This window comes from Danxiaibacter flavus (genome assembly GCF_041060425.1).
Classification (GTDB): Bacteria; Bacteroidota; Bacteroidia; order Chitinophagales; family Chitinophagaceae; genus Danxiaibacter; species Danxiaibacter flavus.
This window is the reverse complement of record NZ_JAULBC010000016.1, coordinates 1-40,415: the sequence shown is the minus strand read 5'-3', so window position 1 is coordinate 40,415 and position 40,415 is coordinate 1. Positions and strand designations below refer to the sequence as shown.

Here is a 40,415-nt window from a genome sequence, read left to right as displayed (position 1 = left end):
AAGGCCGAATAGAAGATTCGATCGAAAAAAGCGGCTTAAAAGGCCGCCTTCCATGAATTATAAACAACTTTAGTTCTTATTTCAACGACATTGATTCACTATTCACCATTCACTATTCACTATTCACTATTCACTATTCACCATTCACCATTCACCTTCATCATCTCCCTATCAGCAGCCTCCTGCTCACTATTTCATTAAGTTCATTGGTTACTATTACGTAATAAACGCCCGGCAAATAATTGGCTGTATTCAATGTAACAGCTGCTCTGCCTTTCATCATTATAGCCTTTTGCGATTGCAATAATTTACCGCTTGCATCCCGCAGTTGCACTGTATATTCCGTGTCGCTTCTTCCACTGAATTCCACGGTAGTTTTACTGTTTGCAGGGTTGGGGTAAACAGTTAAGTCAGGCAGCTGCAAAGGATTTCCATTGTCACCGCCAGCTGTTCTTAATGTGGAACCGGTTATTGCAACGGACTTTGTGACAATAGTTGAACTTCCGCATGGGTTAAGTAGTCCTATAGAGATTTTGCCGGCAGTATTTCCCCAGTTCATTGTAATAGTATTAGTTCCCTGGCCCGCAACAATAGAAGTTCCCTGTGGAATCTGCCATCGATAAGTGCGAACTTCATCGACGGGGTTTATACTAAATTGTATGCCCGTTTGTCCGGGGTTCACCAATGACAGGCCGGCTATTGGAGAAGGTTTGTCTGGAATGTTGTTGTAAACTATAATGCCCAGTGATTTACTTGCAACCGGCACAATGGCGCATTGTTCAGCAACATTTAATACACAAAAAACAGAGTCACCGCTTTTAAGTGCGGTGTCAACGTAGCTTGCACTATTCGTTCCTACTTGCATATTGTTTTTGTACCACTGGTAGGACGGCGCATTACCTCCTCCTGATGTGACTGCCGTAAATTTGACTGGGCTACTTTTACAGGCTTCTTTGGTGCTTTGGACTATTTTAATGGTAGGTTTTACTACATCTGTCAATTCACCTACTGTTATTGTGTCTGATGATATTGAAGGTTTATTGTTTACAAAAAGCGTTGCCCATATTTTATCGCCAGGTTTGAGCGACCTGGTGCGGTATTCCCCATTAAAAGGCAACTGAACATTATTTTTAAACCACCTGTAATAAGAATTTGGCGGCCGCCTGATGATCGTCACCTTAAACTTTACTTCTTCGCCCTTGCAGGCTGAGTAAGGCAATGTAGATATTAGTTTAAGGGAAGTAGGTTGGGGCTTGTAAGTAAAGCCGGGCAGACTATCGCTGGCCAGCAGGTTTTTTATGGTTAGATTTCCTGACGAGCCATCGCCCACGATAGCAAAGATGAGCGTAGTTGAGTTAATGGTAAATTCTTTTACGGGCGTGTTACCCAACAGAATCTCTGTGATGCCTCTAAAAGGATATCCACTGATAACAATCGTATCATTTGTGGTCGCTGATTTTGGGAAAAATGAACGAAGCCGGGGCGTATCTGCAGCAGGCACGTTCATTTGGTTTTTTAGGATATACGTTGCAGGTGATTGGTCAAATTCGTTGAAACCAACTGCTATATCCGGTTGACCATCACCGTTCATGTCTTTTATGTCGATTAGCGATGAGAAGGTTCCGTCAGAATATTTAACTGCCGGTGCATAAGATAAGTAAACAAAATTGCTGGTGTTCTTCATTACATAAACAGAATTTTTTACGCCGACAATATCCGAAAGGTTATCACCGTCAACGTCCCTTATTATTAGCGACGGGGCATTAACAGGAAATAACAATTTCATTGGTGTCTCAAAACTGAAATGATCCAACGGGCTTTTATTTTTTAATACTGCGATTGAATCACTCAGGTTATCTGCTACTACAATTTCAGGCAGCCCGTCCAAATCCATATCGCCGGTTTTTGCGTTTGATGATTGTTTCAATCCGGTATAAACGTATTCGCGGGAATTAAAAGAAAGCAGCCCTGGTGTGCCGTCGTTTTTTATGATCTGGACATAAGGAAAATCGAAAAATGTATTTGCAGGGCTAATAACTATATCGGTCTTTCCATCGGCATTCATGTCCGCAAATGCTGTGGGGAAAAGGTTATTGGCAAAAGTAATATTAAAAGGCCGTGCATAAAGGATGTTTTCGTTGGTGCTTTTATTCAATAAAATTTTCACAGAACCATCTTCGGTCATGACAAGATCTTCTTTGCCATCGCCATCCATATCCAAAAACCGGAATAGATTTAGCGGTTGCGGTACATTGATCCTTAACGCGGCATTGAAATTTATATTACCTGGGGTGCTGTTGTTTTTGTAGAACAGCAGGAAAGGCTGGTTAACCGGTGAAATGACTAAATCTGTTTTTCCATCCCTGTCCAGATCATTGAGATGAATTGAATAACTATATTGTTCCGGAAGCCTGATGGTTTGCAGCAAATCAAATCCAAATGTATATCCACTCACATTTCTGTGTAATGAAACTGTTGCAAGGTTGCCGGAGTATGGCATTAACGATCTTGTGTGAATAACAGCCATATCCTGCATGCCATCGCCATCCAGATCGCCGAGAGCAGTATTTGCCGAAGTGTTATCAAGTGGCTCGATCGGATGGAAGCAGCCTGGGGCAATGTATCCCAGTCCACTAAAAAACACCAGGAAACGTTTTTTAGAGTAGCCGGTTAGCCCGTTTGTTGTTACTCTTAAAAAATCAGAGGTGGCACCTGGCAATACTTGTACTGTTAACGAAGTTGTTGAAGCGCTTGTTACTCGTGCGCGTGAACCTCCTATGTAAACTGCATTGGCAGTAGTATCAGGGCTAAAGTTGTTGCCGTTTATAGTTATGAACTTGTTTACATACTCAGTAAAAGGAGTAAAGTTTGTTATAACCGGAGCCTGTCCAGATGCAGACAGTAAGAAGAAACAAGAGGCGATTAAACAAGGTAGTCGTTTTAACGATCCCGCTGCGTGCAAATAAAAATTGCGAATAAAATGCAACAAACAGTTTCGCCGGCGGCTTATGACGGCGCATGGGTAAATAGTGTTGTGTGTCATTTTTATTTGTTTTAGGTTGAATGAGATATTGCTGTGATCTTTTTCTGAAATCACTTAACCATGCAACAATAAAAATGAGAGGCTCGCTTATAAGCGTAATGAAGAGTTAAATTAATCTGGGTAGTGAAATGCCTGGGTTTAAACTGGCTACGTCAATAAATTCTCGCAAAAGATCAGCATTGGTCCAGGTAAAAGCATCTGTTCTTTAAACGTGCCCGCAACTTTATTGCAACAGGTAGCACAAAGTTATAAGGGCTTTATGTCTTTGTCAATAGGCTAAGGTTATGCTTTTATTGCCTGAAGGGTTAAGCTGCAAAAACGAATTTTAAATATCTATAAAAAAGCCGGTCCCGACGGGATCGGCTTCTATAATAATGTTTCGGTGTTTAAGATTACACTTCGCTCAGCCGGGCTTTCCTGCCAGAGCATAAACACAAAAGCCATCCGTTAATAGAGCAGCTTTTGTAATGTGAAGTCGCTCCACCTTTCACCATTCACTATTCACTATTCACTATTCACTTTTTTCGTTGCTCCACCTTTCACTATTCACCACAAAAAAAGCCGCTCCCAAGGGAAACGGCCTTTATAATATAGTTTGGTGTTTCACATTTCACTATTCACTATTCACTTTTGACGACACTAGAATCTTTCCAGCGCAGAGAAGAAGAAATCGCCTTCAATTGCAGCATTTTCATCACTGTCACTTCCGTGAACGGCATTTTCGCCTACAGAAGCAGCAAATTTTTTGCGGATCGTACCTTCTTCTGCGTTTGCAGGGTTGGTAGCACCGATCAGCGTACGGAAATCAGCTACAGCGTTTTCTTTTTCGAGAATGGCAGCAACAATGGTTCCGCTGCTCATAAATTCAACCAGCTCACCGTAGAAAGGTCTTTCTTTGTGAACAGCGTAGAATTCACCGGCTTGTTCTTTGGTAAGTTTTGTCCATTTCATTGCTTTAATGGAGAAACCGGCTTTGATGATCTGGTCCAGGATTGCTCCGGTATAGCCTTTGCCTGTAGCATCAGGTTTAACCATTGTAAAAGTTCTATTGCTCATAGCTTTTATAAAATTTTGCGCGAAAGTACTATATAGAAGTCCTATTTGCTAATATCTCACGCTAAAAAATGTTGAATTATTACCAAAATTGATTTGAATGAATGATGATAAACACTGAATTTTGCCGCCATTCTATGCAATCTATACAACACTTTTTCCCATTGTTGGATCAGCCTCGCAAGGCGGTGATCACCGCTCATCAGAAGCCCGATGGCGATGCGATGGGATCTATGCTGGGATTATACCATTTTTTAGTGCAGCTGGGGCACGACGTAACCGTAATTTCTCCCACAAACTGGGCTAGCTTTCTTAACTGGATGCCCGGAGTGGACAAAGTAATTGATTTTGAAAACAAGCGGGAGCTATCTGTCAATATCATTAACAGTGCAGAGATTATTTATTGTCTGGACTTTAATATATTGCACAGAACCAGGAATATGGAAACATATCTGGAAAAAGCGAAATGCATAAAGGTATTGATCGATCATCATCAACAACCCCAGGAAGAAGTTTTTGATTATGGAATCAGTGATACCGGAAAGAGCTCAACCTGTGAAATGATCTTTGACCTGATTGCTAATTCTGGTCATGATGATAAGATTAATAAAGAAATTGCCACATGTTTGTATACAGGTATCATGACAGATACCGGATCTTTCCGTTTTCCGTCCACAACTGCTTCAGTGCACAAGGCTGTAGCCCGTTTAAAGGAAACCGGTTTCAATCACTCTGTAATTCATGAGAATATCTATGATAATTTTTCTGAATCCAGGCTGAGATTCATCGGAAATGCCTTGTTGTACAAGCTGGATGTGTTGTATGAATACAATACTGCGATGATGGCTATTTCTAAATATGACCTGATTAAGTATGAAATAAAAACAGGCGATACTGAGGGTTTGGTTAATTATTTACTTACTATTGAAGGCATAAAGTTCGGAGCATTGGTGATTGACCGGGATGAGGAGCGTAAGTGGAGCTTCCGGAGCAAAGGTGAATTTGATGTAAATGCCTTTGCCAGAACTCATTTTGAAGGCGGTGGCCATAAAAATGCGGCTGGAGGAAGAAGTGATGAAACACTTGACCAGACAGCAAGAAAATTCAAACAGATTATAAAACAATACGAAAAAGAACTTCAATAAAAATCAGAAACAAAAACATGAAACAACTGTTAACAGCAGCGGGCCTTGCTTTATTATTCAGCGCGTGCTCGGTGAACTATGAAAAAACAAAATCCGGCATTGCTTATAAAATATTCAAAGGCAAAGGTGGAGAGAAATTGAAAGCGGGTGAGTATGTGAAATTCAACGCAGATATCCGTATCATAGAAAGAGATACTACGCTTAATACAACCATGGGTAGAGTTCCTGCCTATGCAATGGTTGATACTTCAAAAAGAACTGAGTACTCTTTCATGGAGATCATTTCCAAATGTTCAGTAGGAGATAGTACAGTATTTATTCTAAGCGTGGACTCTTTGATCAAAAGAAATATGATCAACCCTGCCGATAAATCTTTCAAAAAAGGCGACAGGATCACTTGTAAGATAAAGATCTTAAAGGCTTTCAAATCAGAGCAGGATGTAGAACCTGATTATAAACAGGAGTCTGAGCTGGAAAAAGCACGTGAAATAAAAGAAGTTGAAAAATACCTGGCGGATAAAGGTATTAAAGCTGAAAAAACTAAAAACGGTGCTTTCGTAGAAGTACAGTCAGCCGGGGAAGGTATTAAAGCTGAAACAGGGAAAGAAGCATCTGTTATGTACAGAGGTTACCTGATGACCAACAATAGCAGCGTATTCGATACTAACATGGATTCAACAAAAGGTCACACTGATCCTTACAAAGTACAGGTAGGAACAGGTAGCGTGATCCCTGGTTGGGAAGAAGCTTTACCATATTTTGGCAAAGGTGGTAAAGGACGCATTTTTGTACCTGCAATGTTAGCATACGGTATGCAGGCAAGACCAGAAATTCCTGCATATTCAAACCTGATTTTTGACATTGAAGTGAAGGATGTTAACGCACCGGCACCACCTCCTGCCGCAGCGCCTGCAGTTCCAGGCCTTCCTGGCGGCGGACAAGGTCAGTCACACTAATTAAATTGTTTATAGCAATAAAAGAGCTCTGCAGAAATGCGGGGCTTTTTTTTAGGTATCAGGTTTCAGGTATGAGGCATAAGGCGTGAGGTTTAAGGCATTTGCACATCCGCACATTTGCACATCCGCACATCCGCACATTCGCACATTTGCACATTCGCCCTCATTTTCAATTGAAAAAAACTTTCTCCACAAGCGTCGCAGCTTCCCTTGCCTCCTTCACATCATGAACACGTAAAATGTGCGCTCCGTTCATCAGGCTTATTGTATTTAAAACAGTTGTTCCGTTCAATGCTTCTTCGGGTGTAATGTTGAGTGTTTTGTAAATGGTAGACTTCCTGGAGATACCAATCAACAAAGGCTTTTCTAATATTTTAAATGCACTGAGATTTTTGATCAGTTCAAAATTGTGCGCGTATTTCTTGGCAAAGCCTAAGCCAGGGTCAACAATAACGTCATGGATACCGGCTTTTCTGCAGGTTTCAATTCGTTCAATAAAAAAATCAAGCACTTCCCTTGTAACATTTTCATATGATGCGTACTGTTGCATCGTTTGCGGATCGCCTTTCATGTGCATGCATATATATGGACATTTTAAGGATGCAACAGTATCGAACATAGCTTCATCAAGTATGCCCCCGCTGATGTCATTTACTATGTGGGCGCCGGCCTCAACGGAAAGCTGGGCCACTTTCGCAAAATAAGTATCTACAGAAAGAAATGTTTCGGGAAAATTTTTATGCAAAGCTTCAATAACCGGGATGACCCTGTCGAGTTCCTCATCCGCTCCGGATTGTTCGCTGCCTGGTCTTGTGCTTTGTCCGCCAATATCCAGTATTGCTGCACCTTCACTTAACATGCGTTCGCCCTGCTTTAAAGCCGCGTCAACAGAAGAAGCTCTGCTGGCTGAATAAAAAGAATCAGGTGTAATATTGATGATCCCCATTATGATAGGTTTCTCAATTGTTAATAAACGGCCACGGCAATTAAGTGTAAACATGGTGCGGTTTCCTTATTTTTGGCGATAGTAAACGCGCAAGTTAGTTATAATTGATAATTGAAACTTGATAATTGATAAGGGACAGATGGCAGGTGTTTTATACCTGATTTGTGCGTAGAAGAATAGAGTACTCAGTACCCTGGTTGACATTAATTGATAATTGAAATAATAATTCTTTCGGCAAACAGCTCATAGCTGATAGCTGATAGCTCATAGCTATTCCATGGATACAAATCAACAATACGACGAGTGTATAGATAAATGCCGTGATATTTTTTTGAAGAAAACCCGCGACTACGGAACCTCGTGGAGAGTATTGCGCGCCATTTCCGTTATTGACCAGATCATTATCAAAGCCCTGCGCATACGTACTATCCAGGAGAAAAAAGAACAGAAGGTAGGAGACGATATCCGGTCCGAATTTATTGGTATCGTCAACTATGGTGTTATCGGGTTGATCCAGTTAAAGAAGAACAATTCAGCAGTTGAGGATCTTGATGTAGATACGGTTAGTGCTTTGTATAGTGAGAATGTTCAGCTCGCTAAAGATACCATGTTGGCAAAAAACCACGACTATGGTGAGGCCTGGCGTGAGATGACACAGGAAAGTTTTGCTGATCTTATCCTGGTGAAGTTGTTGCGTGTTCGGCAGATCCTCGCCAATGACGGCAAGACGCTGATCAGTGAAGGTATTGATGCCAATTATATTGATATTATTAATTACGCAGTATTCGCGCTGATTCTGATAAATGAAGGAAAACATGTAGGGTAGGCTGAAGCGCAAACCGGTTGTAACTAAAAGATAAATTCAGATCCATGAAGGTTGTACTAAACATTGCAAGGATATTCGTTGGCGTGTTGTTTATTTTTTCCGGGTTGATAAAAGCCAATGATCCGCTTGGATTAAGCTACAAGATGCAGGAGTTTTTTGAAGTGTGGGGCTGGAGTGCGCTTAACGACTATTCGCTCGTGCTTTCGCTTGTAATGAATGTGTTTGAAGTGGTGGCCGGTATTGCACTGCTGGTAGGCTATCGGATGAAATTGGTTAGCTGGTTATTGTTCCTGCTTATCGTGTTTTTTACTTTCCTTACCGGTTATGCCTTCCTGTCCGGAAAAATTAAAACTTGTGGCTGTTTTGGTGATTGCGTTCCGCTCACCGCTTTCCAGTCTTTCCTGAAAGATCTGATCTTATTTGTACTTACCTTGTTGATCGTCTTTAATTATAAAAAGATCAGACCGGTTTTTTCACCCGGTCCATCAATAGGTATACTTCTTCTAAGCGTTTTTGCCGTTTCATGGATGCAGGAGCATGCGCTCAAACATTTGCCTTTCGTCGATTGTTTGCCTTACAAACAGGGAAATAATATAGCCGAAAAAATGAAAGTTCCGCCGGGCGCAATAGCTGACAGTTCTATCATGAACTTCACATATAAACATAAAGGGCAGCGCGTGGAATTTGATCAGGATCATTTCCCTGATGATTTTGATTCTACCTATGAGTTTGTTGAACGTCATGACAAATTGATAAGGCAGGGAAATGCAACGCCTGCGATTGTCGATTTTGCCTTGCGAAACGATGCCGGAGACGATATTACAGCGCAGGTGTTGGAAACGCCCGGTTATTACATGCTGGTATTTGTAAAGGATTTTGGCAACGCGGGAAAATGGATGAAGGAAGAACATACGCAACTGGTACAGACCTGTCTTTCAAAAAATATTCCGGTCCGCTATATCACATCAGAACCCAAAAAAGCTGCTCACTATTTGGATTCATTGGCTGTAAAGGATCTCCTTATCTGTGATGCTACGGTTATTAAAACGGCAGCAAGAGCCAATCCAACTTATTTTCTGATGAACCAGGCGACAGTCTACCGTAAAATAAGCGGCGCAGATATCAGTAAAATGCAGAAGGCGGTTGGAGAATTGAAGGCCCAATAGGTATCTTTAAACTATGCTGACATTCATAACTAAAAAAATGCTGTACGGACTGCTCGTGTTAGCGGGTGTTATCGTTGTGGTGTTTTTTTTGTTTGTAGGGTTCGGTGATCCTGTAAGACTTGTACTCGGCCAGACGGGTGACAGTGCTACTATAAAAAACATAAGAAAAGAACTCGCACTCGATCAGCCGAAATGGAAACAGTTTTTATTGTATGTAAATGATGTATCTCCGCTCGCTGTTCACTCCAAAGAGGAAATACAGTCAAAACAGCTTCATGGAATTTTTATTGGGGGCGATATAAAATTGGCCATCAAATGGCCATATCTCCGTCGTTCTTATCAAACCAAAAAAAGTGTGACTGAAGTATTGATGGAAGCGCTTCCGGGAACGATGTTACTGGCCTTTACGGCTATGCTGATCTCAACAATATTTGGTATCGGTCTTGGTGTTTTAGCTGCAGTCAAACAGAATACCGTTTGGGACACTTCAGCCATCTTTGCAAGCGTGCTGGGAATTTCTGCGCCGTCCTTTTTTGTCGGGATTATACTGGCTTACGTCTTCGGCTTTGTGTTGAGTAATTATACCGGTCTGCATATGATCGGCAGCTTATATGAAGTCGATCCATTCAATGGAAGGCAACTACAGCTGCGAAACCTCATTTTACCCGCGGTAACACTTGGTATCAGGCCGTTGGCGATCATCACCCAATTGACAAGAAGCGCTATGCTTGATGTGCTTGATCAGGATTATATAAGAACAGCCTACGCAAAAGGATTAAGACGCAAAACTGTTATCTGGAAACATGCATTGCGCAACGCGCTGAATCCGGTTATCACCGCCATCACCGGCTGGTTCGCGGAATTGCTGGCAGGTGCTTTTTTTGTCGAATATATTTTCGGCTGGAAAGGGATAGGAAAAGTTACCGTTGATGCCCTCGAAAAACTCGATTTCCCAGTCGTGATGGGAAGTGTATTGCTGACGGCTACATTCTTTGTGCTGGTAAATATTCTCGCAGATATATTCTATTCAATCGTTGATCCACGCGTTAAGCTTGACTGAGTTGTAAGTTATACGTTGTACGTTATACGTTGATCGGAGCGAAGGGTTTGGTTTCTCGCAACGGTCGCAAAGAAGCAGCGACGCAGTGGGAGTTGTAAGTTATACGTTGTACGTTATACGTTGATCTTAGCGAGGGGTTTCTCGCAACGCTCGCGAAGAAGCAGCGACGCAGTGGGAGTTGTAAGTTATACGTTGTACGTTATACGTTGATTGAAGCGAAGAGTTTCTCGCAACGCTCGCGAAGAAGCGGCGACGCGGTGGAAGTTGTAAGTTATACGTGGTACGTTATACGTTAATCGAAGCGAAGGGTTTCTCGCAACGGTCGCAAAGAGGCAGCGGCGCAGCGAATAGTTTCAGTCTTACTTTTATTCCTTTAGAACTCTTTTGCATTTAGAGACTTAGTGGCTAACAATACCGTGTTTCTTCGTGTCGTCCTGTCTCCGTGGTTCAAAAACTTTGTGCCTCTTTGTGTTCTTCGTGCCTTCGTGTTTCAAAAACGTCGTGTTTCGCCCTGCCACCTGTGTCTCCGTGGTTCAAACCTCTGCTTCCAGTTTAAACTTTTTAGCCAGCCAGCTATCTTTAACCGGTACCAGCCATTTGCTCAGCAAATCAGCCTTCGTCGCCACCAGGTTATTAAAATACAATGTACCAGGAGTAATAAAATTATTCTGCACCGCATACGGTATCTGCTGAAGAGGCAGTAGCTGAATCTTATCCTTTATCACAAAAGCAAGCATTTGCCTGTCAAACATTGTTACGTTGAACTTCTCCTCAATCTCCTTGATCAATCTCACCGAACTGTCAGTACTGCAACCACTTACATAAGTTGCAGATTCGTCCGCCATTAATATTACAAACTGTCCGTATAATAAATTCGCGTAACCTTTTACCGGCGTTCCGTGCGTGTTCCAGCTTTGCAGGAACTTGTTCATCATGCTTTCCAGCTCAAATGCTTCACCCATTGAAAACAACCGGCTGCTCTGGTAGATCCACACCCTGGATGACGCGTCAAAATCTTCCGGAATAAATTCTGCTATATTCGTATTCATAGCGCAAAGATAGCTAAATGTGCAAATGGGTAAATGTGCAAATGTGCGAATGTGCAAGTGAGAGAAGGTGCAAATATGGAAATGCCTAAATGCTCGAACCAATAATTCAATAAAATTTTTTACCTAAATCGCAATGTTTTGCGCCTGGTGCCGGTCAATAATAAAAACCTTGCGATGAAATATGTTATTCTGGCCCTGTCCTTTGTGCTTATACTTTTTTTTACGTCCGGCTGTAAAAAAAGTAATATGACAGAAGCAGAGAAATCCAACAGCATTATCGGGTCATGGGAGTTAAGATCAACAGTAGGAAGCATGCCACTTAAAACCTTTCCCCCGAACAATGGTCATGTTATTCAATTTACAAACGACAGCTATACGGTTTTTGACAGTGGCCAGGCAAAAGAAAAAGGCAATTACGCTTCAACTCCTGACAGTTCTGTAGAGGCCAATGTGTGCCTGGTGATAAAGGAAGGTCAGTTTACAAACAGGATTATTCTAAGCGCCAGTTCAAACCCTTACAAGATCTTCTTCAACCTCGAAGGAAATCAACTCACTTTCCTCTCCGGCTGTTTTGCGCTCGACGCCGGTAATCAAACAGTGTATGAAAGGGTGGGTGAGGACAGGTAAGGTATCAGGTGTCAGGTGTCAGGTATCAGGCATCAGGTATCAGGTATGAAGCGTCAGGAATAAGTCCGGCATTCAAGCGCATTCGCACATCTGCACATTCGCACATTCCCCTCATTTTCCATTGTCAATTTTCAATTCTCCATTCATTCGCACATTTGCACATTTGCACATTTGCACATTCACATGCTTTTCTCAATCAATTCCGCTATATCCAGCACCTGAACGTTGTCTTCTTTTTCGCGGTTTTTTACGCCGTCGGTTAGCATTGTGTTGCAAAACGGACAAGCACTTGCAATAATGTTCGGCTCAAGGGAAAGCGCTTCGTCAGTGCGTTCGAAATTTACTCTTTTGGTTCCTTTTTCTTCCTCCTTGAACATTTGTGCACCTCCGGCGCCGCAACATAATCCGTTAGTGCGGCAGCGTTTCATCTCAACCAGCTCAGCGTCCAATAGTTCCAGAACCTTGCGTGGCGCCTCATAAATATTATTAGCCCGGCCGAGGTAGCAGCTGTCATGATAAGTAATTCGTTTTCCTTTAAAGCTTCCACCTTCCTTCAATACGATTTTTCCGCTGTCGATCAGTTCCTGTAAAAAGGTAGTGTGATGAACAACATCATAATTTCCCCCTAATTCCGGGTATTCATTTTTTAGGATATTAAAGCAGTGAGGACAGGTAGTGACAATCTTTTTTATACCGTAGCCATTTAACACCTGGATATTATTATAAGCCATCATCTGAAAAAGAAATTCGTTGCCGGCGCGGCGGGCAGGGTCGCCCGTGCAGGCTTCTTCTTTGCCAAGTATCGCATATTTAATTCCGGTCTTATTGAGAATACTTGCAAACGCTCTTGTGATCTTTTGCGCCCGCTGATCAAAGCTTCCCGAACATCCTACCCAAAACAGTATTTCAGGCGATTCTCCATTCATCATCATTTCGGCCATACTTGTAGCAATCATATACTTAGCTTTAAAAATTAAAAATAAAGAAAAGCTGTGAGCTATTAGCTTTTAGCTGTGGATGTAAGGTGTAAGGTGTAAGGTATGAGGTGTCAGGTATGAGGTGTAAGGTATGAGGTGTGAGGTATGAGGTGTAAGGCATTCGCACATCCGCACATTTGCACATTCCCTCCATTTTCAATTCTCAATTCTCCATTCTTCTTCTTTGCCAAGTATCGCATATTTAATTCCGGTCTTATTGAGAATACTTGCAAACGCTCTTGTGATCTTTTGCGCACGCTGATCAAAGCTTCCCGAACATCCTACCCAAAACAGTATTTCAGGCGACTCTCCATTCATCATCATTCCGGCCATACTTGTAGCAATCATATACTTAGCTTTAAAAATTAAAAATAAAGAAAAGCTGTGAGCTATTAGCTTTTAGCTGTGGATGTAAGGTGTAAGGTGTAAGGTATGAGGTGTCAGGTATCAGGTGTAAGGTATGAGGTGTAAGGTATGAGTGTGAGGTATGAGGTGTAAGGCATTCGCACATCCGCACATTTGCACATTCCCTCCATTTTCAATTCTCAATTCTCCATTTTCAATTGTATTCTATATTTGCGCCCTATGGCTTTACTGTTTGCAGCTTTTATGGGAATGCTGGTGAGTTTTTTAGGGCAATTGCCGTTGGGGAACATGAGCATTACCGCCACTCAGATCTACGTTCAGGAAAATGCGAGAAACGCCTGGAAATATGCTATTGGTGTGGCGATAGTTGAAGTGATTTATTTACGTCTCTCGCTAAAAGGTGTGGATTGGATTATGCAGCATAAACTGTTCTTTACCGTATTAGGCTGGCTTACTGTTGCCTTATTCCTGGTACTGGGGGTTGCGAGTTTTGTGTCAGCCAACCGGCAGCAGAGCAACAAAAAAGCATTGCTGCTAAACAACAAGATGGATCGTTTTCTGCTGGGGATCAGTATGAGTGCATTAAATCCGGCACAAATCCCGTTCTGGTTTATATGGAGTACTTATCTCCTTGATAATAAAGTTATTCAGCCCGTATCTTCTCAATACGACATGTTTACGGTTGGCGCGGGTTGCGGCACTATCGGAGGCCTGGCTGTTTATATGTATGGCGGCAACTGGCTCATTACAAGAATGAATGCCAGTATGAAAAATCTCAACAAAGCCATGGGCGGCATTTTCATTCTCACTGCTGTTATTCAATTGTATAGAATGGTGAAAGGGTTTTTATAGCAGATATTTTAATGAAAAAACACTGCGCTATTTCAAAATGAAATATATTAGTAACTCGTTTTCGCGACGCGTCTGAACTGCTTCTGAGATTTCTTTTCAGTAATTAGTTACTGAAAAGAATAATTGATGATGCAGCAAGCAACGAGCGGAACGAGATTAATTAATAAATGCTTGCTAATTATGAAACCCATCGTACAAATTTCCCTTGACCTGACCAATATTGATGAGGCGCTGGAAACAGCCGCAATGGCTATGCGCGCAGGTGTAGACTGGCTAGAAGCCGGAACACCACTAATTCTTGCTGAAGGATTACACGGAGTAAGAAGACTTCGTGAAAATTTTCCAAATGTTCCTATAGTTGCTGATCTGAAAACGATGGATGGCGGATACCTCGAAGCCGAAATGATGGCTAAAGCCGGGGCTACACATGTTGTGGTAATGGCCCGTGCCCATGAAGAAACCATTAAATGCGTTGTGAAAGCCGGGCGAGATCACGGTGTAAAAGTAATGGGCGACAACCTGGGTTGTGATGATATGGTTGAAGCAGCAAAATGGCTCGAAGATTTGGGCTGTGATTACATCATTCATCATATCGGGTATGATGAACGGAGGGGGATTGCCGCTGCAGGCAAACGCATGCCCAGCCCACTGGATCAACTCAGAGAAGTTGTAGCTGCAGTAAATATTCCTGTACAGGCTGTCGGAGGACTCTCCCTGGAACAGGCTATTCAGTGTCCCGCATACGGTGCCCCGCTGGTTGTATTGGGCGCCCCGCTTACAATAGACGCTGATGAATTTAAAACCGCTTCCGGCGATCTCGAAAGTTCATTAAGACTCATTTGTGAAAAGATACACGCATATGGCGATGTGGCCGTGAAAAGCCTCGCGTAGCTTAATTGACAATTGAAAGTGGACAATTGAAAATGAGGGAGAGGATTGGAGCGCATATTCGAAATCAGCGACATTGCAAGTAAACGAACAACCATAGTTAAATGGTCTTGGTAAGTTGAAAAAAGAAAACCTGATCAGAACTAGGTACTTTGTACTTCGTAAATCGTACTTACTGCAAGCTGTTAAATGAGAAGCTTGCTCCAATTTTCACTATTCACTATTGACCATTCACTAACACCATTCACTTTATTAACCATTTCCAAACGATAAACAACATGAAATCTGCAGCCGTAGTTAATTATGCTCCTGAAAAAGGCTCTGTAGAAATAAGAGAAATTGATATGCCTGAAATTGGCGATGAAGATGTATTGCTTGAAGTTGCCAATGTAGGCGTTTGTGGCAGTGACCTGCACCAATGGACAGCCGACCATAGCTGGCCCGTAAATTACCCGGTTGTATTGGGCCACGAATTCGGTGGTCATATAGCAGCAACCGGTAGCCTTGTAAAAGGATGGAAAGAGGGCGACAGGGTGGTAAGTGAAACTGCCGCTGTTATTGATGTCAACAATCCCATGTCAAGACGTGGAATGTACAATCTTGATCCTACACGTAAGGGGTTTGGTTATGGCGTGAATGGCGCTATGACCCGTTTTGTACGTGTGCCTGCGCGTTGCCTTCATCATATTCCTGATCAACTGGCATTTGAACAGGCCTGCCTTACTGAACCATGCTGCGTTGCGTTTAACGCTGTTGTAGAGAATAGCCGCATTAAGCCGGGGGACAGGGTGATTGTACTGGGTCCAGGCACCATAGGAATTCTTTGCGCTGCCGTCGCAAGACTATGCGGTGCCGAAGTTGCCGTTGTTGGGCTAGAAGCTGACCGTCACAGATTAAATATTGCAAAAGAATATGGATGTGAAGTGATTGTAGGCGATGCAACGGCATGGGCGCTGCAACGCGATGGCCTTGGTGCAGATTGCATCATCGACGCCGCAGGTACAAGCATTACACTTAAAATAGCCATGCAACTCGTGCGTCCTGCGGGACATATCACCAAAGTTGGATGGGGACCTCAGCCACTTGGTTTTTCAATTGATCCACTGGTGCAAAAGAATGTGACATTGCAGGGTAGCTTTAGCCACAACTGGCCGGTATGGGAACGTGTAATTGCCTTGTTGGCGAGCGGACAACTAAACGTAAAGCCGATAATCGGCGGCGTATGGCCGGTTACCGAATGGCATGAAGCATTCGAAAAAATGCACAAGGGAGAAGTGGTGAAAAGTGTGCTGAAACCGGTTAGTTAATTGAAAATTGATAATGGAAAATTGAAAATGGAGGTGGGTTGAATGTGCGAATGTGTAAATATGCAAATGTGCAAATGCATTTAGCCTGATACCTGACACCTGAAACCTATTACACATGCGCTTACAAAATAAAGTAATCATAGTTACCGGCAGTACAACCGGTATAGGAAAAGCCATTGCTATAAGATGTGTTGAAGAAGGAGCAAAGGTGGTTTTGAACGGGCTGGAAAAAGATCTTGGTGAAGAAGTGTTGAACATAGTAGGAAAACAAAATGCAGTTTTGCATATTGAAGACCTTGCCGCTGATGGAGCTATAACTCGTCTTGTTAATCTTGCAATCACACACTTCGGCAAGCTGGACGCCGTTGTGAATAATGCAGCCATTGTTGCTTCATCCAATCTTTACACAACTGACAAAGATTTTTTACGAAAACTGCTTGAAGTAAATACAATAGCACCCTTTACACTGATTAAAGAAGCATTGCCACATCTTGAAAAACAGCACGGCTGTGTGCTAAATATCGGCTCGGTGAATGCCTATAGTGGTGAGCCAAATCTGCTGGCTTATAGCATGTCCAAAGGAGCTCTGATGACGATGACGCGGAACCTCGGCGATACACTGAATCGTGAGAACAATGTTCGCGTCAACCAGATCAATCCCGGATGGGTCTTAACAGAAAATGAAGCCATCCGTAAACGCGAGCATGGGTTGGCGGATGACTGGTACAAAGAGATCCCATCAGTATACGCACCTTCTGGACGTATATTATGGCCAAAAGAGATTGCAGCGGCTGCTGTTTACTGGTTGTCCGACGAAAGTGGTCCTGTTAGTGGACAGGTAGTAGATATCGAACAACACCCGTTTATTGGCCGCAATCCGCCAAAGAATTCGCAAACAATGAAAGAGCCAACCTGATTAGAAAGTCAAAAGTAAAAAATCAAAAGTCAAAAAGGTGTGGCAGCGCTTTGTGCTATGATTTGAGAATTTCAGTACATAGTTAACCTGACCAAAACTGAACTTTTGAATTTTTACTTTTGAATTTTGACTTTAATTGGAACGCTTTCAAATTAATTAAAAACATAAAACATATACCCCAATGCCAAAATTGGCTGCATTTCCCAAAGCCTTTATGCAGGCGCTTTGCAAAGATGGAACGATGAAAGTATCCGAATGGATTGAACTTGCCTCAAAACTCGATATCGATGGTCTTGAATGGTATGCAGGATTTATTGAAATGGCCGATCGATCCAATTGGTCCGTCTTTAGAAAACAGGTAGAAGACAAGGGCAAGCAAATTCCCATGATGTGCTGTTCTCCTGATTTTACACATCCTGACAAAGCATTCAGGGATAAAGAAATTCAAAAACAGAAAGGATGGATCGACATGACATATGAGCTTGGCGGATCTTACTGCCGGGTGTTATCTGGTCAGCGGAGGCCTGAGCTGACGATTGAGGAAGGTGTTAAACTCGCTGCTGATTGTATACATGAATGTTTGCCTTACGCGCGCGAAAGAAACATTACATTGATCCTGGAGAACCACTACAAAGATGATTTTTGGGAGTATCCTGAGTTCGCCCAGAAAATGGATGTGTTCGGTATGTTGGTTGACAGCATTCATGATCCCAATTTTGGTGTGAACTATGATCCCAGCAATACGTATCTCGCCGGTGAAGATCCGCTCGAACTCCTCAGGAAAGTTTCCCATCGGGTGGTCACTATGCATGCCAGCGACAGGTATTTGAAGGAAGGAACAATTGAGGATCTTCGAAAAGAAGAAGGCGGCGCAGCCGGATATGCCAAAAGATTAAGCCACGGAGAAATCGGCAAAGGCCTGAATGATTACGATGCTATTTTTTCAGAACTCAAGCGGGTAGGCTTCGATAACTGGATCAGCATAGAAGATGGAGTTGACGGCATGGCTCAGCTGGAAAGAAGTGTAGCCTTTTTACGAAGGAAGATTAATGAGCACTGGCCGCAATAATTTGGTACAAAATTCCTCAGCCTGTGGATTGATGTTGTGATATCAGGAAATTAATTTCCCGAGGTATATTGTTAATCAAGTGTAAAAGCGATTGGCTTGGCAATTGCTACTTAGTGGTTGTGGCTAATCAAAAACAAAATACCGAGATGGAAACTTCAAAATATCAGAAAAACATGATTTCTCCGAAAGAGGAAGAACTAAAAGTGCAAAAGAAACCAGGCGAAGGAGATAAGATCTTCGATAAAGAAAAGAGACGTTTCAAAAAAGGTATTACCAAGAGGTAATTTTTTGTTGAGTATAACATTGAGTTAGTTGGTTTTTACAGGTTCTGCAGTAAGTGCGGGACCTGTTTTTGTTTAATGGAGAATTGAAAGTTGACAATTGAAAATGACAGTGTAAATGTGCAAATGCGTGACATGACGTGCAGATGTGCAATGTTGAAACGGCTATGTTTTGCCTGTCGTCTTTTCATGAACATACCCTTCACTTACATTGTATTCCAAAATCCATTTTCCATGTCTATATTTTCCGGCTAACGGCTAATAGCTCATGGCTGATAGCTGATCGCTGAAACCTGAAACCTCCTCCCCCTTGCGTTGTTATTCAAAAAGTCATAACTTTTAGAACGAATTAAAATTTCTTTTCTCTGTATTATTAAAAAAGAACGGAAATGAAATTATTACGACCAACGCTGCTTGTTATTGCTGCCATTTGTTTCAACATTTTTTTTTGTAAGGCATCCCCCGTTAGTGATCATCCGACATTGGCGCTGGGTGCATCTGCGCCTGATTTTAATTTGAAAGGTGTAGATGGTAAAATGTATTCACTCGCTTCTTTTAAAGACGCCAATGTGCTGGTGATAGTTTTTACCTGTAATCATTGTCCTACTGCCCAGGCTTATGAAGAACGCATAAAAAGTATTGCTGCAGATTATAAAAATAAAGGGGTCTCACTTGTGGCAATCATGCCTAACGATCCCGCATCTGTGCAATTAAGTGAACTTGGTTATACAGATCTGAGTGATTCTTATGAAGAAATGCAAATACGGGCGAAAGAAAAACAATTCAATTTTCCCTATCTGTATGATGGTAATGAAGAGGCTGCCGCCAACGCATACGGCCCTGTAGCAACGCCGCATGTTTTTATTTTCGATAAGGAAAGAAAACTTCGTTACCAGGGCCGCATAGACGACGTTGAAAAGCCCGGGAAAAAGGTTAACAATACAGATGCCCGCAATGCCATCGACGCATTGCTGGGCAAACAGGAAGTGCCGGTAAAATCAACCAAGGTGTTCGGTTGTTCTGTTAAGTGGAAAGAGAAGGAAGATTTGAATAAAAAAGCAGCAGAAGGCTGGGCAAAAGAACCGGTAAAGCTGGAAATGATTGATGAAGCAGGGATAAAGGATCTTCTTAAAAATAATTCGGACAAACTTCGCCTGATTAATGTTTGGGCAACATGGTGCGGTCCGTGTGTATCTGAATACCCTGATTTTATGACGATAAACAGGATGTACCGTGGACGTGACTTTGAATTCATAAGCATTAGCGCAGACGATCCCGCTAAAAAAGACAAAGCACTAAAATTTCTGCAAAAACAACAATCTTCGTCTTCCAATTATATATTCAGCATAGATGATAAATACAAACTAATTGAGGCAATTGACCCCAACTGGCAAGGCGCATTGCCTTACACAATTCTTGTTGAGCCGGGCGGTAAAATTGTCTATGCAAAACAAGGAGCTATAGACGTTCCAGAAATGAAAAAAAGGATAGTTGAAAACCACCTGATTGGCAGGTACTATTAAGTCAACAGGTTTGTGTTTACATGTGGTTAATGTTTCATAATGTTTAACAGGTTTAAAAGGGTTTGTAATTAACTTCGCACATGCGGAAAAGGTCTCTGGAAAGATTTACTTTCCGCAACTTAAATACATGATTAACGCGATTATGTGAACAGGTTTATAGGGTTGGTTGTTAATCATTGTATCACCTTAAACGTAATTGTGTGAACGAAAAATTTTCACCCTGGGAAATCATAGAAAATGCCAAGCATGCCGAAGCTGAAGGTGGCCTTACGGAAGCTGCACGACTATACGAAGAGGCGATAAAACAGTCACCGCTCAATGATTTTCCCTACAGCCGGCTGATGATCATTTACAGAAAGCTTCACCAGTATCGCGATGAGCTGCGTGTTATTAACACCGGTATAAAATCGTTTGAAGAAGATTATCTTTCAAAAAAACACGCCATCGCAGCCAATAAAAAAATCACCCGTATAAGCAGGGCTATCATGGAGCGTATGGGCCTTGTCACAAATCTGAATAAACAGGTATTGCAACTTGAGCCTATAGCAACGTGGCGAAAGCGTAAAGCCATTGTGGCGCGAAAAGTAAAAAGGGGTAAATAGCTGTGGGGATTATCGTCCATTGCCGGCAGGCTTAATTATTAGAGAAACGATGTCTTAAACATTATTTAATACCTTGCCTGCCCTGGCATTAGTATTTTGGTGGTCAATTTACCAGCATGAAAAAATTTCTTTTGCCAATCCTTGGCTTATTTTTTATCAATACAGTACCCGCTCAGAAATCACTGTTCCCGGAAATAAATCACCGTGTTGTTGTAATAGCTCACCGGGGCAACCACCAGCATGTGCCGGAAAACACACTGGCTTCTTTTGAGCAGGCTATTGCCTGCCATGCAGATTTTGTGGAAATGGACCTGCGTACAACAAAAGACGGAAAAATGGTGATTATGCATGATGCAACTGTAAACAGGACGACCAATGGCAGTGGAAAAGTGAGTGACCTTACTTATAATGAATTAATGCAACTTACCGTTCGCCCGGCCTCTGCCTCCGATACGGGTCATTATAAGATTCCTTTGTTTGAAGATGCGTTGCGAATATGTACAGGAAAGATTCATATATACCTTGATTTTAAAGATGCAAATGTTGTGCAGGCTTATGATCTTATTAAAGCCGCAGGAATGGAAAAACAAATCGTTGTTTACCTTAATAAGGAAGAGCAATATTCCCAATGGAAAAGTGCTGCCCCGCAAATGCCGCTGATGGCCAGCATTCCCGAAAATATCAAAACAGAAGAGGCGTTAAATACCTTTCTCAAAAAGACACCGGTTGAATTTACAGACAGCGCTGATCCCGCCATGATTCCATTTCTGAATAAACGTCACGTTGCAGTTTGGCTGGATATCCAGGGGAATGATGAAGGGCCTGCGAAATGGAATGACGCATTGAAAATGGGAGTCCAGGGACTACAATCAGATCATCCCGAAGACCTGGTGAAATTTTTGCATCAAAATTGAAAGTCAGCGTTGCCTGATTATTGACGCAACGCCAAGAGAACTTTTTTCTCGTTTTGAGAGTTTTATTCTCAATTTGAAACTTTAATAAAAGAAAACCGGTTTTGTAAATCTTTGCTTGTCAGGCGCTAAGCTTTTTGGCACTGTCATTGCCAATACATGTTCGGTTTTTCATAGGATATTGGATTTAATGTAGGGGCAGGATTTCTATCCAGCCCTTAATTTTTTCTACTATTTGTAGCTCATGTTTTTCTCCTTCGTCAATGGTTCTCCGTTATTTAGGAAGATCGTCGATTTTCTTTTCATTATCGGTTGCTGTTTTGATCCGTTCTATCGAATAAAGTGGGATATTTACATATTGAAAGCCAATGGCTTCTCTTTCCTTAGTGCGGCAGAAATGATTGAACCAGACAGAATGTTTATGTCATCAAAAACGGTCGTATGGATGTTGAAATCTTATCCAGGATACAGTTCGCGTTTACCATCTCCTTCCACTATATTTATCCCCCTCTTAGTATTGGCCTTGGGCTGAACATGGTGTTGATGGAAGGCATGTTTCTTAAAACCGGTAACCCATTATTCGAAAAGCAGACCCGGTTTTTCACAAAAATTTTTGCGTTGATCTTTGGTGTTGGTGTGGCAACAGGTATTGTAATGGAGTTTGAATTCGGCACCAACTGGGCAACTTATTCAAAATACGTTGGAGATGTGTTTGGAAGTGCCCTTGCCGCTGAAGGGATCTTTGCTTTTGCATTGGAGAGCGGATTTCTCGGCATATTGTTGTTTGGATGGAACAAAGTATCCCCCAAAGTTCATTTTTTCTCAACAATAATGGTTACGCTCGGCTCCATGTTTTCTGCCATTTGGATTGTCGTCGCCAATAGCTGGCAGCAAACCCCCGCCGGCTATCATATAGTAGGGCAGGGGCTGGAAGCCAGAGCTGAGATCACCGATTTCTGGGCAATGGTATTCAATCCGTCATCTGTAGAAAGAGTGATTCATGTTTGGATTGGTGCGTTCCTGGCGGGTTCGTTCCTGGTGATGAGCATTGCGGCATATTACATTATCAAAGGGCGGCATCTTGAATTCGCCAAAAGATCATTTGTTATAGGAATGAGCGTGGGTCTATTATCAGCATACGCACAATTGTTCAGTGGACATAAAGCAGCAGACGTTGTTGCCGATTATCAACCTGCAAAGCTGGCGGCGATGGAAGGGCATTTTGATAGCAGTTCGCGGGCAGATATGTATTTATTTGGTTACATAAACACCCGCGATGAAAAAACACACGGTGTGGCTATTCCCGGTGGATTAAGCTTTCTTACGCACGGTGACTTCAACGCTCCCGTAAAAGGATTAAAAGCATTTAAGCCGGAAGACCGGCCTGGCTCATTGAATATCGTATTTCAATCATATCATATAATGATTGCCGTAGGAATCGCTATGATCGTTCTGACAACATGGGCATTCATACTTTATCGTCGCAAGAAACTTTTCGAAAAGAAATGGCTGATGCATGTTTTTATGTGGAGTGTTTTGCTGCCACAAATAGGCAACCAGGTAGGATGGTATACCGCGGAAACAGGCCGGCAGCCCTGGGTAGTTTACGGCTTGTTGAGGACCAGTGACGCGTTGTCTGCTTCCGTCAAGGCCAGCCAGGTAGTATTTTCACTCATTCTCTTTACTTTGGTGTATGCGCTGTTGTTTATATTGTTTCTTTATCTTCTGAATAAGAAGATTCAGCATGGTCCGGAAGGACTCGCAGAAGAAATGCACAGTCCACATTTGGAAGAAATTGCTGAAAATTTTGAAAAACACCGTTTGTGATGGACGATGTAGGATGTAAGATGTACGATGTATGGTGCAGGATGTATGATTTAAGTACGAATTACGAAGTACGCGGGTGTAACATGTTGATTTTATTTTGGAGCTGTTACAGTTAGGAAGGTTGATAAAAGATTTTAAATTTCAAATCTCAAATCCCCAATCGCCCATGGCAACTTTTTTAGGAATAGATTACGCAACCTGGTGGTATCTTGTTATAGGTGCATGTTTTACGGGATATGCAATCCTGGACGGCTTTGATCTTGGGGCCGGTGCGGTGCATTTATTTTTAAAGAAGGAGGAAAGCAGAAGGATTGCGCTAAATGCCATTGGACCAATTTGGGACGGTAATGAAGTGTGGCTGGTAATTGGCGGCGGAGCTTTGTTTGCGGGATTTCCGAAGGTATATGCGTCTGTTTTCTCTGCTTTTTACATTCCGTTTTATTTGTTCCTGGTAGCACTGATCTTCCGGGCTATTTCTATAGAGTTCCGGAGTAAAGAACCCATGATCTGGTGGCGTAAAATGTGGGATATCAGCTACAGTGTTTCCAGCATGCTTATTGCTTTTGCGCTTGGTCTTGTGTTGGGGAATGTACTTATCGGGCTTGCAATTGATAGGGAAGGTAATTATACAGGCTCCACGTGGGATTTTGTAAATCCTTATTCGTTGCTTGTAGGTGCTACAACACTCGCACTGTTTATGATGCATGGTGCCATTTACCTGGTAATGAAGACGGAGAAAAGATTGTACACGAGACTTACGATCATCGTTAAAAATACAACCATCACATTTGCTATTACCATTTTATTGTTGAGTTTTTACACGCTCCTGTACGTACCACATCTTTCGCATCGCATTAAAGAAAATTCGTGGTTGTTTTTTGTGCCGGTGGCTATGGTGCTTGCTATCGCTAATATTACAAGAAATATCTCGCGACAAAAATACCGTTATGCATTTCTGTCGTCATCAGTTGTTATAAGTCTTCTGCTGATCATTATTGCGGTAGAGTTGTATCCCAATTTGGTCATATCAACAATCGATCCCGCGTACGATCTAACGGTCAGAAACGCTTCATCCTCAGAAAAAAGCCTCGGCGTAATGCTAACCGTTGCGGCAATCGGGGTACCGTTAGTAGCCATCTATACAACCTTTGTTTTCTGGACCTTCAAAGGCAAGGTAAAACTCGATGAAATGAGTTACTAGCCATCTTACTGTCTTACTGTCTTACGGTCTTACTTTCTTACGCGTCTTACATGTCTTTATGCTAACCGTAGCGGCAATAGGGGTGCCGTTAGTAGCCATCTACACAACCTTTGTTTTCTGGACCTCCAAAGGCAAGGTAAACTCGATGAAATGAGCTACTAGCATCTTACTATCTTACTGTCTTACGGTCTTACTTTCTTACGCGTCTTACATGTCTTTATGCTAACCGTTGCGGCAATAGGGGTACCGTTAGTAGCCATCTATACAACCTTTGTTTTTGGACCTTCAAAGGCAAGGTAAAACTCGATGAAATGAGGTACTAGCCATCTTACTGTCTTACTGTCTTACGATCTTACCATCTTTTTCTTATCTTACGTACATACTTATCTGCTTATGTCTTCTTCCCCGTCACTTAAACGAGTACTTAAGCCTGCGCATCTGTGGGCCATTGCGGTTGGACTGGTAATTTCAGGCGAATATTTTGGATGGAACTACGGATGGGGCGTCGCAGGCACCATCGGGTTCCTGATCGCAACACTCATTGTTACAGTGCTATACGTAACGTTTATTTTCAGTTTTACAGAATTAACCACATCCATACCGCACGCTGGCGGTCCATTTGCATATGCACGCAAAGCGTTTGGTCCCCTGGGCGGCGTGATAGCCGGTTATGCAACGTTGGTGGAGTTTGTGTTTGCGCCGCCTGCAATTGCTTTTGCACTGGGCAGTTATGTACATTTTCTGTATCCTGCCATTGCCGTAAAATATACAGCAGTCGGTTGCTATGTATTGTTTACGCTGATTAACATGCTTGGTATTAAAGAATCGGCAGTTTTTACACTCATCGTAACTGTACTGGCCGTGGCGGAGTTGCTAATGTTTATGGGTATAGTGGCACCCCATTTCAGCCTGGAGAAATTTACAGCCAATAACGATCATTATGGAATAGGTGGAATATTTGCTGCTTTGCCATTTGCAGTATGGTTGTACCTGGGTATTGAAGGTGTGGCAATGGTAGCAGAAGAAGTACACGATCCGCAACGGAATATTCCAAAAGGATATATCTGGGGAATTGCAACGTTGGTACTGCTGGCATTGGGAGTGATGATCTTCAGCGGCGGTATAACTGACTGGAGGCAACTCAGCGCGATGGATTACCCGTTGCCGGAGTCGATCAGTATTGTGCTAGGAAAGACCAATAGCTGGACGAAATTTTTTGCAGGCATAGGTTTGTTTGGATTGATCGCTTCTTTTCATGGCCTGATCATTGGTTATTCACGGCAAATATTTGCTTTGGCGAGAAGTGGCTTTTTGCCGGGTGCACTCGCAAAAGTGAGCAAGCGGTTCCGTACGCCGGACAGGGCTTTGATTGCCGGGGGAATTGCCGGCTTAATATCTATTTTTACAGGCACAACAGATAAGGTAATTATTCTTTCAGCCCTTGGTGCGGTGTTTATGTATTGCATTAGTATGGTAAGCCTGCTCGTTTGGAAAAAGAAGCAGACCGTTGCCTCTGAAAGTTTTAAAACACCTTTGTATCCTTACTTTCCCATCCTGGCTTTAGTTCTGTCAGTCATTTGCCTGATCGCAATTATCTGGTATAATTTGCTGCTAAGCCTGATTTTCTTTACCGGTCTAGCAATAGTTATTATGATCTTTGTATTGATGGGAAAGCACCAGGACGAAATAACCGACGAAATGCTTGTTGAAGAAATAATGGCTTAAAACAACAACCGTCATGCCTTATAAATATACCATTCATCAGCATACCTACACGTTCAGCGATCTCAGAACGTTAATGGCCAGGGCCACGCCTTTCAGAAGCGGAGATGCACTGGCTGGACTGGCGGCGGAAACCTATATGGAACGTGTAGCCGCGCAGATGGCATTGGCAGATCTGCCGGTAAAAACTTTTCTAAATGAGGTGGTGATTCCATATGAAAATGATGAGATCACCAGGCTCATTATTGATTCACATAACGGTGTAGCATTTGCGCCGATAGCACATTTTACTGTCGGAGAATTGAGGGATTGGTTGTTAAGTGATGAAGCCGATACACATACGTTAAGCACTTTGAGCACCGCGTTAACACCAGAAATGGTTGCAGCTGTGTGTAAGCTTATGAGAAACCAGGATCTCATCAGTGTCAGCCGCAAATGTGAAGTTGTAACCCGGTTCAGGAATACACTTGGTCTGAAGGGGCGTTTCTCTGTGAGGCTTCAGCCCAATCATCCTACTGATGATCCCAAAGGTGTGGCAGCAAGCATTGTAGACGGATTGCTCTATGGAAGTGGCGATGCGGTCATCGGCATTAATCCCGCAACGGACAACCCGGCGGCTGTTAACAGGCTCTTACAGATGCTGGATAGCCTGCGTGTTAAGTACGATATTCCTGTGCAATCCTGTGTGTTGTGCCATATTACTACTACACTTGAACTCATTAAGGCCAACGCGCCGGTTGATCTTGTATTTCAATCAATCGGTGGTACAGAAAAAACAAACAGCAGCTTTGGTGTATCGTTATCACTGTTAGCAGAAGCATATGAAGCCGGGCTATCACTCGGCAGGGGAACAGTTGGTAATAACCTTATGTACTTCGAAACAGGGCAGGGGAGTTCATTGTCAGCAAATGCGCATGAGGGTGTTGATCAGCAAACCTGTGAAGCAAGGGCTTATGCAGTGGCAGCGAAATTCAATCCGTTGCTGGTGAATTCTGTAGTTGGTTTTATCGGCCCTGAATATTTGTATGATGGAAAGCAGATCATTCGCGCTGCACTTGAAGATCATTTCTGTGCTAAGCTGCTCGGCTTGCCGATGGGAGTAGATGTTTGTTACACCAATCACGCTGAGGCCGATCAGGACGATATGGACAACCTGCTTACACTACTGGGAGTTGCGGGATGCAATTTTGTTATGGGTGTGCCCGGTGCTGATGATATAATGCTGAACTATCAGTCCACTTCTTTTCATGATGCATTGTATGTGAGAAAAGTATTGGGATTACGGCCTGCGCCTGAATTTGAGCAGTGGCTCGTGAGTCAACAAATCATGGATGAGAATGGCCGGCAACTACCACCGGGAGAAACACATAAAATGCTGATGAACACCGTTCTTTAAACAATTTATTTAAGCCAATGCCTGGAGATCAATTGATAAAACCCGATTCATGGAGCTCATTAAAAGCTTTTACCAATGCGCGCATTGCTTTGGGAAGAACGGGAACTGCTGTTCCATTAAATGAATCACTGCAATTTAAACTTGCCCATGCCGAAGCCAGGGATGCGGTTTATTCGGTATTAGATACTGAAGGATTGCAGGACGGATTGCAGCATCTTAAAATTTCTTCTTATCAGCTTCACACCCGGGCAAGGGACAGGATGATCTACCTGCAACGGCCTGATCTTGGACGTATGCTGGATGATGCTTCTGCCCATGCTTTGGAGATAGATGCGGGCGATTACGATATTGCTATCATTATTGCTGATGGGTTGTCCGCTACGGCTGTGAATATGCATGCTATTCCATTATTACAGTTACTGGTACCTCGTCTTATTAAAGAAAATATTTCGCTGGCACCGGTAGTTCTGTTGCAGCAGGGAAGAGTTGCTGCCGGCGATGAAATTGGCAGTTTGCTTCGCGCGAAACTTTCTTTGATGCTGATCGGTGAAAGGCCCGGATTGACTTCTCCTGACAGCATGGGGGCTTATCTTACTTATGCTCCGCAAAAGGGGTTTACGGACGAAAGAAGAAATTGCATTTCGAATATCCGCCCGGAGGGATTGCAATACAATGCAGCATGCGACAAAATCTTCTACCTTATTAAAGAATCTTTACGTTTGAAGCTTTCCGGAATTGAGCTGAAAGACAATACAATGTTGCTACACGCTTGATATATTTTAAAAAAAACAAACGTTTGCTGTTAATCCGTATTGTTTTTTTCACTAAACTCGCAGTATCAAATTAACTTATACAAGTTGTTTATTCTTTTTGTACTTGTATACAATTCTTCGCTTGCAGTTTGCTATCTGATTTTTTTGATTAACATGTATTCAGCTTTACCAATGGTTGTGTAAGGCGGGTATGCCCTGCTGCGTTCTGTTTGGCGCTTACCCGGCTATGTTTGTTTGGGTGCATGTAGAATATTGTTGGCCAGTTATGCCGGCTTATGCTGTTATGCCTGCCACTTTAAGATAGGGTATTAGTTACGGTTTTGTTATAGTCTGATCGTAAAGCATACTGAATGATGTACTGCACATGTGCAGTTTGTTGTTAAGTGTTAGTCGTTGGTGTTCTCACCAACGAATTTTTTAAACCGTGCGTTGCTAAGCCAATGTCGTTTAATCAGGCAAGCATCGTCAACCTGGCTGGATATCACCTGCCGGGCCAATGAAAGATTTACATTTTTTCGAAAATAAAAAAGCCCGGCATCGCCAGGCTTTTAGAAGTCGGTATACTACGTTTTAAGATTTTGCTTTTACTTCATTTACAACGATGCCCTGCAAGCCGCCTTTTTCAGAAACGGTACCAGAAACTGTAACCTGTTCTCCGGCATGTTTTTTCGCCTCTGCATATGCGTCCTTTTTGTCGTGGTTTTCCACCAGCAGGTAAACTTTACCATCGCTGGTTAAAAGGCCCATTGGAGATCCCCCTTTAATGCATGATGATGCACAATCCTTATGATCCATGCCATGTGCGCCTTTAGCCATATAGCAGGACATATCAAGCACTTCACCGGAAATGGTTTTGTCGCCTGATTGCGCAAATGACGTAATGGATGACATAGCAAGGCTAACTGATAATAATCCTGCAATCTTTAAACAACGTGAAAGAATGTTTTTCATGGCAATTTATTTACTGTTCGTTGATAGGTGATGACCATTAAATATACTACAATTGATTCATTATAAGAATTAAAATAACAGGTAAACTACAGATCATTTAGCCGCTTATTCATGTCTTTTTTCAGCAGATCAATTTTTGCCTGTCCAATCCGTTGTGCTCCATAAATGCCGGAATGACCACTGAAGTAATAAGCGGTAAAGCAAGCAACAGCATAGTAAAGTATGTTATTAGAGCCGAATAGTTCAATGCCCATTATGGTACAGGCTATCGGTGTATTTGTTGCACCTGCAAACACGGCTATAAATCCAAGACCAGCCATCAGGTCAACCGGTGCTCCGGTAATCGTTCCGATTGTATTTCCTAAAGCAGCTCCAATAAAAAATAATGGTGTAACTTCTCCTCCCTTAAAACCAAGTCCCAGGGTAACTGCCGTAAAAAGTAATTTCCAGAACCAGCTCCAGTAGGTGGCTCCGCCTTCTTTAAAACACGAAACAATACTAACGGAGGCCGGATTTGGGTTGGATACGCCAAGGCCGAGATAGCTGTCTGTTTGCAGAATAAACGTTAGCAGTATGATGATACAACCACCTACCGCAGGTATCAGCCATTTGTAAGGAATATAGCGGTTTGCTGTTTTTTTAATGCCATGAGATAGTTGTGAGAAAAAAAAGCCGGCAAGACCAAATAGCACACCCGCAAAAATTGACTTAATAAGTAATGGAAGATCTATATGAAGAAATGGCAAATAGGCGTGATCGTCATCTACAAACAGAATATGATATTCTGTGTGATGTATGCCCCAGGCTGTGCACGTAGCATCAGCCAGTAATGCGGCAATAAAACAGGGCACTAACGCCGTATGCTTTATGCTGCCCAAAGCGAGTACTTCCATCGCAAAAATAGTTCCTGTGACAGGCGTTCCGAATACTGCACCGAATCCTGCCGCAATCCCTGTCATCAGAAGAATGCTAAGATCCTGACGCTTCAGCTTGATAACCCTTGCGTAAAGATTTGCAATGCTTCCGCCCATTTGAACCGCAGTACCTTCGCGGCCTGCTGAACCGCCAAACAGATGTGTGATCAATGTGCCAAGCAAAACCAGCGGCGTCATTATAGCAGGAACGCCCTTTCGCGGCTCATGTATTTCATCGATGATGAGGTTGTTTCCAGACTCGCTTTCTTTGCCGAGGTACGTATACATCAGGTAAATAACAATGCCGGCGACAGGTAGCAGGTATAAAAGCCACGGATGGTCAAGGCGGTGTTGAGTAACCTGTTCAAGACTCCATAAAAAAAATGCAACTACTGACCCTATGCAAAGAGCCAACGGCAATACAATAAGGGTCCATTTTAATAAGTGTGAGAAAACAAAAAAATGTTCGAGTGAATATTTGCGTTTGTCCATATATGCCTACAATAAATCAGTTAAAATGATTGATCATTTTATTACGTAGGCGCCATCAGCAAAAAGCAGTTGATAAGGAAGACACCATTTCCTGTAAAAAGTAAAAATAAACAAGATTTTTAGATAGGATAATATTTTTTTAATTGATAATTGAAAATGGAGAATTGACAACGTGTGCCGTTTAGTTGAGGGGGCAGTAGTAAACGCTCATAAAATATCGCGACCGAGGTCGATATTCGGGAAACCTCTCCTGTCGTGCCAATGACAGATTAGGGTGCTGTGATTTTTTTTCATTGCCGTTCCGCTTTAGCGAACGGAAAATAAGGCTAACTTGAACATGGCTTTAGCCACACTTTATTTTGTTAGGCTAAAGCCAAGTTAAATTCAATTATTATCCGTCGGTTAAAACCGACGGCAATGAAATCGGAGAAGTCTCCCGAATGCAATTTTAAAATTTGCACTTTCACCTCGTCCTAATGTCCGATGTTTCACACCTTATACCTTACGCCTTAAACCCTACGCCTCATGCTTTGAGCTTTAGGCTTTAAGCTTTATACTTTCCCTCATATTTCTTTTCAAATTATCACGACATTTTTGTTTATTTGAATATGTCTACCAATAAACAATTTGTTGCAGGATGGGGAAACTATCCGATGGTTGAATCAATCGTTCTTCATCCCGAAAATGAGATGGATACAAAAAAAGCCATTCAAACAGCCTGCATAATTGCACGGGGGTTAGGAAGAAGTTATGGTGACCAGGCTATCAATAGCAAAGGTTACACAGCTGTATGTACACGGATGAATCACATGATCGCTTTTGATGAGGGGACTGGTGTGTTGGAGTGTGAAGGCGGTACAAGCCTTGAAGAAATTATCCGCACGTTTGCTCCGTCCGGTTGGTTTCCGATGATCTGCCCCGGTACAAAATTTGTTACCATCGCCGGGGCGATAGCCAATGATATTCACGGAAAGGCGCATCACCACGATGGCTCATTTGTAAACAGCGTAATCTCGTTCAATATAATGCTTGCCGGAGGTGAGGTTGTAACGGCATCCCGCACAGAAAATGAAGATTTGTTCTGGGGAAATTTTGGAGGTCTTGGTTTATTGGGGATTATTACGTCCGCAAAGATCAGGCTTAGAAAAATAAGCACCACTTATTTCAAACAGCGTTCAATCGTCATTAATAACCTCGATGAGATGTTGGTTGCGCTCGATGAAAATGATAAGATCTATAATTATTCGGTGGCATGGATAGACCCACTTGCAAAAGGGAAGAAATTAGGTAGTGGGGTTTTAACGGTTGGCAATGCAGCTACACTGGACGATTTACCTGCGAAGTATAAAGACGAACAGTTGAAGATCCATCAGCCAAATAAGTTAGGCGTACCTTTTTTTCTCCCCAATTTTACGTTGAATGAACTTACTGCAAGCATGCTGAATCGCGTGATTGCATTTGTTCAAAATTCACCGAAGGAATTTGTGCATTACGAAAAATTCTTTTTTCCGCTTGATGCTATTCATAACTGGAACAGAGGATATGGTAGAAGAGGATTTATTCAATACCAGTTTGTAATACCGGAAACCGGTGGACGCGATGTATTGATACTGATCCTGGAAAAAATAGCTGCCAGCGGTTGCTCTCCATTTTTAAATGTATTCAAAAAGATGGGAGAGGGGCAGGGTATTTTATCCTTTCCATTCAAAGGTTATACACTTGCGATCGATTTTCCCGTGACATCTAAACTGAGTGCCTTTATTGCTCAACTGGACGAAATAATCTTAAAAGCAGGCGGACGTATCTATCTTGGGAAAGATGCCATGTTACACAAAGAAGTCTTTCAGGCCATGTATCCTCAATACAAGGAATGGCTTCAGATAAAAAGCAAATACGATCCTTCAAATGTATTCACTTCAGATATTTCGAGAAGACTGGGTTTGTATAATTGAAAATTGAGAATTGACAATGTGTAGATGTGCAGATGTGCGAATATGCAAATGTGGAATGTACTCGATCAAATTATGTTTCCGTTCGATGTCGGGTGAGCATTAATTGTTTGATTAGTTAGAGATAAATTTTCAATATGGGGTAGGTCATATTTGTCTGGTGATCTTGATTACACATTCAATTTGATATACCAATAACGCACATCTGCACATTTACTCATTTGCATATTTGCACATTCACCCATTTGCACATTCCCTCATTTGCACATCTGCACATTCGCCCATCTGCACATTCGCACATTTGCACATTGTCAATTAATTTACCCTCCCATTTTGCTGATCATGCTAAACATAATTACACAGAACACAATGAAAGTGATCAATACATACTTGTAGTCTTTTTCAATAAAGAAGGCCAGCGCGGAAAATGCAACACGTACGATAGGCGTTGAGATCAGGATTACCACACCAAGTTGAATGATGGCTGCACCGTCTGTTTGTGCAACTCCCTGCAGTATGCCTTTCATGTGGCGCATAGGTTCGGCGGCTCCAATAAATTCATGATATTGTGGTTGGCCTTTTCCGTAGATGTACAGGTAAAAAATGCCGCCTATAAATGCTACAATACTGGCTAATACAACCCCCGTACGCAGCAGGCGGCCAATAAGTTTTTCAACGTCTTTTTGTTCCCAGTAGCTGGCAGAAAACAAGTGCCTCATAATTTTCCGTTTAAACCGTTATAGATCATTTCCAGGGCAAGAAATGTGATGACCACACAAAACAGGATCCTCAATGTTTTTGTATTTGCTTTGACCAGCAAACGGGAGCCGCCAAAAGCGCCTGCAAGTACGCCAAGGATCACCGGCAATGCAAGTCCGGGGTCAATATATCCGCGTTGTAAATAAACGACAGCGCTTGCTGCAGCGGTAACGCCAATCATAAAATTGCTTGTTGTAGTAGATACTTTAAAAGGTATTCGCATAATGTTATCCATTGCAAGCACTTTCAGTGCACCGGATCCGATACCTAAAAGTCCTGACATGATACCGGCAAACGTCATCAGTCCATATCCTCCGGCAACATTCTGCACTTTATAATGAACAATCCCGTCTTTTGTAGGATAGCTGCTATTGAGACGAAGCTTTCTTGCGAGCGGACTTTTATCAATATTTTCTGTATGATCTGTCTTGTTGCGCACAGACATAAATGCTGAAAATATCAATACCAGGCCAAAGATCACGGCAACTGCATTGGTAGGTATGAATACGGCCAACAGCGCACCAATAATAGCTCCGGTAGTTGTGGCAATTTCAAGGAACATGCCAATGCGAACATTGGTAATGCCCTCTTTGATATATGCTGCTGCTGCACCAGAAGAATTGGCTATTGAAGATATAAGCGATGCGCCGATGGCATAGCGTATATCTACATGAAATATCAGTGTTAGCAACGGAATAAGTACCACACCTCCTCCAAGTCCTGTGAGAGAGCCCAGCATACCAGCTACAAATGCACCGGCGAGTATGATAAGCGTAAAAACAAGAATGCTCATGCGTTTCTGTTTAATAGTTATTCTTAAGCAATGTTTCAGTGATAAGGGTTGCGGCTTTGGCGTCTTTGTTAATGATAGCATCAGTTAGCTGCACGTGCAAAACATGTGTTGCTGCAAATTTTGAAATATCGGCGGAACCTCTTTTATTAAAGAAATCCCGGATCGTATGTGTGAAAGTTTTATACAGGTCAGCCAGTACACTATTGTGTGAAGCCGAAGCTATCGCGGTATGTAATCTGATATCTGCATCAGCACATGCTTCATAATCGTTTTTATATAAAGCGGCGGTCCTGTCGTCCAGTGCCTTGCGCATCGTCTTGATGTCCTTGATTGTTCTGTTTGAAGTTGCGAGTCTAATGATCTCTTTTTCCAAAAGAAAGCGAACATCATTCACTTCCTTTAGGCGCGATCGGCGCAGGCGCACATCAAGTGACTCTGAATGGGAGGGACGTGCGTTAATATATGTTCCTGAACCTTGCCGTACTTTAAGAATGCCTGTGCTTGCCAATGTTTTTATTGCTTCCCGTATGGTGGATCGGCCGACGCCATAGGTTTTCATGAGTTCCGGCTCGGCGGGAATTTTCTCTCCCTCTTTGTATTTTCCAAGTGATATCTGCTGCTGCAGATCAACTACCACTTCATCCGCAAGTTTAGAAGATTTATTTGCCTCTTGCATCTGCTTCATATTCTTTCAATGAAGTATAAAGGTATGATGTTTAATTAAAACATCTGATGTTTTAATTAAAAAGTTTGAAGTCGTAGAACAATGCTGCGCCTGTATTTGAGGGGGTCATAGCCGGTTTGATGAAAGAGTTTCATTTCGATGATTAATTTTTTCTTAAGGAGAAACTGTGATAATTCACGGATTTTAAGTGAGATACACTATTGCACTTTTCTCAATTTACTTCTATTTTGGATGTAAAAACCGACAGATATGTACCACCGTTATAAGATGATCACGGCCATTTTTATAATAGCCGCCCTGTATGCAGCTTGTAAATGTGCTCAGCCTTTATCCATAAGAACAAGCGTTCAGACGGATAACACTGTGTATCATAATGACAGTGCCTGGCTGCAGTTGCCATGCAATTATAAAGCATCAGACACAACCCGGTATCCTTTGCTGATATTCTATAATGGTTTGTGTGAAGGTTCTACCGACGCCTGTAATGGATTCCCTCCGGGAACCAATCTGAACAAAATGCTGCAGTTAGGTCCTCCCAAATTTATGGCAGACAGTCTGCGATTTGTATTTAGTGTGGCTTCCAAAACTTACGGGATGATAGTTGTTTGTCCGCAGAGCGATGCTGGTCAACGATCACCTTCTTCATCTAATGGTGTGATCAATTATATGATCTCTCATTATAAGGTGGATACAACACGCATTTATCTTACGGGACTGAGTTTGGGAGCAGCTTCTGTTATGGATTTTCTAACCGCGAACCAGGCCAACGCCAACCGCATTGCAGCTGCTGTTCCAATGAGCATAACGAACTTGAATCATAGCCAGATAACCGGACTGCAATACATTGCAAATGCAGGAGTTCATGTGCAGATTTATTGCGGTGATGCAGATCAGTATTTTGCGAATAATCAACATTACGCAGATGTAATTAATACATCTGCACCTGGTCTGGCAGTATTTACACCATATACCGGGGGGCACGGGGGATGGAACAATATGTACACTTTATCCAACACATATTATAATCCAAACATGTACCAGTGGATGCTGCAGTATCATCGTTAATAGCAGTGAGAGTCAAGTACATTAAAATAAACAGGCCGGCAAAAAAAAATAACATTGCCGGCCTGTTTATTTATTCCTTAGCAACAGGCAGTTTGCCTGCTTTAATCGCTTTCATGAAATCTTCAAAATCTTTTTCGGTTTGATCAGCATATTCAGATGCAAAATCTGTTATCGCCTTATCAAACGTATCGCTGTTCCCCATGTAGCCACATAACAAAGAAGGGTTGCCTGTTTTTGCATGAGCCCTTGCCAGCATTCTGCCGCATGTTTCAGCATAAGCGGCAAGATTTTGTTTATTTAAAAGATCTATATCAGGCGCTATTTTACGATCGCGAAGCTGGCGAAAGTAAAATGCTCTTCCGTTCGGACCGGTGCTCCAGCCAAGAAAGATATCACTTGCAGCCTGTACCAGCCTTTGTCCTTCAACAACCCTTTGGCCATGATGCGCATAGGCACTTGGTCTTGTATATTTCTCAAGCACACTTTGCCTGGCTTCTTTTACCTGTAAAAACAAAGGCTCATCTTTGCTGTTCATTAAAAGTACAACCATGCACCGCGTGCCCACGCTACCCACGCCTACAACTTTTAATGCAACATCAACCACCTTGTAATTACTAATCAGCCATCTTCTGTCAGGTTGCAGCGTTTCAATATATTTCTCCATGAAAATTGCAATCATTGCATGCTCCTTTTTTACATCAATGGGATGGTAGATCAGTGGCGGTTGGTCCGTTATTTCAAACGATCCCAGAACGTTGGTAGTGATCTTATAAAATACTTTTTGCTGGGTCTGTTGACTGGCTTTTTTCAGCGCTTCATCAATCAATGCTTTGAGTGTATTGTTTCGGGCTTTATCTCTGATCATTTTCAGGTCAAACTTCATGTACCAGAGATCCAGCATGTTCATATCTGCAAACTCGAACATATTTTGCCGGTAGGAAGTAGTTAAAGCAGTTGCAATATTCCTTGCATCAGCCTCCGTAAGATTTTTGTTTCTGGCTGCAAGTACGAAACTCGTAGCGAGCCGTTTTAGATCCCACTCCCACGGAGCAGGGTGTGTTTCGTCAAAATCATTGGCATCAATTACCATCGCTCTTTCCGGCGTTGCAAATCCACCAAAGTTCATCAGGTGACAATCGCCGATCGCCTGCACCGGTTGTTCGGTGTGTGGCTGATGGAACAGATCGTAGGCCATAAGGGAAGCGGTGCCGCGATAAAACGCGAAGGGTGACTGACTCATACGAAAGTGGCGGATGGGGATAAGTTCAGGTATGCGGTCGTAATTCGATGCTTTGATCATATTTAATACTGTATCCCGTTTGCCCGGTCTTTTGAAATCAGCCTGAGATTTGCGGCTGATCTTCTTCCTGAGTTCTTTTCCTGCTTTATACTGATCTTGCCTCATGGACTGAATTATGTATGAGTATGAATGAAATGAGCTATTCATTACTAATTTAATCAATGAATAAAAGAATTGCAATCCGCCCGGCTTAGAAATGAGAATTTGCCGATGAAGTCCAATTTAACGACTTTAAAAAACCGTTGGTTGGCTGTTAATTCTTAAAGAAAACTAAATAATTAATAAAAATACATATATGTTCCGGATTTATCTTGTGGATAATTCCTTTTTTCGTCAATGTTGGTCGGTTCGATATTTTGAATGAATCGTGCACTGACATTGACATTTGCTAATATTAATTTAAAAATGTATTACGATAATTTTGAATTTTGGTGGTGTGGGTAAAATTTAACTGCTTTTAATTTTTTCAATTGACTCGCTACCAATAAATTTGCTAAATACGTTAAGAGTACTAAACCGTTTTTTTAGCGTATACCAATATCCAATATATCCAATATCCATGCTCAGAAACGCTGACCGTAATCTACACCGGCATAGGATACTTTTATGCACGAGTGTGCCAGTAAAAATTGTAAGCTTATTGCTTACCCTATTTTTGTTATTTGCTACACTGCAGGTGCACTCCCAAACCTGTAACCTTCGCGTACTTAAAACAGATGATTTTGGTAATGGAACTTCGTTATTTGGACCTTCATTAGGAAGCGCTACCAACTATTTTTTCATGGATGGTAATTCCATTCAAACTTGTGGATCGAATACATACCACCAAAGAGTTGAAGATAGCATGTATTGCCTGATCAAAACTCCGGATTCAGCACTGGTCACATGTACCAAAAGCGGAGGAAAAAATCCTACGTACACTATGAGTTCCGATTGGGTACATGCGCCGGACCATACCGGAAATAATGGGTATATGCTCCTTGTGAACTCTAAGGGGACGCAAAACATCTTTTATCAAAAGGTGTACGACAACCTTTGTTCGGGTATGATATGTAACTTTTCCATTTACGCAACCAATATTTGCCATGTTTCGGGATCAATTCAGCCAAAACTGACAATTGAACTGCGGAATCCGGATACCGATGAAGTTCTAAGCAGTGCGTTTTCTGGTCTGCTGCCATATCCCGCCTCTACGACTCAGCTTGTTTGGGTGCAAGTTTCATTAACATTCCAGGTGCCAACTGGTTTCGATAGAGTAAAGGTAGTTGTGCGAAATGACCAGACAGGTAATGGTGGAAATGATCTTGCATTAGATGATGTTGCATTTAGCGTTTGTGTTCCTCCTGCAACGTTAACAAGTGTTGCAAAAACACGTACAGCAAGTGAATGTGCTTCCCGCACTTTTGATATTACGGCTTCAGTTGCTTCGGGTACTTTTACGAGTATTAATTATCAATGGCAACAGCAATTATCCGACGGTAGCTGGGTGAATGTTGTAAATCCGAATGGTCTTGCCAGCAGCACGTTTACTACACCTTCCCTGCCTGCAAGCGGCGGGCCTGTTACTTATCGCGTTATGTATGCGTCAGCGGGCAATCTTGGAAGTGACAACTGTAGTGGATTCTCTGATCCGATCACGGTAACCCCCACCGATATAACGCCTGCACAACCGGTTATCAGCAACAATGGGCCTTTGTGCGAAGGCTCTGCTCTTAATTTTACTTTTTCAACAACGACAGCAGGAGCTACATTTGAGTGGATAAAACCAAACGGGCAAACATCCACGGTTACGAGTCCATATAGCATTGCATCCGCACAAAAATCTGACAGTGGCATTTACAGCATTCGTTCATATTTCAGTGGTTGCTACTCATCGCCTGCTACTACTCTCGCCACGGTAAATCCGAAACCAGTCATCGCTGTTTCAGCACAGGCTACAACGCTCTGTCAAAATGGACAAATATTATTAAAGTCAGGAGCTAGTGGCTCCGGTGAAACTTACCTCTGGAGCGGGCCCAATGCATTTTCATCAACTGCAGCCGATCCTACTATTAATAATGCTGTGACTGCTTCTAGTGGTGATTATATTCTGACAGCAACATCATCGGCCGGTTGTTTCAGCAATGGCAAGGTGAACGTGACAGTGAACCCGAATCCAGCATCGCCCGTTATTGATCCGTATTCTCCAATTTGTGAAGGAATGCCCCTTGGACTTAGTGCCTCAACAATTTCAGGCTACAGTTATCAATGGACATGGCCAACAAATAACTCAGCTACCGGCGCCAATGTTACAATTGCTGCACAGGCATCACTTTCTGATGCAGCTGTATATACTTTAACAGCAACTAACAATGCGACCGGTTGTTTTGCCTCAAGCACAGTAAATGTAACAATTAAGCCAAGGCCTGCGGTACCGAGTGTATCTTCAAGCGGATCAGTTTGTGAAGGGCAAACGCTGAACCTGTATGCTAATGTATCAGCCGGAACCTATGCAAGTTTTAAATGGACAGGTCCTAATACTACGTTTTCTTCAACCGCTGAAGATCCTGTAATAAATAATGTAACTTCTGCTGATGATGGTTGGTATACAGTAGTTGCAACTGCAGCAAATGGATGCTTCAATACTAACCTGGTTAAAGCTACGGTGAAGCCAAATCCTGTTGTGACTGCCTCTGTAAATAATCCATGTGAGAAAGATATTTTGCAGCTTAATGCGACTTCATCTTTAACAGGATCTTCATTTGATTGGGTCGGACCGTCATTTACTTCGTCGCTTCAGGATCCTTCTATAAGTGATGCAACAAGTGCCGTTGAAGGTGTATATCAAGTTACGGCTACATTTAACGGATGCACTTCAGCTTCCACGCAGGTCACTGCAAGTATAAGAACAATGCCTGTTGTACCGACTCTTGCCATGACTCCAGTGTGTGAAGGTTCAGATCAACTTCTGACGGCAACAAGTACCACAGCCGGTGTAACTTATAACTGGTCAGGACCAACACCACTGGTCGTAAATAATAATGAA

General features: G+C 42.4%; 35 protein-coding genes and 1 riboswitch. Of the genes, 23 read left to right on the top strand and 12 right to left on the bottom strand.

The genetic code is table 11. The features are described from left to right. Positions 1-160: 160 nt before the first annotated feature. Positions 161-3,043 (bottom strand): FG-GAP-like repeat-containing protein, encoded by a 2,883-nt coding sequence (locus QTN47_RS27780; RefSeq protein ID WP_369332733.1) that lies wholly within the window; start codon positions 3,041-3,043, stop codon positions 161-163. Between the two features lie 639 nt (positions 3,044-3,682). Then, a complete protein-coding gene (locus QTN47_RS27775) occupies positions 3,683-4,099 on the bottom strand; it encodes a nucleoside-diphosphate kinase (protein ID WP_369332732.1) in 417 nt (138 codons plus the stop codon). Between the two features lie 134 nt (positions 4,100-4,233). On the opposite strand from QTN47_RS27775, the gene QTN47_RS27770 reads away from it, so the two are divergent. Together QTN47_RS27770 and QTN47_RS27765 are read left to right on the top strand one after the other, a co-directional pair. Further along, positions 4,234-5,241 (top strand): DHH family phosphoesterase, encoded by a 1,008-nt coding sequence (locus QTN47_RS27770; RefSeq protein WP_369332731.1) that lies wholly within the window; start codon positions 4,234-4,236, stop codon positions 5,239-5,241. A 17-nt stretch (positions 5,242-5,258) separates the two neighbouring features. Continuing rightward, entirely contained in the window at positions 5,259-6,197 is a 939-nt protein-coding gene (locus tag QTN47_RS27765) for an FKBP-type peptidyl-prolyl cis-trans isomerase (protein ID WP_369332730.1), read from the top strand. A 169-nt stretch (positions 6,198-6,366) separates the two neighbouring features. Here the strand turns inward: QTN47_RS27765 and folP are convergent, their stop codons facing one another. Then, complete coding sequence (folP, locus tag QTN47_RS27760; protein ID WP_369332729.1) at positions 6,367-7,197, bottom strand: dihydropteroate synthase; 831 nt, start codon at positions 7,195-7,197, stop codon at positions 6,367-6,369. A gap of 223 nt (positions 7,198-7,420) precedes the next feature. Here folP and QTN47_RS27755 point away from each other — a divergent pair, with 223 nt between their 5' ends. From QTN47_RS27755 to QTN47_RS27745, 3 genes are read left to right on the top strand one after another with little or no spacing between them, the layout of a single operon-like run. Further along, positions 7,421-7,969 carry a DUF1599 domain-containing protein gene (locus QTN47_RS27755; protein WP_369332728.1) on the top strand — a complete coding sequence of 183 codons (549 nt, stop codon included), beginning with the start codon at positions 7,421-7,423 and terminating at the stop codon, positions 7,967-7,969. Positions 7,970-8,013: 44 nt separating this feature from the next. Beyond that, on the top strand, positions 8,014-9,135 hold the full coding sequence (locus QTN47_RS27750; protein ID WP_369332727.1) for a BT_3928 family protein: 1,122 nt from the start codon (positions 8,014-8,016) through the stop codon (positions 9,133-9,135). Positions 9,136-9,148: 13 nt separating this feature from the next. Continuing rightward, entirely contained in the window at positions 9,149-10,195 is a 1,047-nt protein-coding gene (locus QTN47_RS27745; RefSeq protein ID WP_369332726.1) for an ABC transporter permease, read from the top strand. Positions 10,196-10,728: 533 nt separating this feature from the next. Here the strand turns inward: QTN47_RS27745 and QTN47_RS27740 are convergent. Continuing rightward, entirely contained in the window at positions 10,729-11,244 is a 516-nt protein-coding gene (locus QTN47_RS27740) for a hypothetical protein (RefSeq protein WP_369332725.1), read from the bottom strand. Between the two features lie 246 nt (positions 11,245-11,490). On the opposite strand from QTN47_RS27740, the gene QTN47_RS27735 reads away from it, so the two are divergent. Then, a complete protein-coding gene (locus QTN47_RS27735; protein ID WP_369332724.1) occupies positions 11,491-11,871 on the top strand; it encodes a hypothetical protein in 381 nt (126 codons plus the stop codon). A 179-nt stretch (positions 11,872-12,050) separates the two neighbouring features. Here QTN47_RS27735 and QTN47_RS27730 read toward each other — a convergent pair whose 3' ends face one another. Continuing rightward, positions 12,051-12,827: a (Fe-S)-binding protein gene (locus QTN47_RS27730; protein ID WP_369332723.1), complete on the bottom strand. Its 777-nt coding sequence runs from the start codon at positions 12,825-12,827 to the stop codon at positions 12,051-12,053. A 177-nt stretch (positions 12,828-13,004) separates the two neighbouring features. Continuing rightward, positions 13,005-13,196 (bottom strand): hypothetical protein, encoded by a 192-nt coding sequence (locus QTN47_RS27725; RefSeq protein ID WP_369332722.1) that lies wholly within the window; start codon positions 13,194-13,196, stop codon positions 13,005-13,007. A gap of 237 nt (positions 13,197-13,433) precedes the next feature. On the opposite strand from QTN47_RS27725, the gene QTN47_RS27720 reads away from it, so the two are divergent. The 14 genes from QTN47_RS27720 to eutC all read left to right on the top strand — a co-directional run bounded on the left by QTN47_RS27720 (position 13,434) and on the right by eutC (position 28,482). Beyond that, the gene (locus QTN47_RS27720) at positions 13,434-14,066 is read left to right on the top strand and encodes a LysE family transporter (protein WP_369332721.1); all 633 of its coding nucleotides are present in this window, start codon (positions 13,434-13,436) and stop codon (positions 14,064-14,066) included. 180 nt (positions 14,067-14,246) lie between these two features. Further along, positions 14,247-14,957 (top strand): orotidine 5'-phosphate decarboxylase / HUMPS family protein, encoded by a 711-nt coding sequence (locus QTN47_RS27715; protein WP_369332720.1) that lies wholly within the window; start codon positions 14,247-14,249, stop codon positions 14,955-14,957. A gap of 275 nt (positions 14,958-15,232) precedes the next feature. Then, the gene (locus QTN47_RS27710; protein ID WP_369332719.1) at positions 15,233-16,261 is read left to right on the top strand and encodes a zinc-binding dehydrogenase; all 1,029 of its coding nucleotides are present in this window, start codon (positions 15,233-15,235) and stop codon (positions 16,259-16,261) included. A 115-nt stretch (positions 16,262-16,376) separates the two neighbouring features. Further along, complete coding sequence (locus QTN47_RS27705; RefSeq protein WP_369332718.1) at positions 16,377-17,177, top strand: SDR family oxidoreductase; 801 nt, start codon at positions 16,377-16,379, stop codon at positions 17,175-17,177. 181 nt (positions 17,178-17,358) lie between these two features. Further along, positions 17,359-18,246 (top strand): sugar phosphate isomerase/epimerase family protein, encoded by an 888-nt coding sequence (locus QTN47_RS27700; RefSeq protein ID WP_369332717.1) that lies wholly within the window; start codon positions 17,359-17,361, stop codon positions 18,244-18,246. Positions 18,247-18,392: 146 nt separating this feature from the next. Next, positions 18,393-18,530 carry a hypothetical protein gene (locus tag QTN47_RS27695; protein ID WP_369332716.1) on the top strand — a complete coding sequence of 46 codons (138 nt, stop codon included), beginning with the start codon at positions 18,393-18,395 and terminating at the stop codon, positions 18,528-18,530. Positions 18,531-18,916: 386 nt separating this feature from the next. Beyond that, positions 18,917-20,050 carry a redoxin family protein gene (locus QTN47_RS27690; protein WP_369332715.1) on the top strand — a complete coding sequence of 378 codons (1,134 nt, stop codon included), beginning with the start codon at positions 18,917-18,919 and terminating at the stop codon, positions 20,048-20,050. Positions 20,051-20,250: 200 nt separating this feature from the next. Continuing rightward, the gene (locus tag QTN47_RS27685) at positions 20,251-20,652 is read left to right on the top strand and encodes a hypothetical protein (RefSeq protein ID WP_369332714.1); all 402 of its coding nucleotides are present in this window, start codon (positions 20,251-20,253) and stop codon (positions 20,650-20,652) included. A 116-nt stretch (positions 20,653-20,768) separates the two neighbouring features. After that, positions 20,769-21,566 carry a glycerophosphodiester phosphodiesterase family protein gene (locus tag QTN47_RS27680; protein ID WP_369332713.1) on the top strand — a complete coding sequence of 266 codons (798 nt, stop codon included), beginning with the start codon at positions 20,769-20,771 and terminating at the stop codon, positions 21,564-21,566. A gap of 438 nt (positions 21,567-22,004) precedes the next feature. After that, entirely contained in the window at positions 22,005-23,390 is a 1,386-nt protein-coding gene (locus QTN47_RS27675; RefSeq protein ID WP_369332712.1) for a cytochrome ubiquinol oxidase subunit I, read from the top strand. Between the two features lie 166 nt (positions 23,391-23,556). Further along, on the top strand, positions 23,557-24,591 hold the full coding sequence (gene cydB / locus QTN47_RS27670) for a cytochrome d ubiquinol oxidase subunit II (RefSeq protein ID WP_369332711.1): 1,035 nt from the start codon (positions 23,557-23,559) through the stop codon (positions 24,589-24,591). A gap of 393 nt (positions 24,592-24,984) precedes the next feature. Further along, complete coding sequence (eat, locus tag QTN47_RS27665; protein ID WP_369332710.1) at positions 24,985-26,316, top strand: ethanolamine permease; 1,332 nt, start codon at positions 24,985-24,987, stop codon at positions 26,314-26,316. Between the two features lie 13 nt (positions 26,317-26,329). Continuing rightward, a complete protein-coding gene (locus tag QTN47_RS27660) occupies positions 26,330-27,709 on the top strand; it encodes an ethanolamine ammonia-lyase subunit EutB (protein WP_369332709.1) in 1,380 nt (459 codons plus the stop codon). Positions 27,710-27,726: 17 nt separating this feature from the next. Continuing rightward, positions 27,727-28,482 carry an ethanolamine ammonia-lyase subunit EutC gene (eutC, locus tag QTN47_RS27655; RefSeq protein ID WP_369332708.1) on the top strand — a complete coding sequence of 252 codons (756 nt, stop codon included), beginning with the start codon at positions 27,727-27,729 and terminating at the stop codon, positions 28,480-28,482. A 570-nt stretch (positions 28,483-29,052) separates the two neighbouring features. Here the strand turns inward: eutC and QTN47_RS27650 are convergent. Together QTN47_RS27650 and QTN47_RS27645 are read right to left on the bottom strand one after the other, a co-directional pair. Then, a complete protein-coding gene (locus QTN47_RS27650; protein ID WP_369332707.1) occupies positions 29,053-29,433 on the bottom strand; it encodes a hypothetical protein in 381 nt (126 codons plus the stop codon). Positions 29,434-29,519: 86 nt separating this feature from the next. Beyond that, on the bottom strand, positions 29,520-30,839 hold the full coding sequence (locus tag QTN47_RS27645) for a voltage-gated chloride channel family protein (protein WP_369332706.1): 1,320 nt from the start codon (positions 30,837-30,839) through the stop codon (positions 29,520-29,522). 39 nt (positions 30,840-30,878) lie between these two features. Next, positions 30,879-30,940: riboswitch (Fluoride riboswitch) on the bottom strand. A gap of 507 nt (positions 30,941-31,447) precedes the next feature. On the opposite strand from QTN47_RS27645, the gene QTN47_RS27640 reads away from it, so the two are divergent. Further along, positions 31,448-32,791 carry an FAD-binding oxidoreductase gene (locus QTN47_RS27640; RefSeq protein WP_369332705.1) on the top strand — a complete coding sequence of 448 codons (1,344 nt, stop codon included), beginning with the start codon at positions 31,448-31,450 and terminating at the stop codon, positions 32,789-32,791. A gap of 317 nt (positions 32,792-33,108) precedes the next feature. Here QTN47_RS27640 and QTN47_RS27635 read toward each other — a convergent pair whose 3' ends face one another. The 3 genes from QTN47_RS27635 to QTN47_RS27625 are packed head-to-tail and all read right to left on the bottom strand — an operon-like array spanning position 33,109 to position 35,025. Continuing rightward, positions 33,109-33,507 carry a DUF1634 domain-containing protein gene (locus QTN47_RS27635; protein WP_369332704.1) on the bottom strand — a complete coding sequence of 133 codons (399 nt, stop codon included), beginning with the start codon at positions 33,505-33,507 and terminating at the stop codon, positions 33,109-33,111. Then, positions 33,504-34,340 carry a sulfite exporter TauE/SafE family protein gene (locus tag QTN47_RS27630; protein WP_369332703.1) on the bottom strand — a complete coding sequence of 279 codons (837 nt, stop codon included), beginning with the start codon at positions 34,338-34,340 and terminating at the stop codon, positions 33,504-33,506. The genes QTN47_RS27635 and QTN47_RS27630 overlap by 4 nt, the downstream gene beginning before the upstream one ends. 10 nt (positions 34,341-34,350) lie before the next feature. Further along, positions 34,351-35,025, bottom strand: coding sequence for a FadR/GntR family transcriptional regulator (locus QTN47_RS27625; protein ID WP_369332702.1), 675 nt, complete (start codon positions 35,023-35,025; stop codon positions 34,351-34,353). 249 nt (positions 35,026-35,274) lie between these two features. On the opposite strand from QTN47_RS27625, the gene QTN47_RS27620 reads away from it, so the two are divergent. Next, entirely contained in the window at positions 35,275-36,090 is an 816-nt protein-coding gene (locus tag QTN47_RS27620; RefSeq protein ID WP_369332701.1) for a carboxylesterase family protein, read from the top strand. Between the two features lie 70 nt (positions 36,091-36,160). Here QTN47_RS27620 and QTN47_RS27615 read toward each other — a convergent pair whose 3' ends face one another. Next, positions 36,161-37,495, bottom strand: a complete 1,335-nt coding sequence (locus QTN47_RS27615; RefSeq protein ID WP_369332700.1) for a DUF2252 domain-containing protein — start codon at positions 37,493-37,495, stop codon at positions 36,161-36,163. 535 nt (positions 37,496-38,030) lie between these two features. On the opposite strand from QTN47_RS27615, the gene QTN47_RS27610 reads away from it, so the two are divergent. Next, positions 38,031-40,415: hypothetical protein (locus tag QTN47_RS27610; protein WP_369332699.1), on the top strand; the 2,385-nt coding region annotated here is incomplete at its 3' end.

Excerpts from the sequence above, each read along its gene's own strand:
- QTN47_RS27780 (WP_369332733.1), bottom strand. The coding sequence starts at position 3,043 with ATGACACACAACACTATTTACCCATGCGCCGTCATAAGCCGCCGGCGA.
- QTN47_RS27775 (WP_369332732.1), bottom strand. The coding sequence starts at position 4,099 with ATGAGCAATAGAACTTTTACAATGGTTAAACCTGATGCTACAGGCAAA.
- QTN47_RS27770 (WP_369332731.1), top strand. The coding sequence starts at position 4,234 with ATGCAATCTATACAACACTTTTTCCCATTGTTGGATCAGCCTCGCAAG.
- QTN47_RS27765 (WP_369332730.1), top strand. The coding sequence starts at position 5,259 with ATGAAACAACTGTTAACAGCAGCGGGCCTTGCTTTATTATTCAGCGCG.
- folP (WP_369332729.1), bottom strand. The coding sequence starts at position 7,197 with ATGTTTACACTTAATTGCCGTGGCCGTTTATTAACAATTGAGAAACCT.
- QTN47_RS27755 (WP_369332728.1), top strand. The coding sequence starts at position 7,421 with ATGGATACAAATCAACAATACGACGAGTGTATAGATAAATGCCGTGAT.
- QTN47_RS27750 (WP_369332727.1), top strand. The coding sequence starts at position 8,014 with ATGAAGGTTGTACTAAACATTGCAAGGATATTCGTTGGCGTGTTGTTT.
- QTN47_RS27745 (WP_369332726.1), top strand. The coding sequence starts at position 9,149 with ATGCTGACATTCATAACTAAAAAAATGCTGTACGGACTGCTCGTGTTA.
- QTN47_RS27740 (WP_369332725.1), bottom strand. The coding sequence starts at position 11,244 with ATGAATACGAATATAGCAGAATTTATTCCGGAAGATTTTGACGCGTCA.
- QTN47_RS27735 (WP_369332724.1), top strand. The coding sequence starts at position 11,491 with ATGACAGAAGCAGAGAAATCCAACAGCATTATCGGGTCATGGGAGTTA.
- QTN47_RS27730 (WP_369332723.1), bottom strand. The coding sequence starts at position 12,827 with ATGATTGCTACAAGTATGGCCGAAATGATGATGAATGGAGAATCGCCT.
- QTN47_RS27725 (WP_369332722.1), bottom strand. The coding sequence starts at position 13,196 with ATGATTGCTACAAGTATGGCCGGAATGATGATGAATGGAGAGTCGCCT.
- QTN47_RS27720 (WP_369332721.1), top strand. The coding sequence starts at position 13,434 with ATGGCTTTACTGTTTGCAGCTTTTATGGGAATGCTGGTGAGTTTTTTA.
- QTN47_RS27715 (WP_369332720.1), top strand. The coding sequence starts at position 14,247 with ATGAAACCCATCGTACAAATTTCCCTTGACCTGACCAATATTGATGAG.
- QTN47_RS27710 (WP_369332719.1), top strand. The coding sequence starts at position 15,233 with ATGAAATCTGCAGCCGTAGTTAATTATGCTCCTGAAAAAGGCTCTGTA.
- QTN47_RS27705 (WP_369332718.1), top strand. The coding sequence starts at position 16,377 with ATGCGCTTACAAAATAAAGTAATCATAGTTACCGGCAGTACAACCGGT.
- QTN47_RS27700 (WP_369332717.1), top strand. The coding sequence starts at position 17,359 with ATGCCAAAATTGGCTGCATTTCCCAAAGCCTTTATGCAGGCGCTTTGC.
- QTN47_RS27695 (WP_369332716.1), top strand. The coding sequence starts at position 18,393 with ATGGAAACTTCAAAATATCAGAAAAACATGATTTCTCCGAAAGAGGAA.
- QTN47_RS27690 (WP_369332715.1), top strand. The coding sequence starts at position 18,917 with ATGAAATTATTACGACCAACGCTGCTTGTTATTGCTGCCATTTGTTTC.
- QTN47_RS27680 (WP_369332713.1), top strand. The coding sequence starts at position 20,769 with ATGAAAAAATTTCTTTTGCCAATCCTTGGCTTATTTTTTATCAATACA.
- QTN47_RS27675 (WP_369332712.1), top strand. The coding sequence starts at position 22,005 with ATGGATGTTGAAATCTTATCCAGGATACAGTTCGCGTTTACCATCTCC.
- cydB (WP_369332711.1), top strand. The coding sequence starts at position 23,557 with ATGGCAACTTTTTTAGGAATAGATTACGCAACCTGGTGGTATCTTGTT.
- eat (WP_369332710.1), top strand. The coding sequence starts at position 24,985 with ATGTCTTCTTCCCCGTCACTTAAACGAGTACTTAAGCCTGCGCATCTG.
- QTN47_RS27660 (WP_369332709.1), top strand. The coding sequence starts at position 26,330 with ATGCCTTATAAATATACCATTCATCAGCATACCTACACGTTCAGCGAT.
- eutC (WP_369332708.1), top strand. The coding sequence starts at position 27,727 with ATGCCTGGAGATCAATTGATAAAACCCGATTCATGGAGCTCATTAAAA.
- QTN47_RS27650 (WP_369332707.1), bottom strand. The coding sequence starts at position 29,433 with ATGAAAAACATTCTTTCACGTTGTTTAAAGATTGCAGGATTATTATCA.
- QTN47_RS27645 (WP_369332706.1), bottom strand. The coding sequence starts at position 30,839 with ATGGACAAACGCAAATATTCACTCGAACATTTTTTTGTTTTCTCACAC.
- QTN47_RS27640 (WP_369332705.1), top strand. The coding sequence starts at position 31,448 with ATGTCTACCAATAAACAATTTGTTGCAGGATGGGGAAACTATCCGATG.
- QTN47_RS27635 (WP_369332704.1), bottom strand. The coding sequence starts at position 33,507 with ATGAGGCACTTGTTTTCTGCCAGCTACTGGGAACAAAAAGACGTTGAA.
- QTN47_RS27630 (WP_369332703.1), bottom strand. The coding sequence starts at position 34,340 with ATGAGCATTCTTGTTTTTACGCTTATCATACTCGCCGGTGCATTTGTA.
- QTN47_RS27625 (WP_369332702.1), bottom strand. The coding sequence starts at position 35,025 with ATGAAGCAGATGCAAGAGGCAAATAAATCTTCTAAACTTGCGGATGAA.
- QTN47_RS27620 (WP_369332701.1), top strand. The coding sequence starts at position 35,275 with ATGTACCACCGTTATAAGATGATCACGGCCATTTTTATAATAGCCGCC.
- QTN47_RS27615 (WP_369332700.1), bottom strand. The coding sequence starts at position 37,495 with ATGAGGCAAGATCAGTATAAAGCAGGAAAAGAACTCAGGAAGAAGATC.